General features: G+C 42.6%; 52 protein-coding genes (2 of these 52 running past the window's edge). 35 read left to right on the top strand and 17 right to left on the bottom strand.

The window, feature by feature from the left end; translation table 11 throughout:
- From LVD17_RS19705 to LVD17_RS19680, 6 genes are all read left to right on the top strand, one after another.
- A protein-coding gene (locus tag LVD17_RS19705; RefSeq protein WP_233760728.1) for an isochorismate synthase crosses the window boundary here: on the top strand, nucleotides 1-1,179 show its 3' portion. 6 nt of this gene lie to the left of the window's left edge; 1,179 of the gene's 1,185 nt are visible here — the last part of the coding sequence; the start codon falls outside the window, past its left edge; the stop codon is at nucleotides 1,177-1,179.
- Between the two features lies 1 nt (nucleotide 1,180).
- The gene (gene menD, locus LVD17_RS19700) at nucleotides 1,181-2,896 is read left to right on the top strand and encodes a 2-succinyl-5-enolpyruvyl-6-hydroxy-3-cyclohexene-1-carboxylic-acid synthase (RefSeq protein ID WP_233760727.1); all 1,716 of its coding nucleotides are present in this window, start codon (nucleotides 1,181-1,183) and stop codon (nucleotides 2,894-2,896) included.
- Nucleotides 2,897-2,915: 19 nt separating this feature from the next.
- Nucleotides 2,916-3,740: a 1,4-dihydroxy-2-naphthoyl-CoA synthase gene (gene menB, locus LVD17_RS19695; RefSeq protein WP_233760726.1), complete on the top strand. Its 825-nt coding sequence runs from the start codon at nucleotides 2,916-2,918 to the stop codon at nucleotides 3,738-3,740.
- Between the two features lie 67 nt (nucleotides 3,741-3,807).
- Nucleotides 3,808-6,273, top strand: coding sequence for a zinc-dependent metalloprotease (locus LVD17_RS19690; RefSeq protein WP_233760725.1), 2,466 nt, complete (start codon nucleotides 3,808-3,810; stop codon nucleotides 6,271-6,273).
- A gap of 4 nt (nucleotides 6,274-6,277) precedes the next feature.
- A complete protein-coding gene (locus tag LVD17_RS19685; protein WP_233760724.1) occupies nucleotides 6,278-6,640 on the top strand; it encodes a hypothetical protein in 363 nt (120 codons plus the stop codon).
- 3 nt (nucleotides 6,641-6,643) lie between these two features.
- Complete coding sequence (locus LVD17_RS19680) at nucleotides 6,644-7,738, top strand: AMP-binding protein (RefSeq protein WP_233760723.1); 1,095 nt, start codon at nucleotides 6,644-6,646, stop codon at nucleotides 7,736-7,738.
- Nucleotides 7,739-7,855: 117 nt separating this feature from the next.
- Here LVD17_RS19680 and LVD17_RS19675 read toward each other — a convergent pair whose 3' ends face one another.
- Both LVD17_RS19675 and LVD17_RS19670 read right to left on the bottom strand, forming a co-directional pair.
- Nucleotides 7,856-8,392 carry an outer membrane beta-barrel protein gene (locus LVD17_RS19675; RefSeq protein WP_233760722.1) on the bottom strand — a complete coding sequence of 179 codons (537 nt, stop codon included), beginning with the start codon at nucleotides 8,390-8,392 and terminating at the stop codon, nucleotides 7,856-7,858.
- 187 nt (nucleotides 8,393-8,579) lie between these two features.
- Nucleotides 8,580-9,371, bottom strand: coding sequence for an XRE family transcriptional regulator (locus tag LVD17_RS19670; protein WP_233760721.1), 792 nt, complete (start codon nucleotides 9,369-9,371; stop codon nucleotides 8,580-8,582).
- Nucleotides 9,372-9,807: 436 nt separating this feature from the next.
- Here LVD17_RS19670 and LVD17_RS19665 point away from each other — a divergent pair, with 436 nt between their 5' ends.
- The 16 genes from LVD17_RS19665 (at nucleotide 9,808) to LVD17_RS19590 (ending at nucleotide 24,981) form a co-directional block, all read left to right on the top strand.
- A complete protein-coding gene (locus LVD17_RS19665) occupies nucleotides 9,808-10,458 on the top strand; it encodes a protein-L-isoaspartate(D-aspartate) O-methyltransferase (protein ID WP_233760720.1) in 651 nt (216 codons plus the stop codon).
- A gap of 146 nt (nucleotides 10,459-10,604) precedes the next feature.
- The gene (locus LVD17_RS19660; RefSeq protein ID WP_233760719.1) at nucleotides 10,605-11,138 is read left to right on the top strand and encodes an acyl-CoA thioesterase; all 534 of its coding nucleotides are present in this window, start codon (nucleotides 10,605-10,607) and stop codon (nucleotides 11,136-11,138) included.
- Nucleotides 11,131-11,685 (top strand): hypothetical protein, encoded by a 555-nt coding sequence (locus LVD17_RS19655; RefSeq protein WP_233760718.1) that lies wholly within the window; start codon nucleotides 11,131-11,133, stop codon nucleotides 11,683-11,685. Before LVD17_RS19660 ends, LVD17_RS19655 begins: the two co-directional genes overlap by 8 nt.
- Before the next feature lie 139 nt (nucleotides 11,686-11,824).
- Complete coding sequence (locus tag LVD17_RS19650) at nucleotides 11,825-14,149, top strand: sodium-translocating pyrophosphatase (RefSeq protein WP_233760717.1); 2,325 nt, start codon at nucleotides 11,825-11,827, stop codon at nucleotides 14,147-14,149.
- A gap of 115 nt (nucleotides 14,150-14,264) precedes the next feature.
- Nucleotides 14,265-14,696, top strand: a complete 432-nt coding sequence (locus LVD17_RS19645) for a DUF2147 domain-containing protein (protein WP_233760716.1) — start codon at nucleotides 14,265-14,267, stop codon at nucleotides 14,694-14,696.
- Between the two features lie 116 nt (nucleotides 14,697-14,812).
- Nucleotides 14,813-15,352, top strand: a complete 540-nt coding sequence (locus tag LVD17_RS19640) for an RNA polymerase sigma factor (RefSeq protein ID WP_233760715.1) — start codon at nucleotides 14,813-14,815, stop codon at nucleotides 15,350-15,352.
- A gap of 6 nt (nucleotides 15,353-15,358) precedes the next feature.
- Complete coding sequence (locus LVD17_RS19635) at nucleotides 15,359-16,243, top strand: anti-sigma factor family protein (RefSeq protein ID WP_233760714.1); 885 nt, start codon at nucleotides 15,359-15,361, stop codon at nucleotides 16,241-16,243.
- Between the two features lie 371 nt (nucleotides 16,244-16,614).
- Nucleotides 16,615-17,508, top strand: a complete 894-nt coding sequence (locus LVD17_RS19630; protein WP_233760713.1) for a cell division protein FtsX — start codon at nucleotides 16,615-16,617, stop codon at nucleotides 17,506-17,508.
- 4 nt (nucleotides 17,509-17,512) lie between these two features.
- On the top strand, nucleotides 17,513-17,725 hold the full coding sequence (locus LVD17_RS19625) for a DUF3098 domain-containing protein (protein WP_233760712.1): 213 nt from the start codon (nucleotides 17,513-17,515) through the stop codon (nucleotides 17,723-17,725).
- The gene (locus tag LVD17_RS19620; protein WP_233760711.1) at nucleotides 17,726-18,523 is read left to right on the top strand and encodes an undecaprenyl-diphosphate phosphatase; all 798 of its coding nucleotides are present in this window, start codon (nucleotides 17,726-17,728) and stop codon (nucleotides 18,521-18,523) included. It begins immediately after the preceding gene.
- Nucleotides 18,524-19,186 (top strand): tRNA pseudouridine(55) synthase TruB, encoded by a 663-nt coding sequence (gene truB, locus LVD17_RS19615; protein WP_233760710.1) that lies wholly within the window; start codon nucleotides 18,524-18,526, stop codon nucleotides 19,184-19,186.
- Nucleotides 19,183-20,112, top strand: coding sequence for a bifunctional riboflavin kinase/FAD synthetase (locus tag LVD17_RS19610; RefSeq protein WP_233760709.1), 930 nt, complete (start codon nucleotides 19,183-19,185; stop codon nucleotides 20,110-20,112). Before truB ends, LVD17_RS19610 begins: the two co-directional genes overlap by 4 nt.
- Before the next feature lie 29 nt (nucleotides 20,113-20,141).
- Entirely contained in the window at nucleotides 20,142-20,843 is a 702-nt protein-coding gene (locus tag LVD17_RS19605) for a CoA transferase subunit A (RefSeq protein ID WP_233760708.1), read from the top strand.
- Nucleotides 20,844-20,854: 11 nt separating this feature from the next.
- Entirely contained in the window at nucleotides 20,855-21,514 is a 660-nt protein-coding gene (locus tag LVD17_RS19600; RefSeq protein ID WP_233760707.1) for a 3-oxoacid CoA-transferase subunit B, read from the top strand.
- Between the two features lie 91 nt (nucleotides 21,515-21,605).
- Entirely contained in the window at nucleotides 21,606-21,944 is a 339-nt protein-coding gene (gldC, locus tag LVD17_RS19595) for a gliding motility protein GldC (RefSeq protein ID WP_233760706.1), read from the top strand.
- A gap of 154 nt (nucleotides 21,945-22,098) precedes the next feature.
- The gene (locus LVD17_RS19590) at nucleotides 22,099-24,981 is read left to right on the top strand and encodes a TonB-dependent receptor (protein WP_233760705.1); all 2,883 of its coding nucleotides are present in this window, start codon (nucleotides 22,099-22,101) and stop codon (nucleotides 24,979-24,981) included.
- A gap of 590 nt (nucleotides 24,982-25,571) precedes the next feature.
- Here the strand turns inward: LVD17_RS19590 and LVD17_RS19585 are convergent.
- On the bottom strand, nucleotides 25,572-26,672 hold the full coding sequence (locus LVD17_RS19585) for a fasciclin domain-containing protein (protein ID WP_233760704.1): 1,101 nt from the start codon (nucleotides 26,670-26,672) through the stop codon (nucleotides 25,572-25,574).
- Nucleotides 26,673-26,881: 209 nt separating this feature from the next.
- The gene (locus tag LVD17_RS19580; protein ID WP_233760703.1) at nucleotides 26,882-28,579 is read right to left on the bottom strand and encodes a DUF6909 family protein; all 1,698 of its coding nucleotides are present in this window, start codon (nucleotides 28,577-28,579) and stop codon (nucleotides 26,882-26,884) included.
- 208 nt (nucleotides 28,580-28,787) lie between these two features.
- Between LVD17_RS19580 and LVD17_RS19575 the strand changes: the two genes are divergently transcribed.
- The 3 genes from LVD17_RS19575 (at nucleotide 28,788) to LVD17_RS19565 (ending at nucleotide 32,659) form a co-directional block, all read left to right on the top strand.
- A complete protein-coding gene (locus tag LVD17_RS19575; protein ID WP_233760702.1) occupies nucleotides 28,788-29,600 on the top strand; it encodes a DUF1206 domain-containing protein in 813 nt (270 codons plus the stop codon).
- Nucleotides 29,601-29,876: 276 nt separating this feature from the next.
- Complete coding sequence (locus LVD17_RS19570; protein WP_233760701.1) at nucleotides 29,877-31,265, top strand: M16 family metallopeptidase; 1,389 nt, start codon at nucleotides 29,877-29,879, stop codon at nucleotides 31,263-31,265.
- A 5-nt stretch (nucleotides 31,266-31,270) separates the two neighbouring features.
- Nucleotides 31,271-32,659: a M16 family metallopeptidase gene (locus tag LVD17_RS19565; protein WP_233760700.1), complete on the top strand. Its 1,389-nt coding sequence runs from the start codon at nucleotides 31,271-31,273 to the stop codon at nucleotides 32,657-32,659.
- 314 nt (nucleotides 32,660-32,973) lie between these two features.
- On the opposite strand, the gene LVD17_RS19560 is transcribed toward LVD17_RS19565, so the two are convergent.
- The 3 genes from LVD17_RS19560 to LVD17_RS19550 all read right to left on the bottom strand — a co-directional run bounded on the left by LVD17_RS19560 (nucleotide 32,974) and on the right by LVD17_RS19550 (nucleotide 36,307).
- Nucleotides 32,974-34,902, bottom strand: a complete 1,929-nt coding sequence (locus LVD17_RS19560) for an AAA domain-containing protein (protein WP_233760699.1) — start codon at nucleotides 34,900-34,902, stop codon at nucleotides 32,974-32,976.
- Nucleotides 34,903-35,020: 118 nt separating this feature from the next.
- A complete protein-coding gene (locus LVD17_RS19555) occupies nucleotides 35,021-35,704 on the bottom strand; it encodes a hypothetical protein (protein WP_233760698.1) in 684 nt (227 codons plus the stop codon).
- A 33-nt stretch (nucleotides 35,705-35,737) separates the two neighbouring features.
- Nucleotides 35,738-36,307, bottom strand: a complete 570-nt coding sequence (locus LVD17_RS19550; RefSeq protein ID WP_233760697.1) for a porin family protein — start codon at nucleotides 36,305-36,307, stop codon at nucleotides 35,738-35,740.
- A 267-nt stretch (nucleotides 36,308-36,574) separates the two neighbouring features.
- Here LVD17_RS19550 and LVD17_RS19545 point away from each other — a divergent pair, with 267 nt between their 5' ends.
- The 3 genes from LVD17_RS19545 to LVD17_RS19535 are packed head-to-tail and all read left to right on the top strand — an operon-like array spanning nucleotide 36,575 to nucleotide 39,012.
- Complete coding sequence (locus tag LVD17_RS19545) at nucleotides 36,575-37,156, top strand: YceI family protein (RefSeq protein ID WP_233760696.1); 582 nt, start codon at nucleotides 36,575-36,577, stop codon at nucleotides 37,154-37,156.
- 2 nt (nucleotides 37,157-37,158) lie between these two features.
- Complete coding sequence (locus LVD17_RS19540; protein WP_233760695.1) at nucleotides 37,159-38,427, top strand: hypothetical protein; 1,269 nt, start codon at nucleotides 37,159-37,161, stop codon at nucleotides 38,425-38,427.
- Nucleotides 38,428-38,436: 9 nt separating this feature from the next.
- The gene (locus LVD17_RS19535; RefSeq protein WP_233760694.1) at nucleotides 38,437-39,012 is read left to right on the top strand and encodes a hypothetical protein; all 576 of its coding nucleotides are present in this window, start codon (nucleotides 38,437-38,439) and stop codon (nucleotides 39,010-39,012) included.
- 12 nt (nucleotides 39,013-39,024) lie between these two features.
- On the opposite strand, the gene LVD17_RS19530 is transcribed toward LVD17_RS19535, so the two are convergent.
- On the bottom strand, nucleotides 39,025-39,432 hold the full coding sequence (locus LVD17_RS19530; protein WP_233760693.1) for a hypothetical protein: 408 nt from the start codon (nucleotides 39,430-39,432) through the stop codon (nucleotides 39,025-39,027).
- 363 nt (nucleotides 39,433-39,795) lie between these two features.
- On the opposite strand from LVD17_RS19530, the gene LVD17_RS19525 reads away from it, so the two are divergent.
- From LVD17_RS19525 to trhA, 5 genes are all read left to right on the top strand, one after another.
- A complete protein-coding gene (locus tag LVD17_RS19525) occupies nucleotides 39,796-41,184 on the top strand; it encodes a TolC family protein (RefSeq protein WP_233760692.1) in 1,389 nt (462 codons plus the stop codon).
- On the top strand, nucleotides 41,177-42,391 hold the full coding sequence (locus LVD17_RS19520; protein ID WP_233760691.1) for an efflux RND transporter periplasmic adaptor subunit: 1,215 nt from the start codon (nucleotides 41,177-41,179) through the stop codon (nucleotides 42,389-42,391). Before LVD17_RS19525 ends, LVD17_RS19520 begins: the two co-directional genes overlap by 8 nt.
- On the top strand, nucleotides 42,391-45,486 hold the full coding sequence (locus LVD17_RS19515) for an efflux RND transporter permease subunit (RefSeq protein WP_233760690.1): 3,096 nt from the start codon (nucleotides 42,391-42,393) through the stop codon (nucleotides 45,484-45,486). The genes LVD17_RS19520 and LVD17_RS19515 overlap by 1 nt, the downstream gene beginning before the upstream one ends.
- A 70-nt stretch (nucleotides 45,487-45,556) precedes the next feature.
- Complete coding sequence (locus LVD17_RS19510; protein WP_233760689.1) at nucleotides 45,557-45,934, top strand: group III truncated hemoglobin; 378 nt, start codon at nucleotides 45,557-45,559, stop codon at nucleotides 45,932-45,934.
- A gap of 251 nt (nucleotides 45,935-46,185) precedes the next feature.
- Nucleotides 46,186-46,827 (top strand): PAQR family membrane homeostasis protein TrhA, encoded by a 642-nt coding sequence (trhA, locus tag LVD17_RS19505; RefSeq protein WP_233760688.1) that lies wholly within the window; start codon nucleotides 46,186-46,188, stop codon nucleotides 46,825-46,827.
- A 6-nt stretch (nucleotides 46,828-46,833) separates the two neighbouring features.
- On the opposite strand, the gene hemN is transcribed toward trhA, so the two are convergent.
- The 6 genes from hemN to LVD17_RS19475 form a co-directional block, all read right to left on the bottom strand.
- A complete protein-coding gene (gene hemN, locus LVD17_RS19500; RefSeq protein ID WP_233760687.1) occupies nucleotides 46,834-48,204 on the bottom strand; it encodes an oxygen-independent coproporphyrinogen III oxidase in 1,371 nt (456 codons plus the stop codon).
- 103 nt (nucleotides 48,205-48,307) lie between these two features.
- Nucleotides 48,308-48,712, bottom strand: a complete 405-nt coding sequence (locus LVD17_RS19495; protein WP_233760686.1) for a hypothetical protein — start codon at nucleotides 48,710-48,712, stop codon at nucleotides 48,308-48,310.
- A gap of 312 nt (nucleotides 48,713-49,024) precedes the next feature.
- Complete coding sequence (locus LVD17_RS19490) at nucleotides 49,025-49,423, bottom strand: hypothetical protein (RefSeq protein ID WP_233760685.1); 399 nt, start codon at nucleotides 49,421-49,423, stop codon at nucleotides 49,025-49,027.
- A 41-nt stretch (nucleotides 49,424-49,464) separates the two neighbouring features.
- Complete coding sequence (locus tag LVD17_RS19485) at nucleotides 49,465-50,013, bottom strand: metal-dependent hydrolase (RefSeq protein WP_233760684.1); 549 nt, start codon at nucleotides 50,011-50,013, stop codon at nucleotides 49,465-49,467.
- Nucleotides 50,014-50,083: 70 nt separating this feature from the next.
- The gene (locus LVD17_RS19480) at nucleotides 50,084-50,626 is read right to left on the bottom strand and encodes a GNAT family N-acetyltransferase (RefSeq protein ID WP_233760683.1); all 543 of its coding nucleotides are present in this window, start codon (nucleotides 50,624-50,626) and stop codon (nucleotides 50,084-50,086) included.
- 32 nt (nucleotides 50,627-50,658) lie between these two features.
- Nucleotides 50,659-50,964, bottom strand: coding sequence for a DUF6506 family protein (locus LVD17_RS19475; protein WP_233760682.1), 306 nt, complete (start codon nucleotides 50,962-50,964; stop codon nucleotides 50,659-50,661).
- Nucleotides 50,965-51,736: 772 nt separating this feature from the next.
- Here LVD17_RS19475 and LVD17_RS19470 point away from each other — a divergent pair.
- Nucleotides 51,737-53,992 carry a TonB-dependent receptor plug domain-containing protein gene (locus tag LVD17_RS19470; protein WP_233760681.1) on the top strand — a complete coding sequence of 752 codons (2,256 nt, stop codon included), beginning with the start codon at nucleotides 51,737-51,739 and terminating at the stop codon, nucleotides 53,990-53,992.
- 57 nt (nucleotides 53,993-54,049) lie between these two features.
- Here the strand turns inward: LVD17_RS19470 and LVD17_RS19465 are convergent, their stop codons facing one another.
- Nucleotides 54,050-55,840: a sialidase family protein gene (locus LVD17_RS19465; RefSeq protein ID WP_233760680.1), complete on the bottom strand. Its 1,791-nt coding sequence runs from the start codon at nucleotides 55,838-55,840 to the stop codon at nucleotides 54,050-54,052.
- Nucleotides 55,841-56,140: 300 nt separating this feature from the next.
- Between LVD17_RS19465 and LVD17_RS19460 the strand changes: the two genes are divergently transcribed.
- On the top strand, nucleotides 56,141-56,638 hold the full coding sequence (locus LVD17_RS19460; protein WP_233760679.1) for a DinB family protein: 498 nt from the start codon (nucleotides 56,141-56,143) through the stop codon (nucleotides 56,636-56,638).
- 66 nt (nucleotides 56,639-56,704) lie between these two features.
- Here the strand turns inward: LVD17_RS19460 and LVD17_RS19455 are convergent, their stop codons facing one another.
- Nucleotides 56,705-57,331 carry an NAD(P)-dependent oxidoreductase gene (locus tag LVD17_RS19455; protein ID WP_233760678.1) on the bottom strand — a complete coding sequence of 209 codons (627 nt, stop codon included), beginning with the start codon at nucleotides 57,329-57,331 and terminating at the stop codon, nucleotides 56,705-56,707.
- A gap of 110 nt (nucleotides 57,332-57,441) precedes the next feature.
- A protein-coding gene (locus tag LVD17_RS19450) for a helix-turn-helix domain-containing protein (protein ID WP_233760677.1) crosses the window boundary here: on the bottom strand, nucleotides 57,442-57,671 show its end. 589 nt of this gene lie beyond the right edge of the window; 230 of the gene's 819 nt are visible here — the last part of the coding sequence; its start codon lies beyond the right edge, outside the window — the gene reads right to left on this strand; the stop codon is at nucleotides 57,442-57,444.

Raw genomic sequence — 57,671 nt, 5'->3', positions numbered from 1 at the left:
ATCTCAGAAGAAATCAGAATCCAACCCATAGAGCAAGTCATTAACAATGCCGTGGCTTTTGGAAAACAGGAAGGTGGAGCAGTAGCAGTTTGGAGAATTCCGGGGGAGGACAGCATTCAATTGATCGTTGATTTTTCAACTGAATTACAACATACGCCCGAACCTCTGGATATAAAATCACCAGGATTCGTATTCGCCCCGTTTGATACATCAAGTAATACTTATCTGGTTAAAGCTGACTTGCACATTAACATGGGCACTCACCAGATAACAGCAAGGCCGGATTATAACGTAAGCACTAAAACTGAAAAATTCCTAACCTTCCTGGAAAAGGAAAAAGTACAGACTACCATACCATCAGATATCCGAATAGCCGACACCATTGGTGATAAGCAAAAGTTCACCCAACTGGTAAGCACCTCGGTAAAGGCCATACAGGGCGGGCAATTTCAAAAAGTAGTGCCCTCAAGAAAAAAAGAAATTACTTTCAACCAACCCCTTAATGTTGGCGATAACTTCCTGAGATTGGCCAAAGCTTACCCTTCAGCATTTATTTCGCTTGTATTTGTGCCTCAGGCAGGTGTTTGGATGGGTGCCACACCCGAATTACTGATCAGTGTTAAAGACAATACATTTAAAAGCGTGGCACTGGCTGGCACTCAAAAGTTTGAGGAGGGCACATCACTGTCTAATGTGGCCTGGACTCAGAAAGAAATTGAAGAACAGGCACTGGTAAGCCGGTACATCATTAACTGCTTTAAGAAGATCCGATTGAGGGAATTCGAAGAACTGGGTCCAAAAACGGTAGTTGCAGGAAACCTGCTGCATCTAAAAACTGAGTTTAAGGTTGATATGCTGGCAACAAATTTTCCTGATCTTGGGGAAATCATGCTGAAACTGCTGCACCCTACCTCCGCTATTTGCGGCATGCCCCTCGAACCTGCCAGAGAGTTTCTGATCAAACATGAGCACTATGACAGGCAATACTTTGCCGGATACCTCGGCCCGGCTAATTTAAACAACAGCACACACCTTTATGTAAACCTGAGATGCATGCATATCGAAGAAAACAAGGCCACAGTTTTTGCAGGTGCCGGGGTGACAGAAGACTCTCAGCCCGAAAAAGAATGGATGGAGACAGAAATTAAAATGAACACTTTACTAAACATCATTAAATAATTTGAACCTCCAGCCGATCTACAATATCGCCGAAACCTGCAGCAGATATGGCATCAGTCAGGCCATACTTTCGCCAGGTTCCCGATGCGCCCCCATTACGCTTGCATTTGTAAGGCACCCTAAGATAAATTGCCGTACGATTACAGACGAAAGATCTGCCGCATTCATTGGGATGGGTATAGCACAACAGCTAAAAAAGCCAACAGTACTGGTATGCACATCAGGATCAGCCGCATACAACTACGCGCCGGCCGTGGCAGAAGCTTTTTTCCAGAAGATACCCTTGCTGGTGATTACCGCGGATCGGCCACCTGAATGGATAGACCAGCTTGACGGACAAACGATCAGACAGACGGAACTCTATGGCAGGCATATAAAAAAAAGCTATAACCTCCCCGTAGACCTTGATCATCCCGATGCCCAATGGCATGCCCAGCGCCTGATTTCCGAAGCCATAAATACTGCCGAAGAATTTCCTGCCGGACCTGTGCATATCAATGTACCCCTGAGGGAACCCTTCTACCCAAAAGATAGCTCTGAGATTACGTTTGATGAAGCCATGAAAACCATTTCAGAAACCAGGGCTACTAAAGACCTGAGCAGCCGGGAGTGGGAAACCTTAACTGAAAAATGGAAAAAATTTAATCGTATTCTCATTGCCGGCGGTCAAAATAACATAGACAACCGACTCTCTGCGCCTCTTAGCAAGATCATTAAAGACCAGAAAATTCCGGTAGTCGGAGACATTATTTCAAATCTCCACCCAGTGGAAGACCTGATCAGACACGCCGACCTGTTTTTGGGGCAGGATAAAAACGGCCTTCATGAAAGCCTGCAACCAGAACTTCTGGTAACATTCGGCAACTCTACTATTTCAAAAAATGTGAAGCTGCTATTGAGAAAATATCAGCCCCAGGAGCACTGGCACATCCAGATTGGCGGGTATGTAGCCGACACTTTCAAATCACTCAGCAGAATCATAAGGATCGAGCCTGAGACCTTTTTCAAGAAAGTAGCGGAAATAGAACTCCCTTCGACATTCGACAACCAGAAGCAGGAGAATTACTACCACATCTGGCAAATTGAAGAAAGGAAATCTTCTCGCTTGCTACAAACCTTTTTTCCGCATGAACCTTTTGGAGAGTTTGAATTTATCAGGGAAGTTATGCATAACCTGCCTGATAACTCCAATTTACATCTGGCCAATAGCATGGCCGTCAGATATGCTAATTTTTGCGGACTTGAAAACCCATCGGTAGAAGTATTTGCCAACAGGGGCACCAGTGGCATAGATGGAAGTAACAGTACTACAGTCGGTCATTGTTTTACTTCGGAACGAATTAACACCCTCATTACCGGTGACCTGGCATTCTTCTATGACAGAAATGCCTTCTGGCACAACTATGAAATGAAAAACTTAAGGATCGTTCTGGTAAATAATCATGCCGGAGGGATCTTCAGAATAATCAACGGTCCCGATAAGCTGCCTGAGCTTGAAGAATATTTTGAAACCAGGCAAAAGTTAACCGCTAAATTAACAGCTGAGGAATTTGGTTTTGAATACCTCCACTGTAACAAGAGAAGTAAACTAACCAATTACCTGAAAGAGTTCTTTGAAGATAGTGACAGGCCTAAGATACTCGAACTTGAAACATTGAGTCAAGAGAATACTGCAACTCTTAAAACTTTTAAAAACACATTTAGAGACATTAAATAGATAAAATAAACTTAATACTATGGCAGAAAAGAGAAAATGGGAAACCATTAAATCATTTAACGACATAAAATTCGAGTTCTTTGAAGGTATTGCAAAGATCACCATCAACAGACCAGAAGTTTATAACGCATTTCGCCCCGAAACAAATATGGAAATGCTTGCAGCCATGGACATCTGTCGTGAAAGACAGGATATAAACGTGGTAATTCTTACGGGAGAAGGCGACAAAGCATTTTGCTCGGGCGGTGACCAAAACGTAAAAGGCAGCGGTGGCTATATCGGTGAAGACGGTGTACCCAGGCTCAATGTGCTGGATCTTCACAAACGCATCCGTGAGCTGCCTAAGCCTGTTATTGCTATGGTTAACGGGTATGCCATTGGCGGAGGCCATGTGTTGCATGTGGTTTGCGACTTAACCATTGCATCTGAAAATGCAAGATTTGGACAAACGGGACCGAAAGTAGGTAGCTTTGATGCTGGTTTTGGGTCATCATACCTCGCAAGACACGTTGGCCAGAAAAAAGCAAGAGAGATATGGTTCCTCTGTAAACAATATACTGCCGCTGAAGCTGAGACAATGGGTATGGTGAACAAAGTAGTGCCTTTAGAGAGCCTTGAAGATGAAACCGTAGAATGGTGCAAGATCATGATGCAGAGAAGCCCTATGGCCTTACGCATGATTAAGAGGGGACTTAATGCCGAACTTGACGGACAAAGAGGACTTATGGAATTTGCAGGAGACGCAACACTCATGTTCTACCTGATGGAAGAAGCTCAGGAAGGCAAGAATGCATTCCTCGAAAAGCGAGACCCGGACTTTAAGAAGTTCCCTAAGTTCCCTTGATAAAACTATGTTGCCACTGGAACATTTTTAATACAGGGTAGCCTGTTAATTTTTGTAGCTTCATAGTATGAAAAGAATTTTATTCGCAGTATTTGCTATAGCTCAGTTAACAGGTTGCCACTCCACAAAACAGATGGCGCAGACCTCTTCTGACACCACAAAAGAGGAAAAAAAGGAAATTAAGCCCTACGATAAGATTGTCACGAAAAGTACAATCTCTGACGACGGGCTTTTTTTAATACATCAGAATGATGACAAGGTATACTACGAAATACCTGACACCCTTTTGGGCAGAGATATGCTGCTGGTCAGCAGAATCTCGAAAATAGCACCCAACTTTAGTGGCGGATATATCAATGCTGGCACAAAAACCGGCGAGCAAGTAGTACGATGGCTCAAAAGGAACAACAGTATTCTTTTAAAATCAGTATCTTACAATGCTGTAGCCAGCGACTCGCTTCCTATCTACCAGTCCGTAGAATCAAATAACTACGCCCCTACCCTTCAAAGCTTTAAAATCAAGGCTTTTTCAGCGGATTCAACGTCAGTCGTTATAGAAGTCACCGATCTTTTTACAACTGACATACCCAGCCTTAGTGCGCTTTCTTCGGAAATGCGCAAAAATTACAAAATAAAAAAGCTGGATAGTGAAAGATCATTTATCGAAAGCGTGAAAAGCTTCCCTTTCAATATTGAGATAAAACATGAAATGACCTATGTAGCTGATGAGCCTCCGTCGTATACCGAAACAGGCACAATCAGCATGATCATGAGCCAGTCGATGGTATTGCTACCGAAAACACCTATGACCGGACGGTTGTATGATGAGCGGGTAGGTTGGTTCACGGTCAGTCAGATAGATTATGGGTCAGAAGCGCTCAAAGCCGATTCCAAAAGCTTCATCAGGCGTTGGAGGCTGGAGCCTAAAGATCCGGAGGCCTATTCCCGTGGTGAATTGGTAGAACCTGTAAAGCCGATAGTCTATTACCTGGACCCTGCGACCCCGCTAAAGTGGAGAAAATATTTCAAAATGGGTATCGAAGACTGGCAAAAAGCTTTTGAAACAGCGGGTTTCAAAAATGCCATCATTGCAAAAGACCCGCCTTCACCATTAGAAGACCCAGATTTCAGCCCTGAAGATGTGCGCTATTCCATAGTACGCTACGTAGCGAGTACCACAAGAAACGCCATGGGTCCCAGTGTTTCAGATCCACGTTCAGGTGAAATTATTGAAAGTGATATCATCTGGTACCACAACCATCTGAGATCATACAGAAACAGATATCTGTTAGAAACAGGAGCTGCTAACCCCAAAGCACGGACCCTGGATACTCCGGAAGAAGAAATCGGTGAAATGATGAGAATGGTAATAGCTCATGAGGTAGGGCATGCTCTGGGCTTGCCACACAATATGAAAGCAAGTGCTGCATACCCTACAGATTCGCTGAGATCAGGTGCCTTCACTCAAAAGTATGGTATCGCTGCCACCATCATGGACTATGCCCGGTATAATTATGTAGCCCAGCCTGGCGATAAAGACATCAGATTTATACGTCAGATCGGCCCGTATGATCACTATGCCATAAACTGGGGATACAGAGTAATCCCTGACGCTCACTCTTCCGCTCAGGAAAAGCCTGTTCTAGATCAGTGGATCAAAGAAAAGGATGGTGACCCCAAATACCTGTTTGGAAGTGGCTATGGCGATTTCGATCCCACCTCTCAAACTGAAGGCATAGGTGCTGACCCGGTTAAAGCCAGTAGTTATGGTTTATCTAACTTAAAAATTGTAGCAGCCAACCTCATAGGCTGGACCACAAAAGGAAATGATAATTATGATGAGCTGGAAGAGTTATATGGAGAGTTGACAGGCGTCTGGAGCAGGTATATCGGGCACGTTACAGCTAATATCGGCGGTGTTGTAGAGACCCTCAAAACACATGATCAAGCTGGTGTTGTTTATCAGAGTGTACCTAAAAAAGACCAGGAAAGGGCCATGAACTTTTTACTTAATGAAGCTTTCAAAACTCCCGAATGGCTGATCAAAGCGGACATATTAAGAAGAATAGAACATGCCGGTGCTATTGAAAGAATCCGGAACCTTCAGGTAAAACATCTGAATGACCTGCTAAGCTTTGAAACCATTCAAAGACTTATTGAGGCGGAAGCTTTTCTTGGAGCCGACACCTATACAGCCATAAACATGATGGACGATCTTCAGAACGGATTATGGGTTGAGCTGAAGAGTAACCGACCTATTGATGTTTATAGAAGAACACTTCAGAAAGCTTATGTCGAACGACTCGAATATTTAATGACGGCAGAACAACAGCCCCTGCCTGAACGTTGGAGAAGGTATATGGAACGCATTGATGTCAATGTAGACCAGTCAGACATCAGGTCCCTGGCCCGGGCAAAGCTGGCAGAGCTGAAAAGCAGGATCAGGAGATCGGGAATTACAGATAAAATGACAACTTATCATCTGGATGATGTGGAAGCGCGTATTGACCTGATATTGAACCCTAAACAATAAGCCTATGTTTGAAAAAAGAGAAATTTACAGGGCCATAGGTGAGCTTGCTTACGTTATAGCTAAAGCTGGTGACAGCCTTCGTCTTGAAGAAAAGAAGGCTTTTATGGCCATTGTTGAAGAAGAGCTTAGATTTGATGCCTGGGCAGCAGAAAGTCGTTTTGAAATACTTGATGAAAAGGTACATCCAAGCCTGGAACACGCTTATAATGAAGCATTACATGAATTCCGGCTCCATAAAGATCAACTGACACCCGAACTCAAAGAAAAAACGATCAAAGTAGTAAAAAAAGTAGCTGAAGCCTGCAAAAAATCAGAAGTCAAAGATTTCATCTTTGACAGGCTGGAGCATGACTTAAAAGCACTTTAGCAAATGGATCCAGCATTTCAAATCAACGGCAAGACCGTAGCTTGGGAAAAACTTGATCAGTTTGACCCTTCAAACCCTTTTGAAAAAACTACCATTGACTTTGTCCGGCAATGGCTTTCCGGCACAAGCACCTTTAATATCCACACATCAGGATCCACAGGTACCCCAAAAGCCATAAGCATCACCAGGAAACAAATGGAAACAAGTGCTCGGTTTACCATTAATGCGCTACAGCTACAACCTTTCCAAACCGCGCTGGTCTGCCTTGACACCGGTTACATAGCTGGCAAAATGATGCTGGTGCGTGCTTTGATCAATCGCATGAATATCATGGCTGTAAACCCTTCGTCGAATCCCCTGGAAAACATTAGCTATTCACCAGACTTTGCGGCAGTGGTACCACTCCAGCTGGAAGAAATGCTTAAATATGAGCAAGTAACTAATCATCTCAATAAAATGAGTGCCATAATAGTTGGAGGTGCCCCTATAAGCACCATGCTGGAAAGAAAACTTCAACAAATAACTGCCCCTGTTTATGCCACCTATGGTATGACAGAAACTGTCTCGCACATTGCATTGAAAAGGCTTAACGGACCTGAAAAGTCAGCAACATATACAACATTTGAAGAAGTGAAGCTGGGCCTTGATCCGAGAGGCTGCCTTACCATACAGTCTGCACTGACCAACCATGAAGTACTTATAACAAATGACCTGGTAAACCTGGCAGATAACCATCATTTTGAGTGGTTAGGACGGGCCGATAACACTATTAACAGCGGAGGTGTAAAAATTCAAAGTGAAAAGGTTGAAAAAGTGGTTAGTCAAATATTGGATGAACTGGAGCTCCCAAACAGGTTCTTTGTGGCAGGGTTACCGGATGAAAAACTTGGCCAGAAGGTATGCCTGATCATTGAGGCTGAAAGTGTTCAAAGCGATCTAAAAAATATAGCTGTTAGGTTGCAGGAGAAATTAGACAAATATGAGACACCAAAAAGCATCCTGAGTATTCCACATTTTTCAGAGACGCCCACGGGGAAAATCAACAGAAAGAAAACCTTAAAAAATCTTACCATCACCAATAAAACACAGGTAATTTAATTTGATGCCTTGCCAACCTCAATTATTATTAATTCTTCTTTCTCTATAAATAAAAAGCGCTCCATTTCATAATTGAAATGGAACGCTTTTACAATGATTACTTTAAACTATTGGTTACTAGAATTTGTAAGACAACCCTACCTCTAAGCCAGATAATGAACTACCGGAAACTTCTGCATTGGCAGCCCAATTTGGATGAAAATACCACCTGGCACCTGCCTGAACTCCGATGAATGCTTTTGATTCTTCCAGATCAAAATCATCATTACCACTGTAGTTATCACTCCAGATAGTATAACCAACAGATAAACCACCGTAAAGATCCAACTCTCCAGGTAAACCATCTATGTGGTTTCCAAAATGGTAGTCACCTCTAAAGCTTATATTAGTAACAGAGTAACGAACTTTATAACTATTTCCGATAAAACGGTAGCGATCGCTATAGCTTCGGTAACTTATTCTTGGCCCGATTGTGATTTTGTCAGTAATTCCGAAATCCATACCAAAATAAACAGGAACTCCATACGCTGAGGCCCCTAAGCCAAAATTAATCTGTTTCATCCCAGGATCTGGTCCAAATCCCTGAGCTTTCACTATAAAGCTAGCGCCAGACAATAAGGCAAGCAATAAACATTTCTTTAATATGCTGTCCATGAATTTAATTGATTTTAGTTGTTGTCAAATTTCAATTTTTTTGTCCATTAATTCAAACTTATTCAATCAAAGAAACGAGCAGTAACACTAATTTGTTTAAAGTCAGCACCTTGATTAAAATAAAGCGGGTCTTTAACAGACGAATTGCATAACAGGAAGGACAGTATAAACAGGAAAAGGTTACCGTTTATTTCTTATTTTCTTTTAATCTGATAATCTCTTTTTGTAAATCCAGCACGATGGAAGCCAGTTGCTCTGTTGAAACCTCTTTGCTGTCGTCAGCGTCCGGAAACTGAACACTGATGTATGCTTTACTCGCCCATACCTCCATTACATCTTCAATACCGATCTGATAAGGGGCATACTGCCGGTTATCCGATACCAAAAATAGCTTTCCGTTGTCGTTTATGTAGTTGAAAACTCTTTTATAAACAATGCCTTCTGATTTGGTTACCAGAATGTACGTCTTACCATTCTTTATATCCCTCACATCGTCGACATATTCCCCTATAATAATGGTTCCCGGTAGTATAGGAAGCATAGAGTCACCTGAAATTTCAAAGGCGCGGTAAGTGGCATTGGTGGGTAAAATCGGAAGTTTGAATTTAGGAAGCTCCTGAATATACTCCGGGTCGGCATAGCCGTTAAGGTATCCCGCAGCAGCTTTTTGCGGAACCAGCTCTATATTTTCTCTTTGATGTTCATCGACAGTAATTGCCAACACCTCTTTTCCCCTTTTAAATTTACTTACATTAAGCTCTTCTTCCGACAATCGGCTTACATCTTTATTGATAAGGATATCTACCGAGGTTCCGAAGATATTAGCCATTCTTATGAGATTACTTATCCTGGGATCTGCCCTTCCCTCTTCATATGCACCAACCAGTGATCTCTTGATATCTATTCTTTCAGCAAACTGCTCCTGAGTTAAGCCCAACTTTTTTCTCAGGTATTTTATATTTTCACTGATAAGGCTCATGTTTTTATTTAATTATTGAATATTACGATAGGGTCTTTGCGCTTATGCCTCGCTGCTAAATTATATAAATGCGAATGATAATAACTATCTCCCTGCTCAATAAATCTTACTTCGTGCTCAATCGTATTGACAACGTCCCGTAGTGTTGAGCCTGACTCTGCCAACAAATATCCATAGAGGTTTGGCTGTGAAGAAGAAGTAACAAAAAACTTGATCTGACACCTTCCTGATTTCAGTTTTTTACTATACAGTTTCAATTTATAATCTCGTACCATACCGTTAATTACTAATTTATTTAGTAATGATAAAAACTTTCAGAATGCAAACCAAACATATTTACTAAAAATATTAGTCAACATCCTAAGACCAAACTTTTTCTCTGATAATTCTATCTGGTTAAATTCTTTTATAACTTCACACCGGGAATAATTTAACTATGGAAGACAGCTACAAACACAGAGGTATGAGGCGCTCTCTGCTGAAAACACTAAGAGGCAAAGGGATTACAAACGAAGCGGTACTGGCAGCAATAGGCAAAGTACCCAGACATTTCTTTTTCGACAATGCATTACTTGAACATGCCTATCAGGACAAAGCCTTCCCTATTGGAGAAGGCCAGACAATTTCCCAACCCTATACCGTTGCATTCCAATCAGAAAAGCTTAATGTAAAAGAAGGCTGTAAAGTGCTGGAAATAGGAACAGGAAGCGGTTATCAGGCATGCGTACTTGTGGAAATGGGCGCCAATGTTTATACGATAGAATATAATAAAGTCCTCTATGAAAGAACACGTAAATTTCTCCCGCTTATGGGCTACAGACCCCGCTTCTTCCACGGAGATGGCTCCAAAGGCCTGCCCCGACATGCACCGTTTGACAGGATCATAGTAACGGCCGGGGCCCCTTCGGTACCCGATAGCCTGATCAAACAATTAAATATTGGTGGTATCCTAATTATTCCTGTTGGTGATAACGAAAGGCAAAAAATGCTAAGGATCACCAGGATAGATGAGAAAAAGCTTAAAAAAGAAGAGTTTGATTTCTTCAGCTTCGTACCTTTGAAAGGCGAGGAAGGCTGGGGACGGTGATTACAGCTCCCAAGTTTCACAGTTTTCGATTCATGGTTACCATTGTTAAATAAGTAATGTGAGTACCCGAACTGTAAACATAAAAACAATGAACTGCAGACAGTGAGCCGTGAATCGTAAATTACATTAACTTCAAACATCTATATATGTCCAAGAAACAAAAATTTGTGAGAGAGTCGTTTGTAACCATGACCGAATTTGTGCTGCCTAACGACACCAATACCTTAAACAACCTGATGGGCGGAAAACTCATGCACTGGATGGACATTGTTTCAGCCATTGCAGCCCAGAAACACTCCAACCGGATAGTGGTAACTGCTTCGGTTGACAATGTATCCTTCGGCAAACCCATCCAGCTTGGTAATGTAGTTACACTAAAAGCCAAGGTTACCCGATCATTCAATTCCTCTATGGAAGTCCATATTCTTGTAGAAGCTGAAGATATTCCAGGAAATAAGAAATTTGCCAGCAACAGTGCCTTTTTCACTTTTGTAGCGGTCGATCAGTCTGGTAAACCAATAGATGTACCTGAAGCCATACCAGAAACTGATGAAGAGAAAGAATTGTATGCAGGAGCGCTCAGGAGGAGACAGCTGCGGCTGGTACTTGCCGGAAGAATGAAGCCGGAAGAAGCTGTTGAATTAAAATCAATATTCAAATTTGAAGAGAACAATGGCTGAAAACAGTTTTCTAAAACATTTTATTACAGAACCTGTATATGTAATCCCTGGAGAAAACCTGCCCGCCTCAAAAGTTGAACTTAAAGAGGAAAAAACTGTAGCTGTTGTCGAAGAGGCTGCGGAAGTATATCAGCAGCCCGAACCAGAACAGAAACAGGTTAAAGAACTGGTATTCAAAGGAGATAATAAAAAGCGGATACTGGTTATTGTAGACCAACCTGAAGAGGAGTTTATCAATGCTGCGGACGAGTCCTTTTTGAGCAAGATTATAGGGGCCATTAAACTGGATATCTCTGATATTGCCATTGTTAACTTTCCAAACAATAACGGATTGAACAAAGAAACACTTCTGGACTTTAATGCCTCAAAATATCTTGTGTTTGGCGTTAGCGACAGCAAGTTATTTAAGGACAACCTCCCTCCCTACCAGGCCATCGACATAGAAAACGGGAAACAGGTGCTTAGCTGTTCTTCATTAACAGCCATTGCAAGTGACCCCACGCAGAAAAAGCTGCTATGGACAGCTCTGCAAAAAATGTTTCTATAATCTTACCTATATCAGGTTTTAATTATTTTATTTTAAAATAATATATGTTCTTCTATCTTTGCGCAGGTTTTACAAAGGGGGCTTTTCGCCCTTTTTAATTTTAAAGACAATAATAATAACTAAACCATATTAAGTAAAAATGAATAACGTCATTTACGTAGTTCCCCTGCTAGGGCTTTTAGGGCTCATTGTTATGGCAGTAAAATCCGCCTGGGTTAAGAAACAGGATGCCGGAGATGAAAAAATGCAAGTTCTTGCCAACCACATTAAAGAAGGAGCATTGGCATTCTTAAATGCAGAATACAAAGTTCTAACTATTTTCGTAATAGTTGCCGGCATATTGCTGGGTGTCATTTCTGCTTTCGTTGCCACAACGCACTGGTTTATTATCATCGCATTTGTAATAGGAGCATTCTTTTCTGCCCTCGCAGGAAACATCGGAATGCGTATAGCCACTGCTGCCAACGTAAGAACTACTCAGGCTGCCAGAACCAGCCTTCCGCAGGCTCTTAAAGTATCTTTCACCGGAGGAACCGTAATGGGACTTGGTGTAGCCGGACTTGCGGTATTTGGCCTTAGTGTGCTGTTTACAATTCTTTTTATGTGGTTTATGGGCGGAGAGTGGACTGCCAATGGTGTGCATGACATGACCATCGTACTGGAAGCACTCGCCGGTTTTTCCCTGGGTGCTGAGTCAATAGCGCTTTTTGCACGTGTTGGTGGAGGTATTTACACCAAGGCAGCAGATGTAGGAGCTGACCTTGTGGGTAAAGTAGAAGCAGGGATCCCTGAAGATGACCCAAGAAACCCTGCTACAATCGCTGATAACGTAGGGGATAACGTAGGTGACGTTGCTGGTATGGGTGCTGACCTTTTTGGGTCTTACGTAGCCACGGTATTAGCTTCAATGGTACTGGGTAACTATGTGATCCGTGATATGGGCGGTTCGATCACTGACGAATTCGGAGGTATAGGACCAATTCTTCTTCCTTTGGTAATTGCCGGTCTCGGTATTGTATTTTCTATCATCGGAACATTCTTTATTAAAATAAGTGATAATAACGCCAAAGAACCACAGGTACAAGGTGCCCTTAACCGAGGAAACTGGAGCTCGATCATCCTTACTGGTATTGCAGCTTTCTTTATTATAGACTGGATGCTTCCTTCAGTAATGCAAATGAATTTCTTCGGTCAGGGCCTGATCAATGTTACCTCAATGGATGTATTTTATGCCGTACTGGTGGGTCTTGCCGTAGGTGGCCTGATCTCTTACTTTACTGAGTACTACACCGGCCTTGGCAAAAAGCCCGTCCTTGATATTGTTCAAAAATCTGCCACTGGTGCCGCCACTAATATTATTGCCGGTTTAGCTACAGGTATGATCTCTACCTTCGCACCCATACTTTTATTTGCCGGTGCTATCTGGGGCGCATACGAGTTCGCCGGTTTCTACGGTGTGGCTATTGCCGCTTCAGCTATGATGGCAACCACTGCCATGCAATTGGCTATCGATGCCTTCGGCCCTATTGCTGACAACGCCGGTGGTATAGCCGAAATGAGCGAGCTTCCTAAAGATGTAAGAGAAAAGACGGATATCCTTGATTCGGTAGGCAACACTACCGCTGCCATAGGTAAAGGCTTTGCCATCGCCTCTGCAGCTTTAACCGCACTGGCTCTATTTGCAGCCTATGTAACATTTACAGGTATCAACGGTATCAACATTTTTAAAGCTGATGTGCTCGCTGCCCTGTTTATTGGTGGTATGATACCCGTGGTATTCTCCGCTCTTGCCATGAATTCAGTAGGTAAAGCTGCTATGGAAATGGTGAAAGAAGTGAGAAGACAGTTCAAGGAAATACCAGGCATCATGGAAGGTACCGGTAAGCCTGAATATGGTAAATGTGTTGACATTTCTACAAAAGCTGCCCTTAAAGAAATGATGTTACCCGGTGCTATCACCATTATTACTCCAATCCTTGTAGGCTTTATTATGGGACCTGAAGCTTTGGGAAGTTACATGGCAGGTGTGGCTGTTTCCGGTGTGCTTTGGGCTATCTTCCAGAACAATGCCGGCGGAGCATGGGATAATGCCAAGAAGTCTTTTGAAGCTGGTGTCGAAATAGATGGAGAAATGACTTTCAAAGGATCTGACGCGCATAAAGCAGCTGTAACAGGGGATACCGTTGGTGACCCGTTTAAGGACACCTCTGGCCCTTCAATGAACATTCTTATTAAGCTTACATGCCTGGTAGGTTTGGTTATTGCTCCTATCCTTGGAGAGGTTTACAATAACGTAGAACATGCTCAGACCGAGGAAGTAAAAACTGAAATATTAACAACTATTCAGGAAGAAGAGGCTACAACCACGACTGTAAGTGCTACAAGCGAAACTGAAGTAGAATCTACCTCTGAGACTGTAATAAAAGAAGAAGTTAAAACCGAAGGCCAAGAGGCCAAGGAATAAAACCTATTCTTTATATGATATTTGAAAGCTCCGCAAAAACGGAGCTTTTTTTTGTTTTCATTCAAATGAATATATTTGATTTATACAACTATCTATTTTGAACTAAAATATACTTATGAAATTATATATATGGATCTGCCTCTTATTGCCCTCATATGCAATGGCACAAGGCACCAATAGCATAACAGGAAAATGGAAAACCATTGACGATGAGACCGGTGAGGCCAAGTCTGTTGTTAAAATTTACGAAAAAGAGGGAAAGTATTACGGTAAGATTGTTAAGCTCTTCAGAGCTCCCGGAGAGGATCCTGATCCAATATGCGAAGATTGCCCGGAAGATGACTCCAGATACAAGGAAAAAATAATTGGTATGGAGATCATCAAAGATCTAAAAAAGGATGGAGAAGAATATATTGAAGGCACTGTATTAAAACCTGATGAAGGAAGAATATATAAATGCAAATTATGGCTGGACAATAATAAATTAAAAGTTCGTGGATATTGGGGTTTTTTGTACCGCACCCAAACATGGATTAGAACTGAGTAAAGCACTTTTTTTCGTAAATTATCCAGCCATTCGTCGTTTCAACGGATATTTTTTATATCCATCTGGCGGTGAGGGTTACCTACAATATATTACTTGTATAAAACAGCAGAGCTCAAATGAAGGACAAGGAAATTTTTGAAAAAATATGCCGGGGCGACGAAAAGAGTTTAGAATATCTATATAAAAAATACTATCGGATGATGACCAAGTTGGTGATCTCCAATAGCGGAACAGAGCAGGAGGCAAAAGATATTTATCAGGACGCTTTAGTTGTGTTTTGGCAAAAGGCCACCAGTGGCAACCTGGTCCTAACCTCCAAGATCAGTACTTATCTCTACAGTATCTGTCAGAACCTGTGGAGAAAAGAACTGGACAGGAAAAAGCGCCTGACCAATGAAGAAAAAGACGGTGTTGAATACACTGACATTGATTCAAAGGAGCGCGCAAAGATTATACATAAATGTATCAGTGATTTAGGTGATACATGTAAAAAAGTGTTGATGTACTATTATTTTGACGGGTTATCGATGCAGGATATAGCAGATAAGCTAGGCTTTGCAAACACTAATACCGCCAAAACAAAGAAATATAAGTGTAAAAAGAAACTTGATGACTTAGTCAAATCTCTGTACTCAGAGAGCGACTTTCTTGACTAAATGAGTATGAGCAATTTAGAATTAATTGATGCTTACTTCGGCAACGAATTGACTGAAGCAGAAATGCAGGCATTTGAAAAGCGTCTTCAGCAAGAACCCGAACTTACTAAAGAGTTTGAGTTCCAAAAAGACATTGTGGACGCTATTAAAACAGAACGTGCTGCCGAACTTAAGGCAATGCTGGATAAGGTTCCTGTTGGAGGCGGAACCAGTGGCACCTTCACTATGGGCAAAATCTTATCTACCGCTGCTGTTGTTGGAATGGCAGTTCTGGGTATATACTATTTCTGGCCTGCGGAAGAAGCCCCTGTTGAGACCACACCTAAAACAGATGTGACCACCACTCCTGCTGAGGATAACCAGCCCGAAGAGATCAAACCAGCAATAGAAGAGGAAGAACCTCTTGTCGCAAAAAATAAAGAGGAGCATAAAAAGCCAACACAGCACGCCACCGAAAAAGTAATTGAAGGTGAAGCGGAGACTGACAAGAAAAGTCCTACTATTGCTAAACCTGAAATCAACAAACCGGACCCTGTTCCAACATTTGACACTCAGGATGACCTAAACGACAGCCTTGAAGCGCCGGGTGGGAACCTCATCACAAAACCGGATGAAGATCATTCAACTTTAGATGTAGAGATAGACAATACTCACAAAAACTTTTCGTTCCATTACCAGTTCAAAAGTGGCAAACTTTACCTGTATGGTTCTTTTGACAAAGGTCTTTATGAGATATTGGAGATTAATAGTAAAGCCGGTAAAACATTATTCCTTTACTATAAGGATAAGTTTTATCCCTTAAGAACTAATCAATTTAAAATAGTGCCTCTGGAGCCTGTCAAAGAATCTACGCTTATTGAAAAGCTGGAGAAGGCAAGAGAAGAAGGTTAAAGGTTAGTTGATAACTTTTGTGTTAAAGCCCCTGTTTTGGTACCGCCTTTCAAACCAGGGGCTTTTCATTTTTACGGCTTTGCGTTTAGGTTTCCTGAAATCAGTAGCCCTGTCCTATCGCCGTATACTGATTTGTCCCTGCTTTGCTGCTTGTTATTAACAAGTCTACATCGAACAAAGAATTTAAAATATTAATGCCTCCCCGGAAATTCAGCTTCACCCCTTAGTCAGCAGCCCACAAAGTCGCTCACCGTTCCCCTGCGCCTTCTCTGCCGCGATAAGCCGGAAGCCCGGCACTTTCGACTTTATTTTCATCCTTAAGGTTTAAAACTTAGCTAACAATTGCTAAATTTGGCTGAACTCAAAACCTCGTGGAAAAAGAATCTGTAAGAAAAAAGAAGAAACTCGGAAGCTATCCTTATGTAAGTGTAATTTTCAGCATTACGCTGGCACTTTTTGTAATAGGACTCTTTGGTTTACTCCTTTTGCATACCACCAAACTCACCCAGCTAATTCGGGAAAATATTGAAATCCAGGTGTACCTTGACAAAGGCATAACGGACAACCAAAGGATACAGATCCAAAAAACACTGTCTTCAAAAGATTACGCTGCAGAAAAAAATGATGAAGTTCAGATCAGCTATGTTTCCAAAGAAGAGGCGGCCAAAGAATTTATTGAAGAGACCGGTGAAGACTTTACCAATTTTTTAGGTGAAAACCCGCTTAGGGATGCATATATTCTGCGAATTGCTCCTGAGTTTCACGATAGCGAAAAGTTAAAGACCATCAAGGAAGAGATTGAAAAAATTAACGGTGTTTTTGAAGTTGTTTATGTAGAAAGCCTGGTGGATTCTATCAATGATAATATGACTAAGATAAGCGTTTTCCTGCTTGGTTTTGCAGCTATACTTTTAATAGCTGTAGTTATACTTATCAATAACACGATTAAACTGGCCCTCTTCTCTCAAAGATTCCTGATCAGAAGTATGCAGCTCGTTGGCGCAAAAGCATCATTTATTCAGAAGCCATTCTTATACAGAGCATCTATGCATGGAGCCCTGGCAGGTGTACTGGCATCAGCAGGATTATACGCATTAATGAATTTTGCCAATAGAAAAATCCAGGATCTGGAAACACTTCAGGAGACTGACAAAATATTGGTTTTATTTGCGGCGTTATTGGTTGTGGGAGTGCTAATAGGCTTTAGCAGCACATTCAGGGCCATTAATAAATATCTGAAATTGTCGTTAGACGAATTATATTAGACCTATGAACAAAAATAACAATATGCCCTTTGGGAGAAAGAATTACATGTTGATGCTTGCCGGTCTGGCAGTATTGGTACTTGGTTTTGTTATTATGAGCCTTGACTCCAATCCTTTCGGGTTTGGCTTTCTTGGCCTTACCTTGGGGCCCCTCATTGTTTTCATTGGATTTATTATTGAGATATTTGCCCTTCTCCACCATCCTAAAGAAAAATAAATGAGTCTTTTTGAGGCAATAATCCTTGGTATCATCCAGGGATTAACAGAGTTTCTACCTGTTAGCAGTAGCGGGCATATCGAAATTGGCTCCTACTTCCTTGGTGTTCAAAGTAGTGATAATCTTCTGTTCTCCATTATTGTACATGCAGCCACTGCACTGAGTACCATTGTAGTGTTCAGACAAACCATTTGGGAGATCATCAGGGATCTTTTCAAATTCCAATGGAATGAATCAACACAGTTTGCCGCCAAAATTGTACTGAGCATGATCCCCGTAGGAATAGTAGGTGTATTGTTTGAAGACAAAATTGAAGCCTTGTTTGGCGGAAACATTGTTTTTGTAGCGTGTATGCTGCTGATAACAGGTACTCTATTGACTATTACCTACTATACCAAAGACAAGGATAATAAAGTGACGTTTGTAAAAGCACTTATTATAGGAATTGCCCAAACTATTGCTATCCTCCCCGGAATTTCCAGATCAGGAGCTACTATTGCAACCGCCCTTTACCTGGGGGTAGAAAAAAATAAGGCCACGAGGTTTTCTTTCCTTATGGTGCTCCCTCCTATTCTTGGAGCTGCTTTATTAAAAACACTCGAATTTGCCGAAGCTCCGGAACTGGCAACAGGAAACATTTCCGGACTGACCTTGGCGGCCGGCTTTATTTCAGCTTTTATTGCAGGCTTACTGGCGTGCCAGTGGATGATAGCCATTGTAAGAAGAGGAAAATTAATCTATTTCGCCATATATTGTTTTATTATTGCATCGGCCGTTCTAATAGCACAACTTTTCTAAATGACATCACAACAGCCAGAAGGAAGCGTAATTTTAGTTGACAAACCCCTGGAGTGGACATCGTTTGATGTAGTGAACAAACTGCGCTACGCATTAAAGATCAAAAAAATAGGCCATGCCGGTACACTTGATCCTTTGGCCACAGGCCTGTTGATCCTATGCACAGGCAAAATGACCAAACAGATAGATACATATCAGGCGCAGGAAAAAGAGTATACAGGCAAAATGATTGTAGGTAAAACCACACCTTCCTTTGACCTGGAAACTGAGATTGATAGCGAAACTGATATCAGCCACCTGACCGATGAAATGGTTTATAAACTAACGGCTCAGTTCACTGGCGTTATCAGTCAGACCCCTCCTGCTTTTTCAGCAATAAAGGTAAAAGGCAAAAGGGCCTATGAGAGTGCCAGAAAGGGTGAAGAAGTAAAACTCAAATCCCGCGATGTTGAAATATCTCTTTTTGAGATTACTGATATCAGCTTTCCTGAGGTGTCCTTTAAAGTAGTCTGTTCTAAAGGCACCTATATAAGAAGCCTGGCCAGGGATTTTGGAGAAGCTCTTGGCGTTGGCGCTTATCTGTCCGAACTTAGAAGAACGAGGATCGGAAACTATACTGTGGAAGAAGCAAAGACCATTGAAGAGCTTACAACCAAAACATGAACATCTATCATGGCATAGAGGATTTTAAACGTCTGGATTACGCAGTGGTAACCAGCGGTACTTTTGACGGCGTACATGTTGGTCATCAGAAAATCCTTAGCAGGCTAAAAGAAATTGCCAGAAAAAATAACGGAGAAACAGTACTTATTACCTTTTGGCCTCACCCCCGGCTGGTGTTATTCCCTGAACAAACAGACCTGAAGCTCCTTAATACTTTTGAAGAAAAAGCGGACCTCCTCAGGGAGCAGGGCATTAACCACTTGCTTAGAATACCATTTACCAAAGAATTTTCAAAGCTGACTTCAGAGGAATTTATAAGAAAAATCTTAGTAAACACTATAGGAACCAAAAAACTTGTAATTGGCTATGATCATCGCTTTGGAAAAAACCGTGAAGGAAGCTTTGAACACCTCAAGGAAAACTCCTCTGTTTATGGTTTCGATGTCGAGGAGATTTCAAGACAGGATATTGATCATGTGGGTGTAAGTTCTACTAAAATAAGAACAGCCCTACAGGAAGGTGATGTAACCACAAGCACTGAGCTCCTCGGCAGGCCATATAGCATTAGCGGCCGTGTAGTAAAGGGCGAAAAAATAGGGAGAATTCTAGGCTTCCCAACAGCTAATATTGAAGTAGACTCACAGCACAAACTCATCCCCGCCGACGGCTCATATGCCGTAAAGGTGCATCATAGAAGTCAGGTACTTCAGGGAATGTTGAATATAGGCTTCCGGCCAACCGTTAATGGTAAAACGAAAACGATTGAAGCCCACATTTTCAATTTTAATGAAGATATTTACGGCGAGACCATAAGTATTGATTTCATCAAACGCATACGGGACGAGATCAAATTCAATGACGTTGAAGAACTCAAAAAGCAATTGGCGTCAGACAAATCTTTGGCAATTAAAATATTAAATGAGTAAATTTTAGTTCATAATTAAAACCCCAGGTTATGATTAATAAGGTTATAAGCGGCGCTGATGAAGCCGTAAAAGACATTAAGGATAACGCTGTGCTGATGCTGGGAGGCTTTGGCTTATGCGGTATCCCCGAAAATTGTATTAGTGCATTATTAAAAACAGGTGTAAAGGGCCTGACCTGTATTTCCAATAATGCCGGTGTTGATGACTTCGGGATTGGCCTGATGTTAAAGACCCGTCAGGTAAAAAAAATGATATCTTCCTATGTAGGTGAAAACGCCGAATTCGAAAGGCAACTGCTTGCCGGAGAGCTGGAAGTCGATCTCCTGCCGCAAGGTACCCTGGCGGAGCGCATAAGAGCAGGCGGAGCGGGTATCCCTGCATTTTTCACCCCGGCAGGATATGGCACAGAGGTAGCCGAAGGCAAAGAGGTAAGGGAGTTTCATGGCAAAAAATACCTGATGGAAGAATGGTTACAGGCAGATTTCGCTTTGGTAAAAGCATGGAAGGGTGATACTGCCGGCAACCTCGTATACAAAGGTACTGCCCGAAACTTTAACCCTATGATGGCAGCTGCAGGGAAAATAACTATTGCAGAAGTGGAAGAGCTGGTACCCGCAGGTAAGCTGGATCCGAATGAGATCCATACGCCAGGTATTTATGTTCAAAGGATCTTTGAAGGTAAAGACTATGAAAAGCGAATTGAACAAAGAACTGTAACTCCCAGAAACTAACCCCTAAAACCATGGCACTAGATAAAATAGGAATAGCAAAAAGAATAGCACAGGAAGTTAAAGACGGATCATATATAAACCTTGGTATAGGTATACCTACATTGGTAGCCAACTACATCCCCGATGATATTGAGGTGGTACTCCAATCGGAAAACGGACTACTTGGTATAGGCAGGTTTCCTCACGAAGAGCAGGTAGATGCCGACCTGATCAATGCCGGCAAACAAACCGTTACGATGTTACCGGGTTCATCGTTGTTCAATTCATCAGAAAGCTTTGCCATGATCCGTGGTGGCCATGTCCACCTGACGATACTTGGCGCTATGGAAGTATCTGAAAATGGCGACATTGCCAACTGGAAAATACCTGGCAAAATGGTCAAGGGCATGGGAGGCGCGATGGACCTCGTGGCGTCTGCGGAGAACATTATTGTAGCTATGCAACACAAAAGCCGCTCTGGCGAATCAAAGCTATTGAAAGAGTGTTCATTGCCAATTACCGGGATTAATTGTGTAAAAAAGATCGTAACGGATCTTGCTGTACTGGAAGTTATGCCACAGGGGGGCTTCAAACTTCTGGAAAGAGCTCCAGGCGTATCTGTCGATGAAATCAAAGAAGCTACGGCTGGTAAATTAGTGGTAGAAGGCGATATCCCGGAAATGAAAATCTAGGCATTCGGCAATCGGCTAACAGTAAGCAGAGAAGAGTTGCAGAGAAGAGTGAATGGTAAATAGTAAATTGAATAAGCAAGAAACAATAACAATGAAAAAATCAGAAATAAATTTTACTGTAGAGTTAGATAACGACAATATTCCGGAAAAAATAACCTGGAATGCAACGGAAAAGCCAGATGGAAATCTTTCTGAAACGAAATCCATCACTGTTTCGCTTTGGGACCATGAGCAAATGAATACCATGCGTATTGACCTGTGGACTAAAGAAATGCCGGTTGACCAGATGAAAAGGTTTTATGTAGATTGTCTTGGTGGTATGGCACAAACCATACTCAATAGCACGGGAGATGAGTTTATGTCAAATCAAATGAATGATCTGTGCGAAAAACTGGCCGAATATTTAAGAAAAGAAGCTGAAGGTCAGTAATAAACCGCTCATAGGCTTTCTGCAACCGATTCCGAAAAAAAGGTATGCATGCTTACTATTTAAAATAAAATCTCGTACATTGAGCATATTTTAAACAAATTTATTGCTATTTAAAGTAAACCAAAGTAATTATTCTGTTATTAACCTCGAAACTATGAAGAAATTTTTTACTAAAACTCTAGTGGTTTCCTTCCTGCTGTTTTTTAGTTTGAGCATACAAGCAAACGCTCAAACCGCCATCTCAGGCAAAGTGGTGGAGGAAGGAACGGGAGAGCCTCTGGCCGGTGTCAACATTATTGTGAAAGGAAAAGTAATTGGTACCATAACCAATGCAAATGGAGAATTTAATCTACAGGTTAATGACACTCCCCCGTTAATATTGGTATTTTCATTTATTGGCTTTGAATCCAAGGAGATCCAAATTACCAATGCCAGCACCTCAGGGCTTGAAGTATCGTTGGCAGAACAAACCATGCTTGGCCAGGAAGTGGTAATTTCAGCTTCAAGGGTTGAAGAAAGCATACTTGAATCCCCGGTATCCATCGAAAAAATGGATATCCTTGCGGTTCAAAACACAGCATCCGATGATTATTACAAAGGAATAGCCAACCTTAAAGGTGTTGATGTGGCTTCCAGTAGTATTAACTTCCAAATTATAAATGCCCGTGGTTTTGCCTCTACCGGTAATACCCGTTTCGTGCAGCTCACTGATGGTATGGATACCCAGGCTCCCGCCCTGAACTTCCCTATCGGTAACCTCAATGGCCCCTCTGAGCTTGATGTGGAAAGCGTTGAGCTAATCCCCGGAGCTGCCTCTGCTCTTTACGGACCAAACGCTTTTAACGGTATATTACTGGTAAATAGTAAAAGTCCGTTTGAGTACCAGGGAGCAAGTGCAATGGCTAAAATAGGTGTAAACCATGTGGGATCAGAAGCAGATCAGGATGCCTCGCCAATGTATAATGTTGCAGTAAGATATGCCAAAGCTTACAATAACAAGTTTGCTTTCAAGGTTAACTTCGCCTATTCCCGTGCAGATGACTGGCATGGAACAAGTACATTTGACAGAAATGCTAACCTGACCCCTGAAGGCTTCCCTTTCAACCCGGGACCGGATCGCTTGCATTACATGGGAGACGAAGCATCACTAAACATGAACATCCTGAGATTCAGTGCAACTACACCTGGTAACGTAGGATGGCAAACTCTCGCGTCTTCCGGAGCTGGTTTCTATTCTTCCGGTCAGACCGCGTGGTTAATGGCTCAAAGTGGTTTCCTTCCAAACCATGTAGTTTCTGCACCAAGCTACAGAGAAGAGAATGTTGTAGACTATGGAGCAGAAAATATTAAAGGAAACGTGGGTTTATTCTACAGGCTAACCGATAAACTTGAACTGAGTTACCTGTACAATGGTGGATTTGGTACCAGTGTGTACACAGGGGCTCAACGTTATTCACTGGCCAATTTCGAAATTCAGCAGCATCGATTACAGTTAAGAAGTGACAACTTCTTTGTAAGAGCATATACCACAAGGGAAAAATCAGGTGACTCTTACATTGCCGAATTCCTGGGTAAAAAAATCAATGACGTACGCTTTGGAGGTGACGTTTCCAACTACCTGACTCAATACCCTCTGTACTATTTAGAGTATCTTTACAACCAAGGTTACCGTAAAGAGGATGATCCGAACAGTGTAACGCTTCAGCAGCAAATAGCCGCGCATGAATATGCAAGAGATATTATGCTCAATCAATTATATCCATTGGATGAGAATTCAGAAAGGTTTACTGAAATCAAAGAAGGCCAGATTAACGGCGTTGTACCGTTCGGCCCCAAGTTTGACGATGCTTCTAACCTGTACCATATAGAAGGTCAGTATGATTTCAAAAATGAAATTGATTTTATGGAATTACAGGCCGGTGGAAGTTATCGCATGTTTTCACTCAATTCAAACGGAACAATTTTCGACGACGAGGGCGGCCTGACCATCAAAGAATATGGAGCTTACGTACAGGCAAGCAAAAGGGTAATTGACAATTTGAAGTTAACAGGATCATTAAGATATGATAAAAATGAAAACTTTGACGGACAGTTTAACCCAAGAATTTCCGGTGTATTAACCATTGCTGAAAACCATAACATTCGTGCCTCATTCCAGACCGGTTTCAGAATTCCTACTACACAAGGACAATACATAGACCTGGATATCTTAACAGCCAGACTTTTGGGAGGTTTGCCTGAATCAGCGGAAAAGTATAACATCACTGAAAATGCATATACAAGAGAGTCGGTTACTGCTTATACTTCGAGGATATTTGCAACCGGTACCAGCCCTACTGATGAAGCGAACATAGCTCTGCTTGTCCCTTTTACAGAGTTTGACCCTGTAAAACCAGAACAGGTAAAATCTTTTGAGATTGGTTATAAGAGTTTGATTGCAAACAAGCTGATGATTGACCTTGCGTATTACTACAACATTTACAACGACTTCATCACTCAGATACAAGTGAGAAAAGCGAGTGCAGATGTTGCGACTAATCCGGCCGCAGGAGCTTCTTTGCTAAACGGAACGTCAGCCAACACTTTCCAGATCTACACTAATTTTGACCAGGAAGTTAGCTCTCAGGGTGCTGCATTAGGCTTAACATATAATTTACCTAGCAACTTTACCTTAAATGGTAACTATACCTGGAGCAAATTGAATGATGAAATCGACAATGGTCTGTCTGAGTTTAACACTCCTGAGCATAAATTTAACATTAGTTTTGCCAACCGTAAGCTAACAGATAAGCTTGGTTTTAACATTACTTACAGATGGCAGGAAGCGTTTGAGTGGGAGTCTTCTTTTGCTCAGGGACCTGTACCGTCTTACAGCACTCTCGATGCACAGGTAAGCTACAAACTTAAAGATCTAAAGTCTATTGTTAAGTTAGGTGGGTCAAACGTACTGAATGACTATTACATCCAAAGTTTGGGTGGACCAAACATAGGTGGTATTTACTACATCTCAGTTACTTTTGATGAGTTAATGAACTAAACTAAACAGCAAAGAAATGTTTGGAAGGTGCCTCAAAAGGGCACCTTCTTTATTTATATCAAAGTGGAAAGTTTTCCCTAAACACCTCACAAAATATCCAAGTGCTTGATTTATTGCGGTTCCCGTCTAAAATCCCTCTCCTACCCCTTCTATGCACAATCTTTATCATTGGTTTAGAATTGGTTTAGAATTATAATGAACAGAACTAAATTGCGGCTTTACTAAACTTTTGAAAGTTTGGTAAAGCCTGGCTTATGAGAAGCATTGGCAGCAGGTAGTGGCTCAAACTGAAATATCTCACCGAAAGGTGGCTGTCGGAGGACAAACCACCGGGTGGGAGTTGCTCTATAGCACCGGAAATAGATTATATCTTCAAAGCAGTAATAATTCCAGCCTTTCAGGCCTTTTGACCAGATACATGCCATACAAAAGGCTCCACCTTTTGCTGATAGACAGCCCTTTTAGGGCTGGAGGTGAACTTATAGAGTATGGTATTTAAGGAAAATCCCATCGAAGCAAATGTTCAAAAAAAAGCCGCCTTGAAAACAAGTTTCAAGACGGCCTTTATATGGATCAAATAATATCTGGTATTACATAGGAGGAGCTAAAACTCCGGCAATAACATGAAGTTTACCATTAGCGCCTTCAAAAGCATCAAGAAGAGCTACCTCAGCGTCGAAGTTTGAGAAGGTTCCACTATCTCCCAAATCAACATCTCCATTGCTATCAATGTAAATTCCTACACCATTATCAGCTGGTATAATAGAAGTATTATTAAATATTTGTAATGTCGCACCTACTTTAGTAGTAAATGTTGCTCCTGTTGTAAGTTCGTCTTCATCAACAGTTACATTGTCATCACCTGCATTTCCATCATCAGCAACAAAGTGATTGCTAAGGATGCCATACCACTGCTGAGCAGTGTATGCTGCTAATACAACAGCAGGGTCTGAATTAATAGCTGCAAAAGTCTCATTGGTAGGAGCAAATAAAGTGTACTCAGTATCTCCTGTCAGGTATGAAGTAATTGTTGGCAGTGAGTTATCAGCAGCGTAAGTATCAGCTTTAGCAACAGCAGAAGCTAAAGTAGTGAAGTTAGCGCTTAATAAAACAGCCTGAGATAATTTACCAAGGTTTACACCAATTGAGGCATAAATTGTAGGTGGTATAAGAATAGTCTCTACTTTATGCATGATACCGTTGGTTGCTCTGATATTTGCCTCAGTGAAAAGTACTTCTTCATCAGAACCACCAGTGGTGATATTCCCGTTTGCATCCGCCACAACGCTCTCTCCCTGCTCAGTAACCACAGATGAACCGGTAAGCTCAGCCTGAGTTTTTGCGCCTTGAGCAAAATGGAACATTAATACCTGAGATACTATTTGCGGAGCTACTGTTTCTAAACCAGTGCCTAACAAAGTTTCCAGTTTTGCAAATGCTGCATCATTTGGAGCGAAGAAAGTATATTCTGTATTTCCTTCCAGCATGGCTTTCAGATCGGCATCAGCGTCTATATAAGATTTTATCTGAGTAAGGTCACTTTCTGCAGACATGGTTTCGTATAAGTTCAATGTTGGCGCAGGTTCTCCACCATCATCGTCATCACCACATCCGGTAAGCACAAACATCACGGCAACCATAGCTAACGCCGTAAGACGCTTCATTAAAGTTGTAAGGTTGAATTTTTTCATAAAGATTTTTTAGTTTATTAGTTTCAAACGATTTCAGAACATCAATTTAAACAAATTTATTATTCTAAAGTTATTTTTGAGTTAAAAAATTATGCATGCAGAGGATATTTTCATTGCCCGCTTGCAGTTTTTTTAACTGCTCATATTTCAACGACACGAGGGTTCTCTATATTATCTCATCCAGGATGAACTGCTTTCATCTCCTTTAATCATCTTTTTTCATAGCCGGAATGACTATTCAAAATCCTTTTCAGAATTGCAGAGGTGATCAGATACGTAGGCTTCACTCCTTCTATACCCAGACTTCCTGAAGCCAAAGTACTTCCTGTCATTAAAGGGTTATCCGATGCGTAGTAGGCATAGCGTACTTTTACCTTTTCACTCACGCTCTTTCTGATCATGGCGGCAGATTGTATGGCTTTTTGGTAATGCGCTCCTTCCATCTCCAGTCCAACGGCATTCCAGGTTGACGTCAGGAAGTGGTTGAGTACATCACGGTTTTGCAGGGATGTACCTAAAACGGTGATCATGGTCCCTTCATAAGTAGCCATCTTACCTTTGAATTCGCTCAGGTCAAAGTCGTTTTCAATGGGGTAATTATCGGCAGTACCTTCAAACACGTGTGCCGTGGGGATCATGATATCGCTCTTGTTTCCGGTCAGTATACCTGCTTTTCCCATAATAGAAACAGACTGGATATTCATGTCATAAATATCATTACCTTCTTCATAAGGCTTCAGAAGCTCGTCCATACATTCAAAAGCCTGCTCCCCAAAAGCATAGTCCATAACTACAAGTACGGGGGCCTCCCCCATTGCTCCATTCGGTCTGATATTTTCCGGCAGATGGTTAAAGTCAAACTTATCCAGGTTAAATATCTGTACCGACAGGTTGGTCCCCGACTGGTCTTCTATTTCATGCAGGCCATTCTCCAGGGCATACTGCCTGATCTTCTCACGCATTTCCCCGTTTTGCTCTTTGCTGGTTTGCGTAGCCAGCTCCTCCAGGGTGCTGAACCCCTCATCTTTCAAAGCCCTGAAACCATAAATAGCATTGAGAAAGCTATGCATATTGGCGCTGATGATATGTATTGGCCTTTCTGCCAGTTGCTTGTTATGTATGTATGATTTGATCTTTCTGGCCCATTTTTCACCGTAAATATGGTGGCCGATAATTTCCCTTAGCTTAGATGAGAAGGTGATTTCTTTATCCTTGCCTTCCATAGCTTCTTCGATGGCCGTGCGTCCCAGCCAGTACACGATATGGTAAAGGCTGTTTTTATTTTTCCCTTTCTTGAATTTATCTATAGCAGCATAGGTTTCCTTAATTGTTCTACCTAAAAAGTTGCTGAGATACACCGCGGCCTTTTTTTCATCAAAAGGCTCATTCTGCTCTTCCAGCTTTACTATTTCTTCCAGGCGGTACCAGTCATCTATGATTTGTCCTTTTTGATCAAGACTGTGGTTTTTGATCTTTTCACCCTCAATAAATAAAAAGGTAAGGTGAGTCAGAATATCGTAAATGTCACTTCGCCCCCGTGTCATTTCAATATACATTCTGTTTTCATCGATCCTGAAACAGTTTCTTCTTCGCTTGATCGGGATCATCACAGGGTGCCCGGCCTCCTCAAAGCCTTCTCTTGCCACCAGCTTGACGAACCGGCATTCTTCTATGCCATTAGGCAACCTTTCGATAACATACAGCAGACCGTCAAGCTCTACCTTACCCGGATCGGCTACAGTTCCATATATCTCAGGCCTGAGGGTAAGCAGAGCTTCTATCAATGACCTTCCTGAAACGCCCATTGGCTTATAACTCCCTCTTATAAGCAGGTGCCTCATGGTTATATACAAGCGCTCAATAGCGGCTCTCGATTCTCTTGTTCTCTGTTTTGAAGTATCTATCATTCCATTTTTTGATTGTAAGTCTAAAACTAAGGATTTACTGCCTATCCTGAAAAAGGGAAGGCAAATATAACATCGTAGAAATAAACCGGACCAGCGTGGTATTATTTACACGGTATACATCCTTGCAATGTTTAACAAAAGCCCGCAGAGGTAACGGCATTATTTTTCCTGTTAGCAAAACAGATTATTGTAATTAAAAACATCCATTATGAATACATATACAACAGGAAATGATAACTGGAAAGAACGGGCCGGAAGAGTGGGGCATGTTGCAAAAGGAGTAGTTTATGGTGTGGCCGGTATACTAACTTTACTGGCAGCCTTCAACATGGGCGGACAAAAGGCTGGAAAAGTACAGGTGATAGAGTTTTTACAAAAACAACCTTTTGGGAATGTTTTGCTGATACTTATAGCCATCGGGCTGGCCTGCTATGCCTTCTGGCGTTTTGTACAGTCTATTCAGGATCCTCAGGGTGAAGGGACAGATAGTAAAGGCAAGATAAAACGTACCGGATACTTCATAAGTGGCGTGTTGTACCTGGCCCTGGGCGTATACTCCGTATTACAAATTTCCGGAGGTAGCGGTTCATCAGGCCAATCCGGACAAGGGCTAGTTGGTTCTTTACTGCAAAGCAAAATTGGTGTACTTATAGTAATACTTATTGCAATAGCGCTATTTGCAAAGGCAATATATCAGTTTTACAGGGTTTATAAAGGAGGCTTTACCCAAAACCTGCGCCCGGTGGAAATACCATATAGTAAAGCCGAGTCTATCATCAAAAATGCCGGATATGCTGGTTTTATTGCCCGTGGTATTCTGATAGGTATTGTTGGTTACTTCTTTCTCCAGGCAGCATTACAGTCTAATCCCGGAAGTATCCAGGGGTCTTCCGGAGCGTTTTCATTCATCCAGCAATCTACCAGTGGCCCGTGGCTGATGGCTCTGATTGCTGCAGGATTAGTATGCTACGGCGTGTTTATGCTCGTTGTAGCTCGCTATAAAAGCTTTTATGCCAGATAAACTCCATCCCGCCGATGAAGAGTATTCTGCCATATAAATTTGCACTAATTCCTTTACTATTGGCTCTCTTCTTCGGTGGGTCTAAATTCCCCCGACAATATTATATTCAGCGCCTGCCATTTATAGCCCACTCATGCCGTTCTTCATTTAATTCTTATCATATCAGGGATATTGAAATTTCTAATGTAACTTTTGTTATCTATTTTATTCCATATCTCATAATTGAGATGATAGGATTTAACACGAATGCATGAACATTTAACTAAAATTTCTTTTATGAAAAAAGGATATCTGAATTTAATACTGCTGCTAATGGTCCTGGCATCCTGCTCCCAGGTTACAGAGGTTCAGGAGGTGGAGGATGACACCGCGGCTGAGTTTACTGTACCGGTAGAATACTACAAGCTGGACAACGGGCTTAAAGTTATTTTATCGCCGGATAAAACCGCGCCCACAGCCATTGTTGCTGTTTATTATAACATAGGCTTCAGAATAGAGCCACGTGACAGAACAGGGTTTGCCCACCTTTTTGAACATATGATGTTCCAGGGGTCCAAAAACTTAGGAAAAATGGAGTTCATTAAGCTTGTTCAACAAAATGGTGGTGTACTCAATGGTTCCACCCGCTTTGATTTCACCAATTATTTCGAAATTGTACCTTCTCATAAACTTGAAACCATGCTTTGGGCAGAGGCAGACAGAATGAAGGGGCTAGACATAACCCAGGAAAACCTCACCAACCAGCAGGGGGTAGTAAAAAATGAGGTAAAGGTAAATGTACTAAACCAACCCTATGGAGGCTTTCCATGGCTGGACATGCCTCAATATGCCAATGAGAACTGGTATAATGCCCACAATTTCTATGGTGACCTGGAAGATCTGGACGCAGCCAACCTGGAAGATGTACAGAAGTTTTTTGACACCTACTATGCTCCTAATAATGCCTCTCTGGCGGTAGTTGGCGATTTTAAACCCGAAGAGGTTAAAAAATGGATTGAAAAATACTTTGCCCCTATCCCTTCTGCCGAAATACCTGCTCTGCCGGATATCTCTGAGCCCAGGCAAACCGAAGAAAAGAAATTCACAAAGGATGACCCGCTGGCCAATAAACCGGCCATCGCTATCGCGTACAAAATGCCTGAAAAAAATACCCCGGAATACTATGCTATGGGATTACTCGATCAGATATTGGTTCAGGGTGATAATAGTTTGCTGACCCGCAAACTGGTTAAAGATAAGGGTTACACATCAAACGTAAATGGCGGCATCAATTACCTGGGCAATATGTTTAATTACAACGGCCCTATGCTGTGGATGTTTAATCTGACGTACGACAATCACACTCCTCAGGATTCCATTATGACCTCTGTTGATCAGGTTATCAGTGATGTAACCAATGGTGTGACTCAGGAAATGATCGATCAGGCCATAGTAAAGATGAGGTCACAACTATACGACAACATCGGTGGGTTCTTTGGGTTGGGACGTGCGGATCTGCTGGCATCTTTTGCTCTTTTCGAAGATAACCCAGCAAAAATCAACCAGTTGGAAGGTGAGTTTAAAAAAGTAACTCCGGAGCTGATAAAAAAAACGGCTGATGAATACCTGAGAAGTACCAACAGAACCATTTTAACCGTCAACCCTTTGGCTAAAACTGAAAATTAAGTGCTATGAAAACAATAGGAATATATATTACCGGATTACTATTACTTAGTTTTACCGCTTTTACTCAGGATAAGGAGACACCACCTCCAGGAGGACAACCCAAGGATTTTACGCTACCTGAAAGGCAAACTGTAAAGCTTGACAACGGGTTGGAGCTGATTATGATCCCCTATGGCGCCGTACCTAAAGCTACTATCAACATAACCGTTAAAACCGGTAACATCCATGAGGGCGAGGCAGAAGTTTGGCTTGCCGACCTTGTGGGTGATCTTATGGAAGAGGGCAGCACGGGTATGACTTCAAAAGAAATCGCCGATAAAATGGCCGGCATGGGGGGCAACCTCAATATTGGTGTAGGCGCTCATACTACCTCTCTATCATCTTCAGTGCTCTATGAGTTTACCCCAGAAGCGATAAAGGTAATGGCTGGCGTTTTGCAAAATCCAAAGTTTCCGGAAAGTGAAATAGACAGATTGAAAAATGACATGAAAAGGCAGTTAAGCGTTACACTATCACGCCCACAGCCCAAGGCAAGTCAGGCCTTTTATGCCCAACTGTACCCCGATCATTCTTACGGAAGGCTCTACCCCTCCGAAGATATGATCAGCAGCTTTAATGTTGAAATGATCAGAAAACATTATAACGAAAATTTTGGAGCAAGGCGCACCACCGTTTACGTAGCAGGTAAATTTAATGCTTCTGCCGTAGAGAAGGCAGTAAGAGAGGCTTTTGGCAAGTGGAAAGAAGGCCCTGCACCACAATACATCCCCGCCACCCCCAGCCAGGATGGCCAGATAACCATTCTGGACAGGCCAGACGCTCCGCAATCCACTATTATGCTCGGATTACCGGTACCTGACCCTTCCAGTGCAGACTACATAGCCCTTGACGTAATGAATTCGCTGCTGGGCGGATCGTTTGGATCCAGGATCACCAGCAACATTCGTGAAGACAAAGGATATACGTATTCGCCAGCCAGCAATATTAGCGACAGGTATAAATCGGCCATTTGGTATGAGCAGGCTGACGTTACTACGGAATTTACAGGACCTTCACTACAGGAAATAACCAAAGAAATAGACCGGCTGCAAAAAGAAGCGCCCTCTCAGGAAGAATTGAAAGGTATTCAAAATTATGAAGCAGGAGTATTTGTTTTACAAAACTCCACTCCTTCCGGTATTATCGGGCAACTCGTTTATCTCGATGTATATGATCTTGATGAGTCGTTCCTGACCAACAAAGTACAGAATATTTATGCTGTAACCCCTGAAAAAATCCGGGAAATGGCCCAAAAGTATATAAGGCCAGAGGGCATGACACTGGTAATTGTGGGAGATAAAAAAGTAATAGAACAGCAGATCAAAGATTACGAAAAGTCGATCAAGGATTATTGATCGCAATTATGATCAGGCTTCCGAAGTATTTGAAAGCTTCGGAAGCCTGACTTCATTGTGCTTCAACTTTTGCTGGTGGAGAAACGCCAATGGCAAGATCATTGCCTTAATAACACCCCTGCTCACTTCTACGATAACATTACAGCTAAACCAATAATGTTAGTAAATACCAATATTAATAATATGATTAAAAGGTGTGGTGTTTTAATTCTTGTAAGTATCATATTCTCTGGTAAACAACACACCTCATTGTAAACACCTGCGACTGATATTTTTTTAAAAACCTTGCCCGACCAGAAAAAAGATATGCCTCATCAGTACATCAATTCAAAAGCACTCCTGTAAGCCCCAATTTCATTGACATAATCCAGAAAAGCCGCATAAAACTCATTCTGGCCTATTGTGGCACTGTCGCCGATAATTACGAGTTTCTTTTTGGCCCTGGTAATTGCCACATTCATCCTTCTGGTATTGGCCAGAAAACCAATTTCACCCTTTTCATTGGAGCGCACCAATGATATATATATGATATCCCGCTCCTGTCCCTGAAATGAGTCCACCGTATTTACACCCAGCTTTTCCTGAATGTGCCCCTCGAGGGTTCCCGGCTGCATCATCAGATCCTGAAGCAGGGAAACCTGCGCTTTGTAGGGAGCTATAACGCCTATATCTTCCACCTCATTCCATTTACCGAGTGCTTCTACCTGCTCTATGTAGTCTTTAAAATGCTTTAATAGCAATTGTGCCTCCTCCTTGTTGAATGAGCTTCTGGTTTCCTGATCGACTTCTTCAAAGTAACCGCATCCGACTGTGTCTATAAACTCTACTGACAGGTCATCGGGGAATACTTTCCAGTGAGCCACCGCCTCATTGGCTGTCAATTGATTTTTATAAAATATACGACTTGAGAAGTTCATGATGGCCTCATTCATCCGGTATTGCTCCTTCAGCATTACGTCAGCCTTGTTGCCCTTGATGACCTTTTCAAAAAGCGTTACTTCCAATCCGTTACGGGCAGCTTCCAGCGACCTGATGGTTGGAGGCAACTGGCAATGATCACCGGCAAAGATCACCCGCTCTGACCGGATAATGGGAATCCATGAAGCCGGCTCGAGGGCCTGAGCCGCCTCATCAATAAATACTGTTTCGAACACCATCCCTTTAAGCACCTGGTTACTTGCACCAACCATTGTACAGGCAATTACCTGCGACCTGGCTATGATGTCTCCCATGATGAAAAACTCCAGATGCTCTGCTTCATGGCGAAGTTCACGGGCCTCTGCCAGCAACCGCCTTCGCTGCTCACGTTCCGAGTGCCCAAAGTTTCTTTTGTACTTCTGCCCCATAGTCTTATACTCTTCAGCCTGCCTGCGAAGGGATTTTAGCGTTTTATAGTCAGGATGGCGTGTGATGCGGGCATCCAGCGTTTTACTCAGGGTTTCTTCCGTTACACGGGCAGGATGCCCGATTCTCAGCACATTAATTCCCTGCTCACCCAGCCGATCGGCCAACAGATCTACTGCGGCATTACTTGGGGCACATACCAGCGTTTGTGTTTCAGATTTCAGCGTTTCCAGTATAGCTTGTATCAGTGTAGTGGTCTTACCCGTACCCGGAGGGCCATGGATAATGGCTACATCAGATGCACTCAGCACTTTATTCAGGGCATCGTTCTGGCTGTTATTTAAACCTGCCACTTTTACCGGGTTCCTGCTTTCAAACCGGGCTTCGCTGTCACCTAGAAGTATTTTCTTAAGCTCAACAAGGCGCTCATCTTTGGTTTTGATCAGGTGTTTAACAGCCTTTTCCATCTCCCTGTAGGCATTTTCATCAAAAAGCAACTGTACACCTAACTGTCCGTCGTGTATCCAGTCCGGAATATCATTATTGTTTAGCGTAACGAGCATCTCCTGCTTGCTTACATAGTTTACCACACCATTCACCGCATCGCGAGATTCTTCATTGCTATAGGCATTGGAAAACAGGCTTACCAGCTTGCCGGATTGAAAAAGGTGGGAATCGGTATGTTCGGGCGGACGAGACACTTTAACGAGCAGGCGATCACCACTATCAAATTTTGTTTTTTCCAGGTTTACCGGATACCAGCATACACCCTGCTTACGACGCTCGCTAAGCGAGGTTCCTATCATTTTACGTTTATACTGGAGCAGGTCTTCCTCCTTTTCCTGTGCCAACAGAACCAGCAGCTGCTTTAACCCTTCCTGAATATCCTTTCCGGCCATAAAAACTTTGTTAAATGGCAAAGGTAAGAGATTTTCATCAAGTTGTACCAGCAGGAATCAGTGGAGGCTACAGTAAGGCCGGCATTATAAAACAGTACACGACAAGGCTGTGCTAAATTCATTTGCGCCCTTTCTGCAACAACTTGAACTGACTGCCCTCCATTACCAGAATGGCCTGGAGTATTTCTGCACCGATCTTCGACTCAATAATAAAGAATGCATGCTGATCGTCGTTTACAAAAGCTTTAATGGTAACGAAATTAAATTTCTCTTTTGGGTATTTGTACCTGTAATATTGCTCCTTGCTGAGCGATTCTGTTATCCACGGAGCATAAGGCTCCATATCAACAAGGTCCATGACCATAACTTTATAATCTTTCAATTGAAGGACCAGCCCCTCCTTTAAAATATCAAGTCGTATGGCTGGCTCATGTATATTCAGATACCGTTCCGGGTATAGATATTTGACTTTCTTATTAAGCAGAAACCGGGGATAATTAAATTCTGTATTTCTATATTCCGTTTTAGTCCAATCCCCCTCAGTGGATTGGTCAATGTATGTGGATGCATGGGTACATATCCTTGTATTCACCTTGCCGGTTGCAAGTGCCCTTTCCATCACAAAGGTAGAGTCAGCAAACTTATAGTAACTACCGGTAGGGTATCTCACAGTTTTTATGGAATAATAGTAAGTGCTGTTGTAGCCTATAAGTGTTTCATTTTCTATGATGCCATCTCCGGGAGTGGCGTGGACATTCTGTGGTTGAAAAAAATAAAGGAGCACCATGCAAGTGCTCCTCATTATATTTATATGGTTAATCAACCTGATCATTTACTAAAACAATATACCAAGATATATTTGGGTTACCTGGTTGGTTACTTTGATATCTCCGGAATCGTCGAAATCATCTACGTTCATCATTCCTAAATTATATCGCGCACCAAATAACATATTTTCTCCTGCTTTAAATTCGCATCCAAAAGAAAGTGAAATGTCCACCTCTTTATAATAATCTTTTACGCTTGTACCGTTTATCTTGTTACTGCTAACCAGCATACCCAACTGGGGTCCCGCATACATGGAAAATACCGGGGCAGGAGTATACTTAATAAGAATAGGAACATTAACGTAGCCTAGTTTTTCTTCAACATTCCCTAATGGAGTTGAAAGCTTGTTTCCCTGCATGGAGAAAAGTATTTCCGGTTGCACCGATACAGCAGATGAACCTTCAGGAAAAAATACAAAACCAACATGGAAGGATGTGAGAGGATCACCTTTTACGGACTCGTTGCCTGCGGAATAATGCAGATTAGCAATATTAAGCCCCCCTTTTAATCCGGTTCTTGTTTGTGAATAGCACGAGAGTGAAGCTACAAGAGCAGCCAAAAATAGAATGTGTTTCATTTTTTCATTTTAGTTAAAAGGGCAAAGAAGCATGTTTAAACTCATAAATCATGCACAAAAGCTTACCTTTTTAACATAGCCCACTAAATTAATTTAAATAGTTATTCGTAAAATTCAAAAAAGACAATTTCAAACCCTCCATAGATTAACAGTCGTCCCCAACAAGCTGACTACAAACAGCTTTTATACTGAGATACATCATGTTTTACGAAGGCAGCGAGCTATAGCTTTGTTTCAGAATTTAAAACGAATCAAAAAGGTACTGTTATGAAATTTCTCAATAAATATCTGTACATCATAATCCCGTCGCTGATTATAAGTATAGGGGTAAAAGGCCAGGCAACCTATAAGTTGTCTACTGTTGAAAAACTTGAAGTAGCAGGAACATCAACTTTACATGACTGGACAATGCCAACGGAAACCGCTGAAGGAACTGCCATCATGGAGGTAGACAACAGCACGCTTAAGGATATTTCCAGCCTAACTGTATCCATGAAAGCGGAGACGCTGAAAAGTGGCAAGTCAGGCATGGACGACAATGCTTACAAGGCATTAAAAACAAAAAAACATCCAGAAATAACTTTTAACCTGAAACAAATAAAAAGCATTGCCAAAAAAAGTGACTATTACCTGGTTGATGCCTCGGGCACATTTACCATTGCCGGAGAATCCAGAACAGTCAACGTTGAAGCCAAGGCCTACACTACGGCATCCACTGTAAAACTCGTCGGCAACAAAGACCTGAAATTAACAGACTTTAACATTGATCCTCCTACAGCGCTTTTGGGCACTGTCAAAACAGGAAATGAGATCACTATAAGCTTTAACCTTATATTCAAAACTAAATAATCATGAAAAAATCAATCAAATACCTTTTAGCAATTGTCTTCATTGGCATGAGCTTTATAGCCAATGCTCAGCAAGGCAGAAACCTGCAATTCTTCAGACTGGCAGGTCAGGACGGGCTCAACATTTTTGAATCTTCAAAAGAGGATACGGTGGAATTTACAGGCACTAAAGTGAGAATCGGTGGTGACTTCGCTATTCAGTTTCAGGGTGTTGATCAGGACAATACCAGTATGGCGGATACATTGGTGGAGCTTGGTGGCAATTTTAATTTACCTACAGCTAACCTGGATCTGGATGTACAGCTGTATGATGGGGTAAGAATGCACTTAAGAACTTATTTATCTGCAAGGCACCATGAGGAGTCATGGGTAAAAGGTGGTTATCTGCAAATGGACAAGCTTGATTTCATTAAGCCCGGATTTCTTGAAGGTTTAATGGAAATAGCAACCATAAAAGTTGGTCTCGATGAATTCAACTACGGTGATGCACACTTCAGAAGAACAGATAACGCTAGAGCGATTTATAACCCTTTTGTAGGTAATTATATTATGGATGCATTCTCAACTGAGGTTTTTGGTGAAGTTACAATACAGAAAAACGGCTTCATTGGAGTAGTTGGTTTAACTAATGGTAAACTTAATCAAAGCACTGTTGTAAACGACAATTCTGATAATAAAGCATCTTTCTTTGGAAAACTGGGTTACGATGATCATATATCTGATGACCTTAGACTACGCCTGACAGGCTCCTGGTACATCAATAAAGGCAGGTCTACGGGAGGTTACTTGTATGGTGGTGACCGAGGTGGTAGCAGGTATTACAATATTATGACCACTATCGATGGAGACGGAAACGACTTTGAAGGAAGGTTTAACCCAAGATTTAGTGAAATAACTGCCGTTCAAATCAACCCCTTCGTAAAGTTTAAAGGTCTTGAGTTCTTTGGCATTTATGAAGTTGCCAGCAACAGCGACGACCAGGGAAGTGGCTCATTTACACAGGTAGCAGGTGAAGTGATTTACAGGTTTGGCGGACAGGATCAGCTTTACGTAGGAGGCCGGTACAATACGGTATCCGGCGAAATGGCAGATGGGACACCAACTATGGAGATAAATCGTTTAAACATTGGCGGTGGCTGGTTCCTTACCAAAAACATTGTAACCAAGTTTGAATACGTATCTCAAAAGTATGAAGGTGACGGCTGGAATGGCTCCAAATACCAGGGTGGTGAATTCAATGGTGTAATGATCGAAGCAGCCATAAGTTTCTAAGCTAAGACCATGAATATCTTAAGTGTCATTTTACTCCTGGTATCTCTGACAGGACCTGTAGGAACCGAATCATGTTTAGTTATTCAGAAAAGAAGTATCACTATCAATGGTGATACTTCTCTGGGAGGTTTCAGTTGCGATTACGAAATATCAGGAGTAAATGACACTTTATATTTTGACAACCTTCCTTTTTCTCCATACAGCTTCACCATCCCGGTAGAAGCGTTCAGGTGTGGTAATTTTCTTTTAAACAGAGACTTCCGGTCTACCCTTAAGGCCGATGAATATCCGAAAGTAACGGTTCAGGTACAGAGCCTTGAAGAAAAGGACAAAGGTTTGTTAACCGGCTGTATTAAGCTATTGTTAGTGGGTAAGTATAAAACACTTGATGATGTAGAGTTCTGTCAAAGCTTTGCAAATGGCAGGCAGGTGCTCACTGCAGATTTTGTTTTTTATGCTTCAGAATTTAAGCTGGAGCCTCCTAAAAAGCTGGGTGGCCTGGTGACTACAAGTGATAAAATGAACATATCAGTATCGCTTGTTCTCGACCATTCTCCTCACCAAAGCCCCTGCTTATCAAACTAAATAGCCTCAGCGTCAGGTAAGGATCGTTGTATTTTTTTTCAACTCCACCAGCAGAGCCTCCGGGTCAGTGATGTTTTGCTCAAAAATAAGTTTGGTAATTTTCCCTTCAGGTTTATTAAACCTCCTCTCAAGCGCCTCGGAATTGCGATAAATAACAGGATCATTGTTTAGATCATTCAGCATTTCCCTGATTAGGCTCAAAGCCCTGCTGTCATCAATTTGGTCCCAGTCTGAAATCTCTTCGATAGCAAGAAATCCGGCAAAACTCTCCAAATCCTCACTTCGCCAGTAGTTATCCAGGTAATCCCGGTCCACTTCATGACCGGATATCTCAAAGATCTTTTTTATAGTTTCATTGGTCCCTTTCTTGCCCTGCTCATATTCCCGGACGACGCGCATGATCTCATCTTTTTTACTCATAGGTGGTTGTGGCTTTTTACGGTAAAAAATATTGTTTTAAGGAAATGATACAACCCTATCAATATAATAATTTATTGTTCAAGTTTGAACATGTTTAATCTATTTTTTACAGCTAATGCCTTATAAAAACATCTATCATTTTGGATTTCAGGCTTATCCTGCAGGAAGGTTTTTACTTTTCCTTGTTACTAATAATATGGCTGTTATAATTGATCAGGCTGGCGTCAATGGCCTGTACTACTTGCATGATATAAATTAACCGATATACTAACTTCTAAAGCTAACCATACAAATGATCATACTTATTCAAACGGGGACGTTCCCGCTGTAAGCCGGAACTACACCCATTTTACATCCGGCATCATGCAATTTATCTCATACATAACGCTTATACTTCCTGTTTTTGCCTTAATTGCATCAGTGGCTGGGTGCTCTCCTAAAATCTCGGGGACTTCCCTACCAATAGATTCCCTTCAGGAATTTTCATATTCGGGCGATCAGCATATGCCGGAGAAATGGTGGACCTCTTTTGAAAACCCTGACCTCAATACACTGGTGGACAGCGCCCTGACCTCTAACTTTGAGTTAGAAAGTGTATGGCACCAACTGCTGGCAGCCAGAGCCGTGGTAAACAGAGAGACCTCCAACCTCCTCCCGGACATAGAAGCTACAGTACAAAGTGCCATAAACCGCCCTCAGCCAGATTTCGTTGGAGGTGAAAATATTCGTTTCGGACTGAATGCTGCCTATGAAGTAGACCTCTGGGGCCGGATCAGGTCGCAGGTAGAAGCCGAACGCTTCCGTGAAAAAGCTTCATACGCTGACTATCAAAGCGCTGCTATTACGCTTTCGGCAGAAATTGTACTTACGTGGTATCAGATTATAGCGGCCCAAAATCAACTACAACTGGTTAATGAACAGGTAGACACCAATGAAAAAATTGTCAAACTGATCAGGGCAAGGTTCGGCAGCGGGCTTATCCGTGGCGTGGATATACTTCGTCAGCAACAGCTCCTGGAAGCAACCCGGGAACAAAAGATTGTGGCCGAATCACGATTTGAGATTTTGAAACATCAGCTTGCGGTGTTGCTTGGCAGGCAGCCGCAGACTGATTTCAATGTTTTGTCTTATGAGCTGCCCGAACCTCCTCCTCTGCCCCAAACAGGTATCCCAATGGAGCAGATACGCAGGCGCCCTGATGTGCAGCAGGCGTACAATCTATTAAAAGCGGCAGATAAAGACCTGGCAGCTGCCATCAGCAACCAATACCCGCGGCTGTCGCTCACTGCCACTGCCTCTATGAGAGCAAATAATGCAGATGACCTTTTTCAGAACTGGGCCAGATCATTAGCCGGCAATCTGGTAGCCCCGCTTTTCTACGGAGGCAGGCTTAGCGCTGAGGTTGATCGCTCTGAAGCAGTAAAGAACCAAAGACTTTATGAATACGGCCAGACTGTGCTCATTGCTTTTCGAGAAGTAGAAGATGCCCTGATACAGGAGATAAAACAAAATGAGAGGATTGAGGTTCTAAAAGAGCAGCATGACCTGGCCAGAAAAACATATGAGCAGTTACAAACAGAATATTTTAATGGTCTCAGCAATTACCTGGATGTGCTCACGGCACTGGGGCAGGAGCAGCAATTGCGCAGGGAGCTCATAGCTGCAAGGTATTCATTGCTGGAATTCAGAATAAACCTCTACAGATCCCTGGCAGGAGGCTTTGATACGGAAAGGGAAACCGAAGATGAATAAAAAAAAGACACTGATCATATGTCTGGGAATATTGCTTGCAGGAGCAATTGTTACTGCTATTATTTTCTTTACCGAACCCAAGGCCATCCGGTCAGGAGCTACGAAGGATACGGCTATGCTTGTAGAGGTAACACAAGCAGAATATGGAGATTTCCGTCCGACGATTGTAACTACTGGTACCGTGCAGCCTGCTAAAGATATTATGCTAAGCCCCCGGGTAAGCGGACAGGTAACAAGGCTCTCGGAAAATTTCGTTCCAGGAGGATTCGTAAGTAAAGGAGAAGTACTTCTGCAAATAGACCCGGCAGATTATCGAAATACGCTACAGCTAAGACAAAGTGAGCTCAGCCAGGCCCGGGCCGACCTTGATATTGAAATGGGACGACAGGATATTGCAAGAATGGATTACCAGCTTGTAGGTGACACTTTATCCAATGAAGATGAGGCTCTGGTACTGCGAGAACCCCAGTTAAATGCCATAAAAGCACGCGTCAGGGCAGCTCAAGCTACCGTAGACCAGGCAAAGTTAAACCTCGGACGCGCGACTATACGAGCTCCTTTTGATGCTCATATACTCGAAAGAAATGTGAACGTAGGCTCACAGGTGGCTCCCGGAAATAACCTGGGCCGGCTTGTGGGCATGAACACGTATTGGATTGTAGTGACTGTACCCGTTTCCCAGCTTCGCTGGTTGTCATTCCCCAAAACCCGGCTTTCCAAAGGGTCGCTGGTAAGGGTACATGACCGCTCGGCCTGGCCTGAGGGTGAGTACCGCACCGGTTATCTATACAAAATGGTGGGAGCTCTGGATAACCAGACCAGGCTTGCCCGCGTCTTGGTAGCTGTTCCGGATCCTTTGGCGCACCGAGCAGATTCCTCAACTCTTCCCAGGCTCATGATCGGGTCATTTATGGAGACCCGTATCGAGGCCAATAAAATTGAGAATGTGATCCGCCTGGAACGCGATTATGTTCGCAACAATGAAACGGTATGGGTCATGAACAATGGCAAACTACGAATCCAAAATGTCAGCATATTGCTCCACGACGCCAAATATGCCTATATAAAAGAGGGCCTTTCTAAAGATGACAGCATTGTAACCACCAACCTGACAACAGTCGCTGAAGGGGCTCCGCTTCGCATCAGCAAACCTGATAGTACGGAACAGGCGTCGTTATCCGATACAGTAACTGATACCATGCACTGATGGCTGTGTCTAATTCACATAATAAAAAGGATCACTCCGGAGCCATAGGTTACATGACCCGTAATCCTCTCGCAGCTAACTTACTGATGATCATACTACTTGGTGGTGGTATCTGGACCATGTTCAATATTCAAAAAGAGGTATTTCCTCAATTCCAGCTGGACATGGTGGAAATCCGGGTGGTATATCCCGGGGCTGCCCCGGCAGAAGTGGAAAAAGGGATTTTGCTACCCATTGAAGAGACTGTGAGAGGCGTACAGGGCATCAAGGAAATTACCTCAACTGCCGAGGAAGGCTCAGGAACCGTGTTGATAGAACTGGTAGCCGGCACTGAACGTATGAAGGCGTTTCAGGATATTGATCAGGCTGTAAACCGCATCAGGACCTTCCCTGAAGATATTGAACAACCCGAAGTACAGCTGCAAGCCAGGCAACGCGACGTAATGGAGCTGGGCCTGTATGGGAATGTTGACATCTGGACGCTGCGAAAGCTGGCAGAACGGTTGCGTGACAGGTTACTCAGTAACGAAGGTATCACACAGGTAGAGATTGGAAATGTACCCCGGTATGTAACACATGTGGAGATCTCCCGGCATAAACTCAGAGAGTACAGTCTTACTCTGGGCGAAGTGGCCGATATCATAGAGCAGGCTAGTGAAGACATTCCTGCCGGTGCGGTAGAAACCAATAGTGGTGAAATTCTTTTACGCATGAAGGAGAGAAAGCAGTGGGCGGATGAATTCGGGACCATAGATATCGTCACATCTCCTACCGGCGCTACTGTAAAGCTTGCCGATCTGGCTACCATAACGGATGGCTTTGAAGAGGAAGGATTCCATGCTCAATTTAACCGCCAGCCGTCAGTAGAGATACAGATATACCGAATTGGTGATCAGTCTCCTCTGGATATTGCTGAGACGGTGGAAACCATACTCAGGGATTTTGAAAGCTCGCTGCCACCCGGCGTGAGGTACCGCATAGACAGTAACCGCGCTGAAGATTACGAAGAACGGCTTTCTCTCCTGACTGAAAACGGTATACTCGCCGTCCTCATCGTTTTGGTAATACTCTCGCTTTTTCTTGAATACCGTCTGGCCTTTTGGGTAATGATGGGGATGACCGTTTCATTCATCGGGGGCCTGACCTTTCTGCCGGTAATAGGGGTAAGTATCAACATGATTTCCATGTTCGGATTCCTCGTTGTACTGGGGATTGTGGTTGATGATGCCGTAGTAGTAGGTGAAAACATTTATGAATTGCGCCAGCAAGGTATGGATTACCTAGATGCTGCCATTACTGCCACGAAAGATATCTCAAAACCCGTATTGTTCAGCATACTGACTACCATTATCGCCTTTGTACCACTGCTTTTTATACCCGGCACCACAGGCAAGTTCTGGTGGCCGTTACCTGCTGTGGTCATTACTATTCTGGCTGTTTCATTGATTGAAGCCTTATATATTCTTCCCGCCCATCTGGGGCATGGATCAAAAAAATCATTTAAAGTAGCCAGGTACATTGAAAAGTGGCAGCAGGCTTTTGCTAAAAAATTTGACCGGTTTGTTGACAAATACTACAGGCCGTTTCTGGAGCTGTCTCTGCAGCACAGGTATATTACTTTGTGCTCGGCACTTACACTGCTTCTTATCGTGGGGGGATATGGCTACAGCGATCATATGGGTATCATCATGATGCCCGAAGTATCGGCCGATGAAATTGAGGCGGGTGTAACGCTCCCGGTAAGCACCACTCCTGACCAGGCTGCCAAAGTAGCCAATGAAATTACCGAATCGACGTATCGGATGTTTGAAAAGCATAATCTGTATAAAGCTGCGGAAGGAATTAAAACCAATGTCCGTGGCCAGAATTTCATCGATGTGGAGATAGTAATGAAGCCACCAGATGAGCGAGACATGACCGCACAGGATGTAATTAACCTTTGGCGGGACGAAATTGGCGAAATAGAGGGTGTGGACCAGATCACTTTTGAAGCGGAAAGAGGCCCCGGAGGATATCAGCAGGATATCAGTGTAGACCTGAGCCATGCAGATATTGATGTACTGGAAAAAGCAAGCCAGGCCTTCTTCATGCGTGTTGAAGCCTTTGAAACTACGCGTGACGTGAATGATAACTACAACAAGGGCAAAACCCAGTTTGACTTCAGGTTACTTCCGGAAGGGCGCAATCTGGGACTCACCCCTTCAGAGGTCGGGCGCCAGGTAAGGGATGCTTTCTTCGGGGCTCTGGCCATGCGCCAGCTGCGCGGCACTAATGAAATAGAAGTCCGGGTAAAACTTCCTTTGGAGCAAAGAAAGGATATTCACAATCTGGAGAGCTTCCTTATCAGGGCTCCGGGTGGCACTGAGGTACCCCTGCTGGATGTAGTAGAAGTAAGCCAGCGGGAGGCCTTCACATCTATCAATCGCCGTGATGGACGGCGCGTAGTAACTGTCGGAATGGATGTGGAGCCATCAAATGCAGTAACCCGTGTGCTGGAATCCATTAAGCAGGAAGTACTGCCTCAGCTAAGGGCAGACTTTCCCGGTATCACCTGGAGCTTTCAGGGCAGCCAGGCAGAGATGAGAGAGTCAACACAGGCGCTTTGGGGTGGTTTTGCCCTGGCTATGATGATCATATATGCCCTGTTGGCTTTGGCCTTTGACAGCTATATCCAGCCACTTATTGTGATGATTGCCATACCTTTTGGGGCTGTAGGCGCAGTAATAGGCCATATCCTGCTGGGGTACGACCTCTCACTGGTTAGTTTGATGGGTGTTATTGCTTTATCGGGGGTGGTAGTGAACGATTCACTGATCATGATTGACTATGCCAATAAGCGCCGTTCTGAGCAATCTGCTTTTGATGCCATCCATGAGGCGGGGATCAGAAGGTTCCGGCCCATCATCCTCACCACATTGACTACCTTCGGGGGGCTCACCCCTATTATTATGGAAACATCAAGGCAGGCCTACTACCTGATACCGATGGCCATCTCTCTTGGCTTCGGCATCATATTCGCCACATCTATTATTCTTCTTATTGTGCCGTGCCTCTACATGGCCCTGGAGGATGTTGTAAAGAAAATAAAAAAGTAGGTACATATGATCATAATCATAAACGTGTTCACAGGGATGGTCTATCTTTGTCTTTCAATGGTTTTGAATTATGAGTGAGCAAAAAGAAATACAATCCCGGGAAGAAATAAAGCAAATGGTGGATAGCTTTTATGCCAAGGTGAATGAAGACGAGTTGCTGGCCCCGGTTTTCAACGATTTTGCGGGTGTGAATTGGGAAAAGCACCTCCCCGTTATGTATGATTTCTGGTCAACTGTACTACTCGGTGAAATGAGTTATAAGGGCAATCCATTTTTAAAGCATATCCCGCTTCCTGTTGACAGGAAGCATTTTGACCGTTGGCTGAATCTATTTCTGGAAACTATTGATGAGCATTTTACCGGAAATATAGCTGAAGAAGCCAAACACAGGGCCAGAAGTATTGCGGGTATATTTCAGCATAAGCTGGCTTCTATCAACCGGCAATAGAAGCCTGTAGCTCCTGATGAAAAGTGGAAGCCCTTGCGAGAGACATCCGCTGTGCGGTGAATTAAGTATTCAGTGATCGGTGTAATAGTAATTGGTGATTGTGTAAAGCCAGTTCAGTTTTACCAATATTATCTCCCAACGCAGTCTCCAGAGGGTATTTTTTCCGGAACCCAAAGCCAATATGCAGGCTTATCTGACGTTAAAATGATGACAACACAGAACCTAAAACCCATGTAGTTGTTAATCAATTAATGGAAAACGAGACAACTTATAAAGAAAACCAGGAAATAGGCAATGCCATCACCCATGGGATTGGAGCATGCCTGGCCATAGCAGGGCTTGTGATGCTCATATTACTGGCCTATTGGGAAGGCACAGCGACTCATCTGCTGAGTTTTACCATATTCGGTAGCATGATGGTGGTGCTCTATCTGGCTTCTACCATATACCATAGTATCAAAGATAAAAAACTAAAATCCGTGTTCAGGAAACTGGATCATATGTCCATATACCTCTTTATAGCAGGCACCTATACCCCGTTTTGCTTTGTTCTGCTCACAGGGTCTACCCAATGGTTTATACTTGGCGCAGTATGGGCCTGTGCTTTACTCGGAGCCATTATGAAGATTTTCTATACAGGCAGGAGAGATTTACTTTCTACCTTATTGTACATTTCAATGGGGTGGATAGGGATGATCTTTATTGACACCCTTTACAGCATGATGTCTGTTCAGGGATTTGTATTTCTACTTACGGGTGGCTTATTTTATACCGTAGGCACATTTTTCTATATGAAAAACAAGATCCGCTATAATCATGTTATCTGGCACTTGTTCGTATTAGGCGGTAGTGCCTTTCACTACTTCTCCGTGCTGAGCCTGCTACCGACGTAAAATATTCTAAATAGATTTGCTAAATACAGGGTTGGCTCCTGCCTTTGCCTGCTTGAGCCTCATATCAAGTACCATAGCTATATTTCTTATAAAGGCTCTCCCGGGTTCTGTTACCTGAAGCCTGTTGATGGTCAGTGTAACTAACCCTTCCTTTTGCATGACCAGGAACTGGCCCAGTGCCTCTTTGTCCAAAATACCCAACAGTCCGGATTCAAAGTAAAACTCTCCGGCACAAAGCAGACTCAGGATATGCTTTTTGATCAAAAGGTCTTCGTCCGTCATCGCATGGCTTTTGCTCATGGCCAATTGTCCGTTCAGTACCTTATCCTTATACTTTTCGACCACCTTTTCGTTTTGCATGTATCCATATTTAGCGTCGCTAATGGCAGAAGTGCCCAAACCGATCAGCAGGTCAGTATTAAAAATGGTATATCCCATAAAATTTCGGTGCAACGACCCATTTTCGGATGCTTTAAAGAGCTCATCACCAGCCAGGGCAAAATGATCCATGCCAATATCGCTATAGCCCAGGGCGCTGAGTTTTTCTTTACCCAGGTCATAAAGCCTGCGCTTATTTTCATTATCCGGCAAGTCTGCTTCGGAGTATCCCCTTTGCCCCGGCCTTATCCATGGTACATGTGCGTAGCTATAGAAAGCTATCCTTTCCGGCATGAGTTCCCCTACCCGATCGATGGTGTTGGCAATACTGTCCGGCGTTTGAAACGGAAGCCCGTAAATCAAGTCAAAATTCACAGAGGTATAACCGGTTTTCCGGGCAGCTTCTGTTACTGACCTGACTTTTTCAAAAGGCTGTATTCTATGAATCGCCTGCTGGACTGCAGGGTCCAGATCCTGAATACCAAAGCTCACTCTGCGGAAGCCGCAGTCATAAAGCGCCCTCAGATGATCTTCGGTAGTATTATTCGGATGACCTTCAAAACCAAACGCGTGGGCCGGATGTACATCGGCGTCTTTCAAAAGCCCCTCCATAAGGCGTCGCAAATTTTCAGGACTAAAAAAGGTTGGTGTACCACCGCCTAGGTGCAACTCTCTAATCACCGGCTTTTCGTTCCACTGGTTCAAATACATCTGCCACTCTGCCAACACAGCATCTATATATTCCTCTTCCACTTTATGGTTTTTGGTAATTCGAGTATTGCACCCGCAGTAGGTGCAAAGGCTTTCACAAAAAGGAAGATGAATATACAGACTTATCCCCTTTTGCTGATTACTTTCTTCAAATGCCCTACTTACAAGATGCATCCAGTATTGCTCACCCAGCACCTCGCGGTCCCACATAGGTACCGTAGGATAGCTGGTATACCGTGGAGCCGGTACATTATATTTCCTGATTAATTCCTCAACATTTACATTCATAAGCCCTCGAGTTTATTACAAAACTAAAGGGCCCTATGCGTTTATTTTATGATCTGGTTCAGATCAGAATATGATAAAACTCAGCTATATCCGTAATTAAAATTTAGTTTCTACCGGTTTTGCTGACCGCAAGATTCAGGCTTAAAATAGCCAGCAATACAGTAAGGGGAGTAAAGATCACTTTTTCATAAATATTATTGGAGGCTAAGTTGCCAATGGTATTGAGCAAAAACAGAAAGAACATGATCCACAGAAATCCTTTAATCAGGCCGGGTTTGACATTACTCTTTATAATACCTCCGTGGAGGCAAACCACCAATAACATGGCTATATTAATGGCAATGGAAATTATCTCAAAAATCACCATTCCCGAGGTATTCTTTAGTCTTCCTCCCCATACTATTTCAAAGGGTATAAGTCCGGTCAAAATAAGCAGATGAAAAGCTATAACAATACTTAAAATGGTCAATAGAAGAAATGTTGCTTTCTTTTCAGGAATCCGTTTCATTTTTTTAAAGCTTGAATTTTCAGAAGTAGTAAAATACAAACGCCACCTTACCCAGCATCTTTTATTCATTTCAAAAGCTCTCTGCTCAGAAGATGTGCGGATATTGGAGGCACAGTCAGCAATTCATAATCGTCCCTGCGTAAAGTCCAATATACTACTAATGCTCTTTAAAACTAGCAGCAGTTTGATAACACACTGCCTGAAAGGATGTTTCTATTCAGTTTTATTCCATCAAAACAAAAAAAAGGCTGAACCAAAATACCTCCCGGACTTTGATCCAACCTCTTTTTAATAATAATTTAAAAACTATGATTAATTTACCTGCTCAGATTTCAACCACTTATGAGCAGTCTCAACAGAGTCAAAGTATTTCATAATGCCCTGTGCGGCATTTCTCTCGATATTCTTTACATAAAACTCTTTAAATACATCTGCATCCATGATGATAGCTACTCTTTTAAGTCCGTAAGAAATAGCTTTAGGAAGTATTTCCTTTTGCATCCAGGCAGATGTGGCAGGCCCGACAATACCTTCCTTTCTGATATCCGATAACCAGCCAGTAGCACCGTACTCCTTTAAAAACTCTACACCTTTGGTAAACATTAAACGATAAGTGGCGTCGTCCTGATACTTTTTCCAGATCAACTCTATTGAGTTTGTTTCTTCGTTGAACCGGAGGTCTGCCTTATCATGCTCCAATAGTAATTTCATAATTGTTTTAGTTTATTGATAGTTGTTTCAGTTCATGATAATTAATGGTTAGGCTGGTTAAAAGTTTTGAATTTTATGCGGGTTAATAACATAAATATAGCACATGGTAACCCAATCCAAAAAGCTTCTGACAGTAATACTTGAACACCCCATTTGCTGAAGAAATTACCAACGCCAATAGGAGATACCTTTATTGGCCTCCAGGAGAAAAAGTAACGGGTATTGTCAAAGGGTGAAAAGAATGCAACGCCCAAACCTCCGCTGGTCAGAGCGTCGAGCATACTATGTGAAGCCGTGCATAAAAAAAAGTAAGATATGTAAGTCAGTGCTTTTACCCCATTCAATTTGGGGCGATAAAATAGCATAGTAATAATTATGCCTGTAACCAGTGCAAATGCAAATGAATGCGTAAAACCTCTATGGCCCCAAAATGCCTCATAAGGGATACCGAGTTTAAAACTGATCACATCAGCATCCGGCAAAACAGAGCACACCGCCCCAAGGGTGAAAAACTTTACATTTTTAAATTTTGAGGAGTAGCCAGTACCCAAACTGACTGCAACCAGTGCATGCCCAAAAGCTGACGCCATACCTATCTTGTTCTTGTGTCAAATAGTGAATATTGCCGGCTTTAAGCACTCTCCTGATCACCAGGCAATATCAGGCATGCAATATAAGCTTTCTATATCTTTCCCTTGACAACTTCCACCGTCTAACAGGCTGCTCAAAGTTGATATTACCGGGTGTGGTGATGTATTCCTTTTCAAACTGAAAACCTACCTTTTCAAGTACTCTGCTCGGCGAGGGGTTTAAGGCATAAGGTTCGCAATATAGATTCTCCAGTTTCAGGTTTTCAAAAAAATACGGCAGCGACATTTTCACTAGCTCGGTACCTATTCCTTTGAGGCGCTTTTCCTGGTCCCAAAGATGCAGGTGCATATACGCTTCCTTGCCGTAAATGATCTTATTTACGTTTGAATGCCCAATTTCTTCCCGTTTCACCATCCATATCAGTGCATAGGATGATTTGCGTTCAAATGGCAAGGCAATATTGGTAGCCAGCATATCTGACATTTTATGGCGTGCAGGCATTCTTTTTATATCTGCTCCCATCTTTTCCAGGTGGTCCCGCGACAAGTTGAACCAATAATCAAGCACCAGGCTGATATCCCTTTTTTTAATTTCCCTTACAGATAACGTCATAATTATTTTTTCGGGGCGAGTGAAACAAAATCCTAGTTTAGTGATTGCGATTCCAGTAGCTGTATATCTTCCTTGTCGAGTTTAACCACCCCAACCGGTAGGCTACTGTTTATTTCCTGTTTTAAGCAGTCTTTTTCAGCCTCAGTAAAGCCTCCACAAAGCTCAACCAATTGTATACCCTGCTTCAAGAGCTCATTTGTAACTTTTATAGCCTCTTCTAACCCGGAAACCCCTATGATGGTGGTACTGAAGTCGTCAGAACTCAGAAGAGCACGCTGGCTGGCAGACGAATAGCTCTTGTGCTTTACTAAAAACGCATATTTTTTCAATACCCCCATAATCTGTAGTGTTGAAACGGTTTCAATTTAAATTAAATCCAATAAAGTAAAAATTCATAAGTTGTAGAACTTATTCCTCAATTATTCAAAAAATATGGGAGCCGGAGGCGCTTTAAATTCAGGGGCAACAGTGTCTATTTTTTTCAAGTGGCTCCTGTTTTCCTATTGCCATATAAGCCACTCACGGCTGTTTTCATGTTTTGGTTGCCTGTAAATGCTTACTTCTGCCAAATATAAAACGGATCTGAATTAAAGTGTATGCAGCAGCTCCAACTTATGTAAAAAGGAAAAAAGCAATAGAATATTCATTATTGTGTCTATAAATTCCTATTTTAAACAAAACAAGAAAATAGGAATTTCCCGTTAAAAAATTTATGTAGTATAAATAGACTCCGAAAAACCTTTCTTTATATATTTTCCCACATTCACCATCATCCTTACATAAGCATTATTTACATGTTTAAACAAACATTTTAAAGCATTTCCTAATCATTTTCACCCTAATTTTACACCAAATACTGATCGTTAATCACTGATTTACATTTGATTATACGATTAATAACACTTATCTCACATCTGCTTTCTTTTATCAAATACCTACGCAAGGGGCGTAATATTTGAACAATTTATTAGTGTTTAAAACACAAAATTTGTAATTTATAAAGACAGCTTACAAGCATCATATATTACCGTTTCAGATAGTGATTCTGTTTTTCATACATTACCAGTTGTTTTTAATTAAAAATTAGTTGGCAAATAACATTTTTAACTTATGAGAAAATTCTACTTTTTAACAGGCCTTGCTATCTGGTTTATGATAAGTACCTCAGCTGCACAAGAAACTGGTAATGAAACTGACGAGCCTGATTACCTGGAGATGACCCTGGAAGAATTAATGAACATTGAAGTGGTATCAGCTTCGCAAAGCAAACAAAAAGCAACGGATGCCCCAGCCACCATTCATGTGATCACCGAAGAGCAAATCATGGAGCGTGGCTATTTTAACCTTGAAGAGCTGCTGGAGGATATTCCCGAAATAGAAATTCAAAAAAAGTCAGTTGCCGAGTATTCCAATTATATCAGTGTCAGGGGAATTGCCGGAAATGAAAAGTTCCTGATCCTGCTTGATGGTATACGCATAAATTCTATGGCTGGCACCCCTCACGTTGTGGGTGCTAATTACTCCCTGGCCAATGCCAGGCGGGTAGAAATCATACTGGGCCCTGCGTCAGCCTTGTATGGAGTAGATGCCTTTAGTGGTATTATAAACATAATTACCAAAACAGGTGATGAAATGGGCTATTCAAAACTCAGGGCATCATATGGTAATTTCGGCACTACTGATAATGCACTAAGCCTGGGTTATGGAAATGAGGATTTTTCATTCAACTTAACAGGTAGCTATTACTATTCTGATGAACCTTTCTTTCCTGACTATTATGAAGATGAGTATGCCTGGTATACTAACCAATACTCAGAAAACGGCAATATGAGACTGGCGCCTTTTTTACCGGATGTAATCGTGCCTACCGGTACACCCAGAGAATATGAAACGCCTACTGAAGCGTACTTTATTGATGTCGGTATAAATGCAAAAAATATTGAGGTCGGGTACACCAGAAACCTTGAGTCGCACAACTCATCCATGGGCATGAGACCTGAATATAATATCTATGCCAGGGATGCCGTTTATGAGATTCTGATTGAGGATATATATGGCAAACATACTTTCACCTCTCAAAGTGAGAAATGGACGATACAAAGTAACCTCTATCTGGGCTCTTATGAATTAACGCCCGACAGTAAATTCTTAAACACCTTTACCAGCTACCGCAACGGTTACAAATATGCCTTTCATCGTGCTTTTACCATCAGGGAGCAGGCCTCTTATAAATTCAATGCGCAATCCTCGATCGTCGGAGGTATCTCCTTTCAGGATATTAATGCTCTGGCAAAATCCGGGGACCTGCCTTTTAGATTTGACAAGGATGTACCGGCCGACCTGCAGAACCTGTATTACCTCGGCACTAATACTACGGATATGAATGGCAATGATCTCACCATCAATCAGGACTTCTATTACATTACCCAACGTAATTTAGGTGCATTTGCCCAGTATCAAAACAAGTTTAACGATGCGCTGAGCCTCACGCTGGGTATGAGATATGATTACAACACCAGGTATGGCTCAAGCTTCAACCCGAGGGCAGGCCTGATATGGTCAGCTTCCAGCGACCTGAAAATCAAATTGTTGTACGGTGAAGCATTTCTTGCACCTTCAGTTTACAAAGCCTATCAGCACTATGGCAGCTTTATTACCGTTGATGCTGACAACAACAGTACGAGCAATCCCGACGAAACGGTTGGTCTGTTTGGTCCTTTCTGGCATCTCACCAATCCGGACCTGGAACCCGAAAAGCTGCGAACGGTAGAAACCGGGGTGTCTTATGTTAAAAATAATATCAGTTTAGCGTTTGACGGTTACTACAATGATATTACAAACCTGATTACCAACTCCCTGATTTTTGATCAGTCGTTTAATGGTGTAGAGGTGGACGCCGTTGAAGTGCCTGTAAATAAAGGTGAAGCTTATACGTATGGTTTTACTGCCAAGGTGGACTATTTTTATCAGACCGGCAGGGTAATCCTTAAAAATTATCTGTCGTATTCGTACTCTGATGGTGAAATAGAGGACAACCCGCTCTCCTACAGTGCACAACATACCGTAAAGGCAGGGGTGGTTGCCAAAATCGGAAAATTCAGCATCAACCCGAGAGTAATATACAGGAGCGAATCCCTGCATGGCATACTGCGAGACGCAAACGGCGACCTGGAAAGCAACGATAGCTTTGCCTTGGTCAATCTATTTAGCCGCTACACTTTCTCAGATAAGCTTTCGGCTTTTGTGAAAGTCAGGAATTTATTTGACCAGCGATATTATAATGTATCCTTTGCCCAGGATGAAGGTTTTGCCTCTACACCTCAGGATCCTATCAGGGTTTTGGGAGGTGTTACTGTCAAACTCTAAACCTATAACTAATAAAGGGTGGCACAGTTCCTCGTGCCACCCTTTTCGATTTTTTGGTTAAAGATTAAGCCGGTAAATCATAACTTCTCCTATGTCATTCTGTGCTGTACCAAAAAACAGACGACCACTGATGCTTTTCAACAGACTTACTTCAGGGTAATCCCAGGGTATTTTATGCCAGGTCTTTGCATAATCGTCAGAAATCCAAATTCTATATTGCCCACCATATGTCCGGGCAAACATAACGATCATATTGTCCATAACCGTGATATGATTGCCATTGACCCTGCGAAAGCCCGGATTGTACGTTTCTTTCCAGACACCATTATCCCACATATAAAAATATGCCCTGAAATTACTATTATGTACGCGGGTGATGGCCATTAATTCTCCATTCACTACCAACAGTTTATCTACATCCATATCAGAAGGTATACCGGAGGTTGAAGAAAATGTAGTGCCATTGCCTGTTGTAATTACAGGACTACCTCCAGTCTGGCTGCCCTCCCCGTTGGCTGAACCTATGAATAGCTGACCATTAAATTCAACCATAGAAGACACTAATGTACGAGGTGCAGGGAGTTGATGTAATCTTCTCCATGTGCCACCGCCTGTCCACCGGTACACCTCACCTACGGTAGTGCCAAGGCCGGTGCCTGCAAAGGTTACATTATTGAAGTCTGCAAAGCTATAAATGGATGATGGAGGTCCGGATACCGAGTTGTTCCAGGTCACTCCCTGATCTTTGGAGTAATAGGCGGAGTTGTCTCCACACCAGCCCGAGCCGGTAAACATAATCCTTTGGAAGTTAGCAAATATTTCGGGTACACTATTGGTCAGTGGCAAGCTCTGAATAAAACTGGCTTCAATTGCGCCGCCGGAAACTTCGTCGAGCCATAAAGCTGCCGGAGTACCGCCACCACATTCAGCACCTTCGTTGCGCGTAGCAATGGTAAAACTGAAAGGACGGTAAGGTACAGCCTCCATAGCTTCTATTCGCTCTGGTATTATGCCATTGTGTTCAGGTATTTTGGTGACCACCTCAAACTCAAACTTATCCTCCAGCAGTACAATCAGAGGATCATCCCTGAAAGCCCTTAATTCATGGAGCTGGTAATTTTCCTGAACGGGTTTATAGCCGGGTTTACTTACCGTAATGGTATACTCCTGGTACCGGTCAGAAACAGACACCAGGTTTGTACCTTCCTTCAGATCTGTTTCAAGGATGTCTCTGAACCGTGTGGTAATGGATAGGTCAGCATTGGTAGTTTGGTACCTGTCGCTCTCATAATTATAAAACATTGGGCTAATGGCAAAGTCTATTACCATCATTTCGTTGAAACCAAAGCTGCCATAACCGAATTCGCTTGCCACACTTCCCTCTGTGGATACTACCTGAGGCGACCACTTTGCGTTCTGATAGATACTCACATTAAACCTATAGGGCAGGGGCAGGTCAACCAGGTGCGCTTTCTCCGAGCCTTCCACCGGACAAACATACACCACCTCCATGTCATTGTTTATGACTATAAATTTGGTAATATAATAAGTGCCCGTTTTGAAGGAAAGCGGCTTGGTGGTATACTCTCCTTCAAAATTGTAAAGAGGCATTTCCTCGTTGGAGTACATACTGTTTCCCGATTCGTCTTCGATTGATATCACGATAGCTCTTATGTCTTCAGCTTCAACAGCCGCCTGTCTCCCCGATTCGTTTTCCGGGTCTGCCACATTAAAACTGAATTCGACTTGTAGTTCGCGTTCCGGGTCAACGTCTTTCTGACATGAACCCAGGTACAGTACACTGATAACACATAGTGTAAGTGGAATAAGATTAGTTGGTTTTCGCATAGCTTTTAGCAGTTAGGTGTGAGAAATGGTTTGTGCAAGCAGAGATTGCCCCAATAACCGGAACGGCAGGATAATTATTAGCCAACAACAAACTTTTCCAATTAACCACTCAAAAGATTAATTGTTTATGTTTTTAATTAAAAAAATTCTATTACAACCGCAATCTCCGTGCTAATGGCTTTATACCGTTTCTTCCTGCAAATTATTTTTCGAATAAAATTATCTACTGACATAAGGCTGTCACTACCGGCGGTTTTCTTTGTTAAAAATCGTTCTCAAAACCATATAATTTTTAAAACAATGGAAAATAGCATTCAAGAAAAAACCGGAACTGCAATCACCTCCGAGGCACTTTTAGAAGATTGGCAAGGACACCGCCGCCTGACGCGCAGGGTAATAGAGGCATTTCCCGAAAAAGACCTTTTTGAATTTTCTATCGGAGGCATGAGACCCTTCTCAGAGCTGGCCATGGAAATGATCATGATGGCCGGCCCGGGTATAGAAGGTGTGGCAACCAAAAAATGGAAGCAATTTGGAGAGGGTACAGAAATAAGTAAGCCCAAAAGCCGCGAGGAGATACTCAAACTGTGGGATGAAGCCACGGAGAAAATCGATAAGCTCTGGCCAACCATACCGGCAGAAAGGTTTCAGGAAGTAGAGGCCGCATTCGGGCAGTATGAAAATCCTATTTATGCTACCATCTTATACTTTATTGATAATGAGATCCACCATAGAGGCCAGGGATATGTTTACCTGCGCGCGTTGGGTATAGAACCTCCCTATTTCTGGGAAAGATAATATTTTACAAAGGGCTTACCCACAAACCGGAAAACGGTTACGGGCAAGCCCTTCTTTAATAATCCCTCAATATGACAAGGCTGGTGCTTTATACAGGTATTCGTCCGAGTTCAATTGCTTCAGCATAAAGTCGGCAACATCGGCTCGTGATATTTTAAGTTTTGTAGTCCTGTCATTGTTTGCAAATCCATGCTTGTAAGCTCCTGTCAAAGGCCCGTCGGTAAATGCTCCCGGCCTCACGATGGTCCACCTAAGCCGACTGGTACGGATATGTTTTTCCTGCTCTTCATGGTCTTTAAAAGCCTCTTTCAGAAACCAGCCAAACATAATATATTTCCACAGGAAATTCAGGTTTCCCCAACTTTCTCCATTTCCCAATGTAGTTTGGCAGACCAGGCGGCTTACACCTTCCGCCTGCATAGCCCTGATAAGATTATACGTGCCTTCTGCCCTCACCCTACCCTTTCGCCCGGCACCCAACGCACAAAAAACGGCATCATGTCCTTTGACAGCTTCCTGCACTTCTTCAGGATTCAAAACATCACCCCCCTTCAGGCTCAGATTAGAGTGAGGAAGGTCGTCCAGCTTTTGAGGGTTACGCACAAAGGCGGTAACCTGATACCCCAAACCTAAGGCCTGCATTACCAACTGGCGGCCAATACTACCTGTTGCTCCAAAAATTATTACTTTCATAGTTTTCCCTTTTTCTTACAAAGGTGGCGGAGAAGTGACAGGGAAAATAGAATAAAAACGACATGCCGTGATGATCAGGCAGATGCACTCACCAAAATGCCTAAATCGAGCTATTTGATAGTCTGCGTCAGGTTATCCACCAGTTCCTTTGAGGTTCGTATATAATTGTTTGGCGTGAAGCCCGAAAACTCTTTAAATGCACGGATAAAATGGGATTGGTCAGAAAACTCAAATTCAAAAGCCACATCAGAAAGCTTGCCGATATTATTTTGCTTTAAATATCTTATTGATGACTGGAACTGGCATAACCGTGAATACAGCTTTGGAGTGATGCCTATGC

The sequence above is a fragment of the Fulvivirga ulvae genome, assembly GCF_021389975.1.
Lineage (GTDB): Bacteria > Bacteroidota > Bacteroidia > Cytophagales > Cyclobacteriaceae > Fulvivirga > Fulvivirga ulvae.
This window is presented reverse-complemented; position numbering and strand designations above follow the sequence as displayed.

Coding starts and splice junctions, on each gene's coding strand:
- trhA (WP_233760688.1), top strand. CDS start 46,186: ATGGAAAACGAGACAACTTATAAAGAAAACCAGGAAATAGGCAATGCC.
- LVD17_RS19480 (WP_233760683.1), bottom strand. CDS start 50,626: ATGACGTTATCTGTAAGGGAAATTAAAAAAAGGGATATCAGCCTGGTG.
- LVD17_RS19650 (WP_233760717.1), top strand. CDS start 11,825: ATGAATAACGTCATTTACGTAGTTCCCCTGCTAGGGCTTTTAGGGCTC.
- LVD17_RS19620 (WP_233760711.1), top strand. CDS start 17,726: ATGAGTCTTTTTGAGGCAATAATCCTTGGTATCATCCAGGGATTAACA.
- LVD17_RS19535 (WP_233760694.1), top strand. CDS start 38,437: ATGAATATCTTAAGTGTCATTTTACTCCTGGTATCTCTGACAGGACCT.
- LVD17_RS19495 (WP_233760686.1), bottom strand. CDS start 48,712: ATGAAACGGATTCCTGAAAAGAAAGCAACATTTCTTCTATTGACCATT.
- LVD17_RS19665 (WP_233760720.1), top strand. CDS start 9,808: ATGGAAGACAGCTACAAACACAGAGGTATGAGGCGCTCTCTGCTGAAA.
- LVD17_RS19660 (WP_233760719.1), top strand. CDS start 10,605: ATGTCCAAGAAACAAAAATTTGTGAGAGAGTCGTTTGTAACCATGACC.
- LVD17_RS19635 (WP_233760714.1), top strand. CDS start 15,359: ATGAGCAATTTAGAATTAATTGATGCTTACTTCGGCAACGAATTGACT.
- LVD17_RS19560 (WP_233760699.1), bottom strand. CDS start 34,902: ATGGCCGGAAAGGATATTCAGGAAGGGTTAAAGCAGCTGCTGGTTCTG.
- LVD17_RS19515 (WP_233760690.1), top strand. CDS start 42,391: ATGGCTGTGTCTAATTCACATAATAAAAAGGATCACTCCGGAGCCATA.
- LVD17_RS19455 (WP_233760678.1), bottom strand. CDS start 57,331: ATGAAAGTAATAATTTTTGGAGCAACAGGTAGTATTGGCCGCCAGTTG.
- LVD17_RS19645 (WP_233760716.1), top strand. CDS start 14,265: ATGAAATTATATATATGGATCTGCCTCTTATTGCCCTCATATGCAATG.
- LVD17_RS19625 (WP_233760712.1), top strand. CDS start 17,513: ATGAACAAAAATAACAATATGCCCTTTGGGAGAAAGAATTACATGTTG.
- LVD17_RS19465 (WP_233760680.1), bottom strand. CDS start 55,840: ATGCGAAAACCAACTAATCTTATTCCACTTACACTATGTGTTATCAGT.
- LVD17_RS19540 (WP_233760695.1), top strand. CDS start 37,159: ATGAAAAAATCAATCAAATACCTTTTAGCAATTGTCTTCATTGGCATG.
- menB (WP_233760726.1), top strand. CDS start 2,916: ATGGCAGAAAAGAGAAAATGGGAAACCATTAAATCATTTAACGACATA.
- LVD17_RS19570 (WP_233760701.1), top strand. CDS start 29,877: ATGAAAAAAGGATATCTGAATTTAATACTGCTGCTAATGGTCCTGGCA.
- gldC (WP_233760706.1), top strand. CDS start 21,606: ATGAAAAAATCAGAAATAAATTTTACTGTAGAGTTAGATAACGACAAT.
- LVD17_RS19470 (WP_233760681.1), top strand. CDS start 51,737: ATGAGAAAATTCTACTTTTTAACAGGCCTTGCTATCTGGTTTATGATA.
- LVD17_RS19530 (WP_233760693.1), bottom strand. CDS start 39,432: ATGAGTAAAAAAGATGAGATCATGCGCGTCGTCCGGGAATATGAGCAG.
- LVD17_RS19640 (WP_233760715.1), top strand. CDS start 14,813: ATGAAGGACAAGGAAATTTTTGAAAAAATATGCCGGGGCGACGAAAAG.
- LVD17_RS19610 (WP_233760709.1), top strand. CDS start 19,183: ATGAACATCTATCATGGCATAGAGGATTTTAAACGTCTGGATTACGCA.
- truB (WP_233760710.1), top strand. CDS start 18,524: ATGACATCACAACAGCCAGAAGGAAGCGTAATTTTAGTTGACAAACCC.
- LVD17_RS19475 (WP_233760682.1), bottom strand. CDS start 50,964: ATGGGGGTATTGAAAAAATATGCGTTTTTAGTAAAGCACAAGAGCTAT.
- LVD17_RS19600 (WP_233760707.1), top strand. CDS start 20,855: ATGGCACTAGATAAAATAGGAATAGCAAAAAGAATAGCACAGGAAGTT.
- LVD17_RS19490 (WP_233760685.1), bottom strand. CDS start 49,423: ATGAAATTACTATTGGAGCATGATAAGGCAGACCTCCGGTTCAACGAA.
- LVD17_RS19580 (WP_233760703.1), bottom strand. CDS start 28,579: ATGATAGATACTTCAAAACAGAGAACAAGAGAATCGAGAGCCGCTATT.
- LVD17_RS19590 (WP_233760705.1), top strand. CDS start 22,099: ATGAAGAAATTTTTTACTAAAACTCTAGTGGTTTCCTTCCTGCTGTTT.
- LVD17_RS19555 (WP_233760698.1), bottom strand. CDS start 35,704: ATGAGGAGCACTTGCATGGTGCTCCTTTATTTTTTTCAACCACAGAAT.
- LVD17_RS19460 (WP_233760679.1), top strand. CDS start 56,141: ATGGAAAATAGCATTCAAGAAAAAACCGGAACTGCAATCACCTCCGAG.
- LVD17_RS19690 (WP_233760725.1), top strand. CDS start 3,808: ATGAAAAGAATTTTATTCGCAGTATTTGCTATAGCTCAGTTAACAGGT.
- LVD17_RS19485 (WP_233760684.1), bottom strand. CDS start 50,013: ATGGCGTCAGCTTTTGGGCATGCACTGGTTGCAGTCAGTTTGGGTACT.
- LVD17_RS19670 (WP_233760721.1), bottom strand. CDS start 9,371: ATGAGCCTTATCAGTGAAAATATAAAATACCTGAGAAAAAAGTTGGGC.
- hemN (WP_233760687.1), bottom strand. CDS start 48,204: ATGAATGTAAATGTTGAGGAATTAATCAGGAAATATAATGTACCGGCT.
- LVD17_RS19680 (WP_233760723.1), top strand. CDS start 6,644: ATGGATCCAGCATTTCAAATCAACGGCAAGACCGTAGCTTGGGAAAAA.
- LVD17_RS19525 (WP_233760692.1), top strand. CDS start 39,796: ATGCAATTTATCTCATACATAACGCTTATACTTCCTGTTTTTGCCTTA.
- LVD17_RS19585 (WP_233760704.1), bottom strand. CDS start 26,672: ATGAAAAAATTCAACCTTACAACTTTAATGAAGCGTCTTACGGCGTTA.
- LVD17_RS19655 (WP_233760718.1), top strand. CDS start 11,131: ATGGCTGAAAACAGTTTTCTAAAACATTTTATTACAGAACCTGTATAT.
- LVD17_RS19545 (WP_233760696.1), top strand. CDS start 36,575: ATGAAATTTCTCAATAAATATCTGTACATCATAATCCCGTCGCTGATT.
- LVD17_RS19550 (WP_233760697.1), bottom strand. CDS start 36,307: ATGAAACACATTCTATTTTTGGCTGCTCTTGTAGCTTCACTCTCGTGC.
- LVD17_RS19575 (WP_233760702.1), top strand. CDS start 28,788: ATGAATACATATACAACAGGAAATGATAACTGGAAAGAACGGGCCGGA.
- LVD17_RS19565 (WP_233760700.1), top strand. CDS start 31,271: ATGAAAACAATAGGAATATATATTACCGGATTACTATTACTTAGTTTT.
- LVD17_RS19520 (WP_233760691.1), top strand. CDS start 41,177: ATGAATAAAAAAAAGACACTGATCATATGTCTGGGAATATTGCTTGCA.
- LVD17_RS19510 (WP_233760689.1), top strand. CDS start 45,557: ATGAGTGAGCAAAAAGAAATACAATCCCGGGAAGAAATAAAGCAAATG.
- LVD17_RS19605 (WP_233760708.1), top strand. CDS start 20,142: ATGATTAATAAGGTTATAAGCGGCGCTGATGAAGCCGTAAAAGACATT.
- LVD17_RS19675 (WP_233760722.1), bottom strand. CDS start 8,392: ATGGACAGCATATTAAAGAAATGTTTATTGCTTGCCTTATTGTCTGGC.
- LVD17_RS19685 (WP_233760724.1), top strand. CDS start 6,278: ATGTTTGAAAAAAGAGAAATTTACAGGGCCATAGGTGAGCTTGCTTAC.